This window comes from Ammoniphilus sp. YIM 78166, from assembly GCF_004522215.1.
In the GTDB taxonomy this organism is placed as follows: Bacteria; Bacillota; Bacilli; order Aneurinibacillales; family RAOX-1; genus YIM-78166.
In genome coordinates this window covers 858212-915882 of record NZ_SDLR01000002.1, presented here as the reverse complement: position 1 = coordinate 915882, position 57671 = coordinate 858212, and the positions used below count along the sequence as shown (strand labels likewise).

55 protein-coding genes and 1 pseudogene (2 of these 56 running past the window's edge) are annotated in these 57671 nt (G+C 45.0%); 7 read left to right on the top strand and 49 right to left on the bottom strand.

All coding sequences use genetic code 11. The features are described from left to right. Positions 1-238 carry the end of a response regulator gene (locus EIZ58_RS10710; RefSeq protein ID WP_134700687.1) on the top strand. 1352 nt of this gene lie to the left of the window's left edge, so 238 of the gene's 1590 nt are visible here — the last part of the coding sequence; the start codon falls outside the window, past its left edge; its stop codon occupies positions 236-238. Between the two features lie 39 nt (positions 239-277). Here the strand turns inward: EIZ58_RS10710 and EIZ58_RS10705 are convergent, their stop codons facing one another. The 10 genes from EIZ58_RS10705 to EIZ58_RS10660 form a co-directional block, all read right to left on the bottom strand. Beyond that, entirely contained in the window at positions 278-2029 is a 1752-nt protein-coding gene (locus EIZ58_RS10705; RefSeq protein ID WP_167577608.1) for a cache domain-containing sensor histidine kinase, read from the bottom strand. 98 nt (positions 2030-2127) lie between these two features. Next, complete coding sequence (locus EIZ58_RS10700; RefSeq protein WP_134700683.1) at positions 2128-2766, bottom strand: YesL family protein; 639 nt, start codon at positions 2764-2766, stop codon at positions 2128-2130. A 158-nt stretch (positions 2767-2924) separates the two neighbouring features. Further along, complete coding sequence (locus EIZ58_RS10695) at positions 2925-4325, bottom strand: M20 family metallopeptidase (RefSeq protein ID WP_134700681.1); 1401 nt, start codon at positions 4323-4325, stop codon at positions 2925-2927. A gap of 32 nt (positions 4326-4357) precedes the next feature. Further along, complete coding sequence (locus EIZ58_RS10690) at positions 4358-5758, bottom strand: M20 family metallopeptidase (protein WP_134700679.1); 1401 nt, start codon at positions 5756-5758, stop codon at positions 4358-4360. A 26-nt stretch (positions 5759-5784) separates the two neighbouring features. After that, a complete protein-coding gene (locus EIZ58_RS10685) occupies positions 5785-7080 on the bottom strand; it encodes a CapA family protein (protein WP_134700677.1) in 1296 nt (431 codons plus the stop codon). A 35-nt stretch (positions 7081-7115) separates the two neighbouring features. Next, complete coding sequence (locus EIZ58_RS10680; protein ID WP_134700675.1) at positions 7116-8090, bottom strand: ABC transporter ATP-binding protein; 975 nt, start codon at positions 8088-8090, stop codon at positions 7116-7118. Beyond that, positions 8080-9090 (bottom strand): ABC transporter ATP-binding protein, encoded by a 1011-nt coding sequence (locus tag EIZ58_RS10675; RefSeq protein ID WP_134700673.1) that lies wholly within the window; start codon positions 9088-9090, stop codon positions 8080-8082. The genes EIZ58_RS10680 and EIZ58_RS10675 overlap by 11 nt, the downstream gene beginning before the upstream one ends. A gap of 20 nt (positions 9091-9110) precedes the next feature. Next, the gene (locus EIZ58_RS10670; RefSeq protein WP_134700671.1) at positions 9111-10010 is read right to left on the bottom strand and encodes an ABC transporter permease; all 900 of its coding nucleotides are present in this window, start codon (positions 10008-10010) and stop codon (positions 9111-9113) included. 16 nt (positions 10011-10026) lie between these two features. Then, positions 10027-10974, bottom strand: coding sequence for an ABC transporter permease (locus tag EIZ58_RS10665; RefSeq protein WP_134700669.1), 948 nt, complete (start codon positions 10972-10974; stop codon positions 10027-10029). 25 nt (positions 10975-10999) lie between these two features. Continuing rightward, positions 11000-12583 (bottom strand): ABC transporter substrate-binding protein, encoded by a 1584-nt coding sequence (locus EIZ58_RS10660; RefSeq protein ID WP_134700667.1) that lies wholly within the window; start codon positions 12581-12583, stop codon positions 11000-11002. A 332-nt stretch (positions 12584-12915) separates the two neighbouring features. Between EIZ58_RS10660 and EIZ58_RS10655 the strand changes: the two genes are divergently transcribed. Next, positions 12916-14994, top strand: coding sequence for a helix-turn-helix domain-containing protein (locus EIZ58_RS10655; RefSeq protein ID WP_167577607.1), 2079 nt, complete (start codon positions 12916-12918; stop codon positions 14992-14994). Between the two features lie 97 nt (positions 14995-15091). Here EIZ58_RS10655 and EIZ58_RS10650 read toward each other — a convergent pair whose 3' ends face one another. The 14 genes from EIZ58_RS10650 to dctP (EIZ58_RS10585) form a co-directional block, all read right to left on the bottom strand. Beyond that, positions 15092-15739: a YczE/YyaS/YitT family protein gene (locus tag EIZ58_RS10650; protein ID WP_483296324.1), complete on the bottom strand. Its 648-nt coding sequence runs from the start codon at positions 15737-15739 to the stop codon at positions 15092-15094. A gap of 83 nt (positions 15740-15822) precedes the next feature. Beyond that, positions 15823-16212 carry a VOC family protein gene (locus EIZ58_RS10645; RefSeq protein WP_134700661.1) on the bottom strand — a complete coding sequence of 130 codons (390 nt, stop codon included), beginning with the start codon at positions 16210-16212 and terminating at the stop codon, positions 15823-15825. A 107-nt stretch (positions 16213-16319) separates the two neighbouring features. Next, positions 16320-17522 carry a dipeptidase gene (locus EIZ58_RS10640; RefSeq protein ID WP_134700660.1) on the bottom strand — a complete coding sequence of 401 codons (1203 nt, stop codon included), beginning with the start codon at positions 17520-17522 and terminating at the stop codon, positions 16320-16322. Between the two features lie 38 nt (positions 17523-17560). Beyond that, entirely contained in the window at positions 17561-18832 is a 1272-nt protein-coding gene (locus tag EIZ58_RS10635; RefSeq protein ID WP_134700658.1) for a Rieske 2Fe-2S domain-containing protein, read from the bottom strand. Between the two features lie 61 nt (positions 18833-18893). Continuing rightward, positions 18894-19313 carry a GlcG/HbpS family heme-binding protein gene (locus tag EIZ58_RS10630; RefSeq protein WP_134700657.1) on the bottom strand — a complete coding sequence of 140 codons (420 nt, stop codon included), beginning with the start codon at positions 19311-19313 and terminating at the stop codon, positions 18894-18896. Between the two features lie 15 nt (positions 19314-19328). Further along, positions 19329-19625, bottom strand: a complete 297-nt coding sequence (locus tag EIZ58_RS10625; protein WP_240689005.1) for a 2Fe-2S iron-sulfur cluster-binding protein — start codon at positions 19623-19625, stop codon at positions 19329-19331. A gap of 6 nt (positions 19626-19631) precedes the next feature. Further along, a complete protein-coding gene (locus EIZ58_RS10620; RefSeq protein WP_134700653.1) occupies positions 19632-20543 on the bottom strand; it encodes a catechol 2,3-dioxygenase in 912 nt (303 codons plus the stop codon). A gap of 244 nt (positions 20544-20787) precedes the next feature. Further along, on the bottom strand, positions 20788-22104 hold the full coding sequence (locus EIZ58_RS10615) for a TRAP transporter large permease (RefSeq protein WP_134700651.1): 1317 nt from the start codon (positions 22102-22104) through the stop codon (positions 20788-20790). 12 nt (positions 22105-22116) lie between these two features. Then, positions 22117-22644, bottom strand: a complete 528-nt coding sequence (locus EIZ58_RS10610) for a TRAP transporter small permease (protein ID WP_134700649.1) — start codon at positions 22642-22644, stop codon at positions 22117-22119. Beyond that, positions 22634-23830, bottom strand: a complete 1197-nt coding sequence (locus tag EIZ58_RS10605; protein ID WP_134700648.1) for a CaiB/BaiF CoA transferase family protein — start codon at positions 23828-23830, stop codon at positions 22634-22636. Before EIZ58_RS10605 ends, EIZ58_RS10610 begins: the two co-directional genes overlap by 11 nt. A gap of 33 nt (positions 23831-23863) precedes the next feature. After that, on the bottom strand, positions 23864-25195 hold the full coding sequence (locus EIZ58_RS10600; RefSeq protein WP_134700646.1) for a CaiB/BaiF CoA transferase family protein: 1332 nt from the start codon (positions 25193-25195) through the stop codon (positions 23864-23866). A 3-nt stretch (positions 25196-25198) separates the two neighbouring features. After that, complete coding sequence (locus EIZ58_RS10595; RefSeq protein WP_134700644.1) at positions 25199-25648, bottom strand: Zn-ribbon domain-containing OB-fold protein; 450 nt, start codon at positions 25646-25648, stop codon at positions 25199-25201. Between the two features lie 17 nt (positions 25649-25665). After that, positions 25666-26844 carry a thiolase C-terminal domain-containing protein gene (locus EIZ58_RS10590; protein WP_134700642.1) on the bottom strand — a complete coding sequence of 393 codons (1179 nt, stop codon included), beginning with the start codon at positions 26842-26844 and terminating at the stop codon, positions 25666-25668. A gap of 18 nt (positions 26845-26862) precedes the next feature. Continuing rightward, on the bottom strand, positions 26863-27870 hold the full coding sequence (dctP, locus tag EIZ58_RS10585; RefSeq protein WP_167577606.1) for a TRAP transporter substrate-binding protein DctP: 1008 nt from the start codon (positions 27868-27870) through the stop codon (positions 26863-26865). Positions 27871-28120: 250 nt separating this feature from the next. On the opposite strand from dctP (EIZ58_RS10585), the gene EIZ58_RS10580 reads away from it, so the two are divergent. After that, a complete protein-coding gene (locus tag EIZ58_RS10580; RefSeq protein ID WP_134700637.1) occupies positions 28121-30046 on the top strand; it encodes a XylR N-terminal domain-containing protein in 1926 nt (641 codons plus the stop codon). Positions 30047-30079: 33 nt separating this feature from the next. Here EIZ58_RS10580 and EIZ58_RS10575 read toward each other — a convergent pair whose 3' ends face one another. The 5 genes from EIZ58_RS10575 to dctP (EIZ58_RS10555) form a co-directional block, all read right to left on the bottom strand. Continuing rightward, on the bottom strand, positions 30080-31492 hold the full coding sequence (locus tag EIZ58_RS10575) for an amidase (RefSeq protein WP_240689004.1): 1413 nt from the start codon (positions 31490-31492) through the stop codon (positions 30080-30082). Between the two features lie 215 nt (positions 31493-31707). After that, positions 31708-32634: a DMT family transporter gene (locus EIZ58_RS10570; RefSeq protein WP_134700635.1), complete on the bottom strand. Its 927-nt coding sequence runs from the start codon at positions 32632-32634 to the stop codon at positions 31708-31710. Positions 32635-32637: 3 nt separating this feature from the next. Further along, entirely contained in the window at positions 32638-33954 is a 1317-nt protein-coding gene (locus EIZ58_RS10565; RefSeq protein ID WP_134700634.1) for a TRAP transporter large permease, read from the bottom strand. 18 nt (positions 33955-33972) lie between these two features. Continuing rightward, positions 33973-34473: a TRAP transporter small permease gene (locus EIZ58_RS10560; RefSeq protein ID WP_134700632.1), complete on the bottom strand. Its 501-nt coding sequence runs from the start codon at positions 34471-34473 to the stop codon at positions 33973-33975. Between the two features lie 75 nt (positions 34474-34548). Beyond that, the gene (gene dctP, locus EIZ58_RS10555; protein WP_167577605.1) at positions 34549-35547 is read right to left on the bottom strand and encodes a TRAP transporter substrate-binding protein DctP; all 999 of its coding nucleotides are present in this window, start codon (positions 35545-35547) and stop codon (positions 34549-34551) included. 479 nt (positions 35548-36026) lie between these two features. Here dctP (EIZ58_RS10555) and EIZ58_RS10550 point away from each other — a divergent pair, with 479 nt between their 5' ends. Further along, on the top strand, positions 36027-37952 hold the full coding sequence (locus EIZ58_RS10550; protein WP_134700628.1) for a XylR N-terminal domain-containing protein: 1926 nt from the start codon (positions 36027-36029) through the stop codon (positions 37950-37952). 20 nt (positions 37953-37972) lie between these two features. Here EIZ58_RS10550 and EIZ58_RS10545 read toward each other — a convergent pair whose 3' ends face one another. The 16 genes from EIZ58_RS10545 to EIZ58_RS10475 form a co-directional block, all read right to left on the bottom strand. Further along, positions 37973-38977, bottom strand: coding sequence for a 3-hydroxybutyryl-CoA dehydrogenase (locus EIZ58_RS10545; RefSeq protein ID WP_134700627.1), 1005 nt, complete (start codon positions 38975-38977; stop codon positions 37973-37975). Then, positions 38974-40062 carry an NAD/NADP-dependent octopine/nopaline dehydrogenase family protein gene (locus EIZ58_RS10540; RefSeq protein ID WP_134700625.1) on the bottom strand — a complete coding sequence of 363 codons (1089 nt, stop codon included), beginning with the start codon at positions 40060-40062 and terminating at the stop codon, positions 38974-38976. Before EIZ58_RS10540 ends, EIZ58_RS10545 begins: the two co-directional genes overlap by 4 nt. A gap of 14 nt (positions 40063-40076) precedes the next feature. Next, positions 40077-41483: an amidase gene (locus EIZ58_RS10535; protein ID WP_134700623.1), complete on the bottom strand. Its 1407-nt coding sequence runs from the start codon at positions 41481-41483 to the stop codon at positions 40077-40079. Then, a complete protein-coding gene (locus tag EIZ58_RS34800) occupies positions 41476-41598 on the bottom strand; it encodes a hypothetical protein (RefSeq protein ID WP_255438243.1) in 123 nt (40 codons plus the stop codon). The genes EIZ58_RS10535 and EIZ58_RS34800 overlap by 8 nt, the downstream gene beginning before the upstream one ends. Positions 41599-41613: 15 nt before the next feature. Beyond that, positions 41614-42903, bottom strand: a complete 1290-nt coding sequence (locus tag EIZ58_RS10530; protein ID WP_134700621.1) for a TRAP transporter large permease — start codon at positions 42901-42903, stop codon at positions 41614-41616. Further along, the gene (locus tag EIZ58_RS10525) at positions 42893-43441 is read right to left on the bottom strand and encodes a TRAP transporter small permease (protein WP_134700620.1); all 549 of its coding nucleotides are present in this window, start codon (positions 43439-43441) and stop codon (positions 42893-42895) included. Before EIZ58_RS10525 ends, EIZ58_RS10530 begins: the two co-directional genes overlap by 11 nt. A gap of 98 nt (positions 43442-43539) precedes the next feature. Then, on the bottom strand, positions 43540-44601 hold the full coding sequence (locus EIZ58_RS10520; protein WP_134700618.1) for a TRAP transporter substrate-binding protein: 1062 nt from the start codon (positions 44599-44601) through the stop codon (positions 43540-43542). Between the two features lie 82 nt (positions 44602-44683). Beyond that, positions 44684-45043: a hypothetical protein gene (locus tag EIZ58_RS10515; RefSeq protein WP_134700616.1), complete on the bottom strand. Its 360-nt coding sequence runs from the start codon at positions 45041-45043 to the stop codon at positions 44684-44686. 30 nt (positions 45044-45073) lie between these two features. Beyond that, complete coding sequence (locus EIZ58_RS10510) at positions 45074-45829, bottom strand: SDR family NAD(P)-dependent oxidoreductase (RefSeq protein ID WP_134700614.1); 756 nt, start codon at positions 45827-45829, stop codon at positions 45074-45076. A 19-nt stretch (positions 45830-45848) separates the two neighbouring features. Further along, entirely contained in the window at positions 45849-46976 is a 1128-nt protein-coding gene (locus EIZ58_RS10505; protein ID WP_134700612.1) for an acyl-CoA dehydrogenase family protein, read from the bottom strand. A gap of 27 nt (positions 46977-47003) precedes the next feature. After that, entirely contained in the window at positions 47004-48206 is a 1203-nt protein-coding gene (locus EIZ58_RS10500; protein ID WP_134700610.1) for a dipeptidase, read from the bottom strand. Positions 48207-48229: 23 nt separating this feature from the next. Further along, positions 48230-49501 carry a Rieske 2Fe-2S domain-containing protein gene (locus EIZ58_RS10495; protein WP_134700609.1) on the bottom strand — a complete coding sequence of 424 codons (1272 nt, stop codon included), beginning with the start codon at positions 49499-49501 and terminating at the stop codon, positions 48230-48232. A gap of 23 nt (positions 49502-49524) precedes the next feature. Continuing rightward, positions 49525-49917 carry a GlcG/HbpS family heme-binding protein gene (locus tag EIZ58_RS10490; protein WP_370297668.1) on the bottom strand — a complete coding sequence of 131 codons (393 nt, stop codon included), beginning with the start codon at positions 49915-49917 and terminating at the stop codon, positions 49525-49527. Between the two features lie 240 nt (positions 49918-50157). Next, a complete protein-coding gene (locus tag EIZ58_RS10485) occupies positions 50158-50427 on the bottom strand; it encodes a 2Fe-2S iron-sulfur cluster binding domain-containing protein (RefSeq protein WP_134700605.1) in 270 nt (89 codons plus the stop codon). 12 nt (positions 50428-50439) lie between these two features. After that, positions 50440-51351 carry a catechol 2,3-dioxygenase gene (locus EIZ58_RS10480; RefSeq protein ID WP_134700603.1) on the bottom strand — a complete coding sequence of 304 codons (912 nt, stop codon included), beginning with the start codon at positions 51349-51351 and terminating at the stop codon, positions 50440-50442. Positions 51352-51470: 119 nt separating this feature from the next. Next, positions 51471-52061, bottom strand: coding sequence for a uracil-DNA glycosylase (locus EIZ58_RS10475; protein WP_134700602.1), 591 nt, complete (start codon positions 52059-52061; stop codon positions 51471-51473). A gap of 318 nt (positions 52062-52379) precedes the next feature. On the opposite strand from EIZ58_RS10475, the gene EIZ58_RS10470 reads away from it, so the two are divergent. Beyond that, positions 52380-52718: a YmaF family protein gene (locus tag EIZ58_RS10470; RefSeq protein ID WP_134700600.1), complete on the top strand. Its 339-nt coding sequence runs from the start codon at positions 52380-52382 to the stop codon at positions 52716-52718. A gap of 116 nt (positions 52719-52834) precedes the next feature. Beyond that, positions 52835-53641, top strand: a complete 807-nt coding sequence (locus EIZ58_RS10465) for a DUF2935 domain-containing protein (protein WP_134700598.1) — start codon at positions 52835-52837, stop codon at positions 53639-53641. A gap of 30 nt (positions 53642-53671) precedes the next feature. On the opposite strand, the gene EIZ58_RS10460 is transcribed toward EIZ58_RS10465, so the two are convergent. The 3 genes and pseudogenes from EIZ58_RS10460 to copZ all read right to left on the bottom strand — a co-directional run bounded on the left by EIZ58_RS10460 (position 53672) and on the right by copZ (position 56565). After that, positions 53672-53902, bottom strand: a complete 231-nt coding sequence (locus tag EIZ58_RS10460) for an SHOCT domain-containing protein (protein ID WP_134700596.1) — start codon at positions 53900-53902, stop codon at positions 53672-53674. Between the two features lie 17 nt (positions 53903-53919). Continuing rightward, positions 53920-56281: pseudogene (locus tag EIZ58_RS10455) on the bottom strand (heavy metal translocating P-type ATPase). An 80-nt stretch (positions 56282-56361) separates the two neighbouring features. Next, positions 56362-56565, bottom strand: a complete 204-nt coding sequence (copZ, locus tag EIZ58_RS10450; protein ID WP_134700594.1) for a copper chaperone CopZ — start codon at positions 56563-56565, stop codon at positions 56362-56364. A gap of 298 nt (positions 56566-56863) precedes the next feature. Here copZ and EIZ58_RS10445 point away from each other — a divergent pair, with 298 nt between their 5' ends. Then, a complete protein-coding gene (locus EIZ58_RS10445; protein WP_134700592.1) occupies positions 56864-57061 on the top strand; it encodes a hypothetical protein in 198 nt (65 codons plus the stop codon). A gap of 61 nt (positions 57062-57122) precedes the next feature. Here the strand turns inward: EIZ58_RS10445 and EIZ58_RS10440 are convergent, their stop codons facing one another. Beyond that, on the bottom strand, positions 57123-57671 hold the 3' portion of the coding sequence (locus tag EIZ58_RS10440; RefSeq protein ID WP_134700590.1) for a F510_1955 family glycosylhydrolase. 615 nt of this gene lie beyond the right edge of the window; 549 of the gene's 1164 nt are visible here — the last part of the coding sequence; the start codon falls outside the window, past its right edge; its stop codon occupies positions 57123-57125.

The following is a 57671-nucleotide window of genomic DNA, read 5'->3' as shown; positions in this document are numbered from 1 at the left end:
TGAACATATCTCACGCAGATTTAGGCAAGAGTTTGGAACTACGATTGTCAATTATGTTAGCCAGATCCGCATTGAGAAGGCCAAAGTATTGTTAATGAATCCCCATTTAAAAATTGCTGAGGTGGGTAAAAACATAGGTTATGAGGATGAAAAATACTTTAGTCGGGTTTTTAAAAGGACAACCGGTCTATCACCGAAAGAATATCGAGATCATATATCACTAAAATCCTCTATATAATGAACAAATGAACAAGGGCAGAACAAAAAGTGATTCCACTTATTGTTCTGCCCGATTTTCGTTGATTAATGGGATTTTAAGGATGACCCTCAAGCCTCCATCTTTCCTATTAATTAATTCCAGATTGGCTCCCTCCCCATGATACAATCGCAGCCTGTTCAATACATTACTTAGACCTATACTTCCTTCATGATCAAACGCATGGTTCTTGGAGCGGGAAAACTCATTGCGAATTTGAAGTAACCTCTCTTCAGGAATACCGATACCATTATCCTCTACTATGATGGTCAGAAACTCTTTTTCCGAGAACGTTTGAATCTTGATATGACCGATTCGACTGGAGTTATGCTTTCCATGCTTAAAATAATTTTCAACGATAGGTTGTAAAATCATTTTCGGAACTTGAATGTGTTTAGTATCTTCAGTGATATTAAGATCAACTAGAAGCTCCTCTTCAAACCTTTGCTTCTGCAGTGTTAAATAATAATTTACATACTCTATTTCTTTGGACAACATTACATTAGTCTCTTTAGCATTCATACTGTAGTGCATCATTTGCCCCATGGACATCAGCAACATATATATTTTAGGCGTATTGTATTCCAATGCCAATGCACCAATAGATTGCAGTGAATTATAGATAAAATGCGGGTTAATTTGTGCCTGTAGGATTTTTAGTTGATTGGTTTTATTCGCCAAATTCAGCTTATACTCTCTTAATATCAATTCATTGATTGTTTGAATCATATCTTTGAATCTTCGCGCCAAACTTCCTATTTCATCCGTTCTATTGATATTCATCGTTTCTTCCAAATTACCTGACTGAATAGCACTGCTCCACCGTATTAACTCCTTAATAGGCTTGGTGAATCGATAGGAGACAATTACGATAGCAATGATAGCCATCCCAAGAAATAATACGCCTATTGCCAAGTTAATTAAAATCAGGTCACGTGCGCTTTTATATAAAGATGTATTGGGAACTCTTTTCAATATCGTCCATTCCAGCATTGGCAGTTCCACTTTTGAATAAATCGCAATACCGGAAAACTCCGGTGTGCGGAGATCAACACTGCCTAGAGATCCTACGATCTTATCAACCCAGGGTTCATTCAAGGTATCCCCGATCTTGGACTCGTCAGAGGAATAGATGACCGCACCTTTATTGTCAAGGATATAAAATTCCTCCTTTTCGCTGTCAAAAAGTCTAGTAACTAATTTTTTTATTACATCAAGCTTTATATCGACAGAAATCATACCGATTTGATTGGTGGAAGGCACAGCGTAAATGGGACGATGAATAGTAAATACCCATTCACTTTTTGGAAGGTCAGGTGGTTTCATGCCATACTCGTGACTCCTATGGGTTGACTCTACAGCAGCTCCATATGGTTTAATCAAGCCGTCCAAAATCGGTTGATAATTAGTAGAACCCTTGGTAAACGAATCTTGGTACAATAAATATGATCTGTTCGTCTTATCTACACTTAAAAAGACTTGACGAACTCCACCTTCAGCTCGAGAGACGATCTGCATTGCACTCATGATATAAGATTCGCTTTGGTAGTCGGTCCATCCGCGACTCAAGATTCCTTCCAGTGTATCATTGGTAGACAACGCAAACATATAGTGGTGGATCGTTTGTAAGTAATTGGATAAGTTTTCTTTACCCTCGGAAATCAATTTCAGGTTTACGTCGATTGCTTGATCTTTAAGAGAAGCCTTAGTATAGAAGTACGTGATGATGTTCGCTGTTACACCCGGCAATACTACAGTTACCAATAACAGCAAAATTAATTTATTTCTGATACTAGATTGGATAAACCGCATCGTGTCACCGTCTTTCTGTCGATTACCACTTGGAGTGACAACCCAGCAGCATGTTCAACTCAGTCTACCTTGTTGAATGCTTCTTTCTTTCGCTGATTTTTTTCGAAATTATAGTGAGCAGACCAAGTGAAGATGTAGGACAATATACTTGCTCCAAAGATAGGAAGGAGTGCGGGAAACGTTACTGCCGTCAAGTACACTACAATACTTCCAATAATCATTGTAATAGAAGACAGCGGATTCAAAAACATCAGAAGCAGCGACCTTTTAATCACTTGGTAAATTGTGATATTAAAATGAGCAAACACGGGAAAGACATAGAAAAGCAGTAAGCTATAGATTAAGAATAGCGCTAAAAATAGAATGGATAGTAATTTCTCGAAACGATTAGGAGTTTGCATAAAAAATAGGTAATCGGCGTAGAAAATACAACCCATCAAAACAAGAATCAGACCGAGAAGATTGCTTTTAACAAATTCCGTTTTGTATGCTGTATAAAAGGTTTTAAAGACCGGAATATCCCATTCTCCCATGACCCATTTGCGGTTAACGGCATACATCGCAGCGGTTGCTGGGAAAAATCCAAAAGCAATCAAACCAAACAACGAAAAGCCGATCCATAAGAGGTTCAGATAAGCGAATCTCATGATCCACTCAGAGATTCTATAAAATCCCGCCATCAACGCTGTCATTTGCATGGTTATTCCTCCTCGGCGCAACGTTGTGCTAGTACTAGATTAATGGTTATATTATATAATCTTCAGCTATGTTTTTACACCGACTAGATTGAGGAAGTAAGTGGATTTATTTGAGGGAAGGATAAGCAAAAAGAGAGAGACTCATGTCCCCCTCTCGATTAGTTCTGGGTTATGGGTGTGGGCTTAGCATCCGCTGGGATCAGCGAGCAGTACTCTTCTCCATTTAACCATTCTACGTGCTCAGCCTTGGCTTTTTCAATCATTTCAGGATTTTGCAAAATTTCTATCGCCGAGCAAGCCATGACTTTTCCCGCTAATAACATGCCTTTATGAGCTGCGGTTGACTTCCCTTGTGCCACTAATTGCCAGCTGTGCGGTTGCGTTCCAAACGCATAAGATGTAACGTAAACCTGGCCTGTAGGCACTACCCAGCTCACGTCTCCCACATCCGTAGACGCTGCAATAAAGTCCGGTTCAACCGAATAAGGATTTACCGTATCCGAAAGTACTTTCCCTTTATTACGACTGATGATCTTCCTCTCCTCTTCGGAGAAGGTCGCCTGAATCGCTTTAGCAAATTCAATCTCTTCTGTGGTATAGGACTCGGCACCAATTTGTGATAAATGATTGTGCATCAGAGACCCTAAAGTGATATTAGGGATCAAATCTGCAGAAGCTGCATCAAATTGAATCTCCACTTGCGTTCCTGTCATCAATGCTGCTCCCTGTGCGATATCGCTAATGCGCTCAAGGATTTCGCTTACTTGGTAATTTTTAGGGGCGCGAATTTTATATAATACCTCTGCCTCCGATTGGACGACATTTGGCGCGAAACCTCCGGCATTGGTTATAGCATAATGCACGCGAGCTTCTGGAATAATATGTTCTCGAAGGAAGTTTGTTCCCACATTCATTAATTCTACCGCATCTAAGGCACTGCGACCTAGATGAGGGCTAAAAGAAGCATGTGTGCTTTTCCCCTTAAATCTGAAATACACTTGGCAAGTAGCCAACATTTTAGCGTTGTAGGAAAGGTTCTCATCCCAAGGATGCCAGGTGAAAGCAACATCGACGTCACTGAAAAGACCGGCTTTGACCATGTGCGCTTTTCCCCCGCCGCCTTCCTCCGCCGGGCAACCGTAATAGCGCACAGTTCCCTTCAGATTATTCTGCTCCATGTAATGCCGAATACCTACCGCTGCAGCAAGCGAGCCAGCTCCTAGAAGTTGATGTCCGCATCCGTGCCCGTTACCGTCCTTAACCAGCGCTTCTTTGACAGCCACACCTGCTTTTTGGCTTAATCCCGGCAAGGCATCGAATTCACCGAGTATGGCGATGACCGGCTTGCCGCTACCATAGCTTCCCACAAACGCGGTTTCAATACCTCCCGCACATCGTTGAACCTGAAATCCCTCTTCTTCAAGGGACGTACAAAGAAGATCAGCAGACTGAAATTCTTCATAACGGGTTTCACAAAATTCCCAAATCTTATCGTTTACGCGAATGAAGCTTGCTCGCTTTTCTTCAATAATTTCAGAAATAACTTGATGAATACTCATGGCTTTTATCCTCTTCTTCCTTGATTTCTTATTTAAGCAGATTTAACTGCAGTAGGCTTGGCTTCTGGCGGAATCAGCGAAGTATACACCTCGCCAGCTAACTGTTCCTTGTGTTCTTTCTTTGCCTGCTCAACGAGTACGGGATTTTGCATGACCTCGATGGCAGAAGAAGCTAATACTTTTCCGGCTAAGAGCATCCCTTTATGAGCGATAGAGGATTTCCCTTGAGCCACCAATTGCCAACTGTGAAACGGAGTTCCATAAGCACAAGTGGCTACATACACCTGCCCGGTAGGCACAAGCCAGCTCACGTCTCCCACATCCGTAGAGCCGGCAAAGAATCCTGTTTTAGCCGAAAAAGGATTAACCTGATCCGAAATCACTTTACCATTATGGTTACCTATGACTTTTCTTTCTTCTTCTGAGAACGTAGCCTGCATGGCCTTGGCAAAGACTATCTCTTCTTGAGTGTATGATTGAGCACCATGTTTTACAAAGTGATGGTGCATTAATGAGCCCAAGGTGACATTGGGGATTAAATCCGCAGATGCTGCATCATATTGAATCTCTACTTGTGTTCCTGTCATGAGCGCCGCCCCACGGGCAATATCAAAAATTCGTTCTCGAATCTCGCTGACTTGATGCATCTTAGGGGCTCGAATTTTATACAACACTTCCGCTTCCGCTTGAACGACATTGGGCGCTAACCCCCCTGCGTTCGTTATGGCATAGTGTAGTCGAGCTTCTGGAATAATGTGCTCACGCAAAAAGTTAGCTCCTACGTTCATTAATTCCACCGCGTCTAAACCACTACGCCCTAAATGAGGGCTAAAGGAGGCATGGGTACTTTTCCCCTTGAATTTAAAAAACACTTGGCAGGTAGCCAGCATTTTACAGTTATAGGCGAGATTCTCATCAAAAGGATGCCATGTCAAGGCAATATCTACATCCTTAAAGAGACCGGCTCTTGCCATGTACGCTTTTCCGCCGCCGCCTTCTTCCGCCGGGCATCCGTAATAGCGTACCGTACCCTTCAGTCCGTTCTGTTCCATATAATGTCGAACAGCTAGGGCGGCAGCAAGGGAACCTGTTCCCAAGAGATTGTGTCCGCATCCATGCCCATTACCCACCCCATTGAGAGGGTCTTTAGTAGTCAATCCCGCTTTTTGGCTTAATCCGGGTAACGCATCGTACTCGCCTAGTATAGCAATCACCGGTTTGCAGCTTCCGTAACTTCCCACAAAGGCCGTTTCAAGTCCGCCCGCACTACGTTCAACAGAAAATCCCTCTTCTTCAAGCGTAGTGCAAAGAAGTTCGGCTGACTGGTATTCTTCATAACGGGTTTCCGAAAAACCCCAAATTTTATCACTTATTTCAATAAGCTTTTGTCTCTTCTCCTCAATGAGGTTAGATATCGTTTCGTGAAAACTCATTGGTATCACTCCATCTTTATCCGATTTTATCTCTCGAGAACGATGCGCCCCACATGATTTTCGATCGTGACACTCGTCCCATACACCTCCGACAGCTTACAAACCTTTTTCAATACAGCGTTGTCCTTGGTCAACTGGGGCCATCCCCGCTGATATCGCGGCTTTCCATACCCCAGCTCAATAGGGTATAACGTAATGTCTCTGACTTCCCCATCCTCCATTGTCCAATGCGGTACAATGGAGGCCCAAATGGATGGATTAGCAGCAAATCCTCGCGTATCGTTAAGTCCACGTTGATCAAAGGCGTCCGCAACATTATGTTCAGAACTAAGCCCAAATTTCTCGTAATAATCCGAAGGAAGATGAGCAACTGTCTCGTTTTGGAAAATAAAATTGCCTAGGCTATAAAATATCGGCCGACCTTGATAGATTTCAATGCCCCCTACTTTATGCGGGCCATGTCCGATTATGGCATGAGCTCCTGCATCAATACACTGCCTTGCGAATATGGAAATAAAATCGGCGGGTTCGTCTAAATGCTCGCCTTTCGTTTCATGAGAATGAATACTCACCAGCACATAGTCGGCCTGTCTTTTTGCCTCAGCTACGGATTTTAGAATCCGTTTCATATCTCTCTCATACGGTGTAGTGCGTTGGCATTCCTTTTCCCCTGCCTGGAATACATAATCTCCGAATCGTACCTGACCAGGGTCTAGCTCTTTCATATATCCGTTTTGGACCGCATAATGATACAGCGTGTTAATGCCAACGGCATCGGCTATGGCAGTTAACTGACGGAGTTTTTCTGGCGATATAACATGAATGACTTGATGACGGAGCGGATTAACCCCAGGTCTTCCCATCATATCCGCTCGCTGCTCTCCAGCTATCCAAGTTCTATCGAAAGTAGAAGTTGCAGCTATCAAGGCAACTCTTCCCGATGCCGTGTCCAAATATCTCGGCTCACTGGCTCTTGCCAAATCAGGACCGCAACCAGCGTGAATAAACTTGTAGGCATTTAAATATCTTTCCGTAGCTTCCAGTCCACCATAGGAGTAATCCAGCGAATGATTGTTCGCCCAAGCAATTAAATTAAACCCATAATCCCGCAGATCGCCAAGCACCTCCGGCGGTGCAATAGCCCAAGTGCCTCCACTTACCGCCCCTGGAAACCCTTCGTAGTGATGGGTTGTGATTTCCAGATTAGTAAAACAGACGTCAGCTCTGCGGATGATGGAAGCTAAGGCCGCATAGCTTTCACTTCTATCGGACAATCTTCGGGTAATGAACGAATCTCCTGTAGCAACAAAAGTAGTCACCATGCTTATACCACCACCTCCATGCAACTCCAATTTCGTTAATAGAGATGACAAGCTACCCAATGGTCTTGCGATATTTCTTGAACTTGGGGAGGCTCTTTCTTACAAATCTCCATTGTGAAAGGACAGCGGGTATGAAAAGAGCAACCTAAAGGGGGATTCATAGGCGAAGGTAAATCGCCCTTCAGAATAATTCGCTCCCTCTTTAATTTGGGATTAGGCAAAGGAACAGCAGAGAGCAACGCTTTCGTATAAGGATGCAAGGGCTCTTCGAACAATCGATCCGTAGGGGCTTGCTCCACCATTTGCCCTAAATACATCACCCCGATTCGGTCCGAAATGTGCCGTACCACGCTGATATCATGGGCAATGAAAAGAATCGTCAGATGGAATTCACTTTGCAGTTGCTTCATTAAATTAATGATTTGCGATTGGATCGATACGTCCAAAGCTGAAACTGGCTCATCACAAATGAGCAGCTTCGGATTCAGTATAAGTGCTCTCGCAATGCCAATCCGCTGTCTCTGGCCTCCCGAAAACTCATGGGGATAACGGTAATAGCTGTCTGGCTGCATCCCGACTGTATGGAGCATCTCCATCACCTTATCCGTCCGTTCCGAATGATCTCCCATTCCATGAATGATCAGAGCTTCCTCCAAAATGGCCCCGATTCTTTTTCTAGGGTTAAGAGAGGAATAAGGATCCTGGAATACCATTTGGAGATCCTTTCTCATCCTTCGCATTTCTCTTTCTGAAATGTTTAATAGATTCTGGTCCTTGTACAGCACTTCCCCTCCGGTAGGCTCTATTAATCTCATGATGGTCCGTCCTAACGTACTTTTTCCGCACCCGGATTCCCCAACGAGGCCGAAGGTTTCGCCTTCAAACAACTGGAAGGAAACGTTATTGACTGCTTTTACCTGTTGAATGGTCTTGCCCAGGGGATTCTTCACCGGAAAAAACTTCCGGATATTCTTTACTTCCAGCAGCGTTTTTGTTGGATTAGCTGACATGCATTCTCTCCCCTTTTTGCGTTACTTTTTCCGCATGCCAGCAGCGAACCTTCCGATTATCTCCGTGATTTATGAGCTCGGGCATCTCCTCGTGGCATTGGGTATTAGCATAAGGGCACCGAGAAGCGAACCGGCATCCTTTCGGTATTTGGTGAAGGGAGGGCACTGAGCCTTCAATGACGAACAACGGCTTGGACCGATCACCGTCGATATGCGGAATCGATTGCATGAGTCCTTGAGTATAGGGATGCAGTGGTTGGGAAAACAGGCTGTCCACGTCAGATTCTTCCACAATTTGCCCAAGATACATGACAACCACGCGCGTACAGACTTCTGCAACGACACCTAGGTCATGCGTAATGAGCATCACGCCCATGTTCAATTCTTTATTGAACTCCAAAATCATATCCATAATTTGTGCTTGGATTGTTACATCAAGCGCCGTAGTGGGTTCATCGGCGATTAGCAGTTTAGGACGACAAGCCAAAGCCATTGCAATCATCGCGCGTTGCCTCATTCCGCCCGACAACTGGTGGGGATATTCATCTACCCGCTTCTCCGCCGATGGTATCCCGGTGAGCCTGATCATCTCAATCGCCTTTTCCCTCGCTTCTTTCTTGGAAATCTTTTGGTGCAAAAGAATCGCTTCGGTAATTTGCTGACCAATCGTATAAACCGGATTGAGGGAACTAAGCGGATCCTGAAAAATCATAGAGATCTCATTGCCTCGTATGGCCTGCATCTGAGATGAAGATGCCTTTAATAAGTCCTGTCCCTTATAAAGAATTTCTCCTTCATACTTGGTGGTTCGCTTTTCGTCTAATAACCGCAGGATCGATTGGGAGGTCACGCTCTTACCACAGCCTGATTCCCCTACAATTCCAAGGATCTCACCTTCATAGATTTGAAACGAAACCCCATCCACCGCCGTAACCCTTCCTCGTTCCGTTTGAAAATGAGTCTTTAACTTTTTTACCTCCAACAGACTTTGGCTTTGCATGATCTTCTCCCCTCACTCTGTTATTTTTTTGCTTGTTGGGTATGGGGATCTAACCAGTCCCTTAGGCCATCACCAAACAAATTAAGGGCGAGAACCGACAGAACCATCGTTATTCCGGGAAATACAGTCATCCACCACGCCTTCATGATCACTACTTTTCCATCGTACAAAATGTTCCCCCAGCTTGGATCTGGGGCTGGGATTCCCGTTCCCAAAAAACTTAATGCGGCCTCAACAATAATCGCTTCGGCAAAAATAAACGTACTCTGCACAATCAGCGGCGATAAGGTATTAGGAGCAATATGCAGCCAAAGAATGCGGGTATCCGAAGCTCCCTGTGCCTTGATCGCCTCTACGTATGTCTGCTCCCGGACAACCAACGCTGCCGATCGGACGGCCCGTGCCACCGCCGGCGTGAATACGATACTCAACGCAATAATCACATTGGTCAAATTAGCCCCGAGGGCCGCCATTAGTGCAATCGATAACAAGATTCCTGGAAAAGCCATTAGACCATCACAGATTCGCATGAGGATATTGTCAAGAAAACGGTAATAACTCGCATAAAGACCGATAACCAATCCCATCACAGAGGTTGCCAATGCTACCGAAAACCCAACCCCCATGGATACCCGCGCACCGTAGATAATCCGGCTAAGGAGATCGCGACCAAAGTTATCCGTGCCTAACGGATGCTCCATGCTCGGAGGTTTCAACCGATCGGCCACAATCATTTGATATGGGTCATACGCTGTAATTAGTGGAGCGCATACGGCCATCAAGACAATGAGGAGAATAATGACACTCCCCACTACCATCGACTTGTTTGCCCAGAAACGATGAATCATCAACCGCCGCTGTTCTCTTTTCAAATCACTCTTGGCCCTGTTCATCTCCACCGTTCTACCAATCACTTCCATAATTTAGTCCTTTCTCCTAGCGGTTTAATCTTACTCTCGGATCAATGGCCGCATATAGCAGATCGATGATCAAATTGATGAACACGAACGTTACTGTTACGAATAATACCGCCCCCTGGAGTACGGCATAATCCCGATTTGTCACCGAGTTGATAATTAACTGACCAATTCCTGGGATGTTAAAAATGGTTTCCAGAATAGCAGAGCCGGCAACCAAGCTGGCAAACGTCTGGCCGATGACGGTAAGGATAGGAATAAAGGCATTTTTAAGCGCATGTCGATAGATTACGACCCTCTCTTTTACTCCTTTTGAACGAGCGGTTTTTATATAGTTGGCATTCAGTACTTCCAACATGGATGAACGCGTCATGCGAGAAATTAGAGCGGCATTAATAGCTCCAAGAGCTATGCCGGGAATGATCAGATATCTGAGATGGTTCCATAAACCTTCACTTAAAGGCTTATAGCCGGCAACCGGAAGCCATTTTAGTGTGACGGTAAACAAGAGGACAAGAAACAAGCTTAATAAGAAACTAGGTATGGATAGCCCGAGCAAAGACACGCTCATGAGGGATTGATCGGTGATGGATCCACGCTTTTGTGCCGCTACAATACCAATGGGAATAGCTATAACAATGGCTAGTATTTGTGAAAAGATAGCTAAGGAGAGGGTCGGACCCAGGCGATTAAAAATCGCCTGAGAAACCGACTCCTTCATATAGTATGAATACCCTAAATCCCCTTGTAGAACATTGCCGACCCAATGAGCATATTGCTTGTAGATTGGCTCATTTAGACCCATTTCTTCACGTAGTGCTTGAACTTCCTGTGGCGTAGCTTCATCGCCAAGCATAACAGCTGCAGGATCTCCGGGCGTGATGTGAATAATAAGAAAAACAAATGTCGATACGACGAACAGCACGGGTAGTAAGGACAATATTCGTTTTACTATATATGCCTTCAAGTCGTGTCCTCCTTCCTTTGAGATCTTACTTATATACCTTGACGTTCCACAATCGGACTCCCTCAAACTCCTTATATCCCTCTACTTTGGAAGTTGTCGCACTTAAGGTGTACATATCTCCCAGTTTAAGCATAGGCAAGTAGTCCCAGGAGGCTTGCTGCAGTTCTTGCCATTTCTTCTTAAATTCATCCATTGAAGCCGAAGACGTCATTTCGGTTAACACTTGGGCCATTTTCTCGTCATTAGTCCATCCATAGTAATCGGGACTTAGGATGGATACCTGTGAAGGGGTCGGTACCAGTGTGTATCCACCCATAAGCATGTCGTATTTGTCCGGCTTTGTGCGCAGATCCGTCAAGGTTGGCCAATCATATACCTCCAACTTCACCTTCATGCCTAACTTTTCCAACTGATCCTTAATGACAACTGCATGGTCATAGGAATAGGAATAGTCCCGGGTTGTTAATAATCGAATCTCTTCTCCTTGGTATCCTGCCTCAGCCAGCAACTGTTTTGCTTTCTCTGGATCCTTTTGATTGAATTGGCCTAGGGTGTCCTGAATGTACCAATCCTCTTGCTCTTTAAACATGTAAGCGGGATCAATTCGGTAAAACTCAGAAATGCCAGGATTCGCCTGAAACAAACTATCAATGTCCAATGCTGCGTTAACCGCCTGTCTCATCTTTAAATCGGTAAATAAACCGGCCTTTTTATTGAACATAACATTCACGCTTGTCGTTAAAACCGGGAACGTTCGAAGGTTCGCATCAGATTTTAGGTTATCGTAGCTATCTGGCTGCAACTGAGTGGCGATATCATATTCACCGGATTGAAGCCCAATCTCCCGAGTGGATAGGTCGGATACGAAAGAGAACCGAATATCTTTTATGAAAGCTTCCTTCTTTCCTGCTAACCCATCAGGCGAAGATTCAACCGGCTGATAGTTATCATATCGGGTAAGCAACACATGCTGATCTTGCTTCCATTCCACGAATTGATAAGGGCCTGTACCAATAACTTCTGTGACCCCCTTAGCATCTGCTGATTCGATAAGTTCCTTTGGCATGATTGCAGCAAATTGTTTAGGTGAACCCATAAGTAACAGAAGATCCATTGATGAATTATCAAGAGCGAGTACCACAGTATCATTGTCCTGAACCTCATATTTGGAATTGCCGATTACCGCTTTAGTCGCCGTATTTTTCTCTACCCAACGGTTCATTGACGTGACAACATCTTCTGCGGTCATTTCCTTGCCATTATGAAATTTAATGCCTTTGCGCAAATGAAACGTATAGGTCTTGCCATCTTCGCTCTGCTCCACCCTTTCCGCTAACATGGGAACAGGCTGATATTTAGAATTTAGAGTTACAAGTGTCTCAAAGATGTGACGTCCAATTTCTTTTGTTACGGCATTTGATGTCATGTGGGGATCAAGGGTATGTGGTTGAGTTGGATACGCCACTCTAATCTCATCACTCAGCTCCTGCCCTTGAGTTTCTCTCTCACCATTTGATTGACTAGACTCCGATGCTGAACTGCACCCTAAAGCAATCAAACCCATCACACAGATCAAGCTGAGTGTCAACAAAAACTTTGTCCGATTCATTTCGTTAATCCCCTCCGTTTTTTGTATGAGTTTTAGGAATTTTTACATAAACAAACTATAATACATATTCAAACAATTCACTATGTATTTTGTTAACTAATTTATCAAACATTCATGTATAAACCTACATGAAAAAAATAAAACACGGAAGTTTGAATTGCCGTGTTTTTATATTGTTAGAGATTCACGAATCATTCCATGATTTAAAGAACAAAAGGACCCTCTCGACTCATTGAATATTTTAAACTATTATAAGAGTAAGAGAATATATAGGTTCTTAACAATAATTAATAATGATTATGTGCCTTTTTACAATACAAGGAGTGAACCGCATGCCGAATTTAACAACTATACAAACATTTCTTCATGAAAAATTTACAGGAACTCATTACCAAGTTTGGTTGGGAAGACCTGATGAAATGGAATTATGTTTGTCGAACTCAGAATCCACGATTTCACTTCCTCCCCAGGTACTAAAATTAGTTGGGAATAACAACTATACTCTCCTAAACCAAGAGAACAAAACGTACATGGTTATTCCATTTGAGGATGATTATTATATTATCATTTGTTTTTTAGCTGAGTTCAGTAGCATGAATCAAGAGAGTTTCGATCAGTTATCTCTACTATTATCCGGTTTTTATTACACGGAGATTAATAGACCTAACGATAATGAACTAGAAAAAGTGATTGAAAGCATTCAAGCCCTCACTTCCACACTTGACCTTAACGAACTCTTAAAAAAAATTATCAGCATTGCCCTTACGGTTATCCCTGCCGGGGATGCCGGAGTGTTCAGGCTGTATGATACCAAGACCAATCTTTTGGTCCCACGTGCATTGGTTGGAATGAAGGATGAGTATTATCAATATAAAACAAAAATTGGAGAAAACATTTCCGGCAAGGTATTTGCGGACCGGAAGCCAAGAATATATCATTCAAGGGAAGAAATTTTTTCCGATAATGATTCTCGCGGACATATTATCTTTCTTCAACAAAAAGATATTGCAAAGGCGCTGATCACTGTACCTGTACTTCTAGGAGAAGAATGCATAGGAACATTGACCGTTCTCCAATTTTCCAAGAATGGCCTTTTTACTGAAAAAGATGTAAAGCTATTGCAAGGCTTTTCCTCCCAAGTAGCCATTGCCTATAACAACGCCAAATTATATAAAGATGCCCAAACAAGATTGGAAACCGTTGTGCAATTAAGCACAGAATTAGAGGAAAAAAATCAACTCTTGCAACAAAGACTCAAGGTCCACGATACCTTAACTCAACTCTCCTTAAAAAATAAAGGGATGAAAAAGATTATTGACGAGACGAACCGAATCCTCAATATGCCGATTGGTTATGTTGATTTATTCGATAATGAAGTCTACTGGGGGAGAAATCATCAACAGAACATAACCTTTGACATGTTAAATGAGGTTATTACACTGGAACAAAGTTCTCCCATTTTCACTAAAATACAGAATCAAGAATATTACTTTTATCCCATTGTCGTTGGAAGTGTCATATTCGGCTGCATGGTTGCTACACTTTCTGAACGGCATAGTCAAATGGACATTGTCAGCATTGAACAGAGTGCTTCGGTTCTTGCGCTAGAACTCGTAAAAAAAATCTCATTAACTGAGCTCCATTACAAAAAAGCACATGAATATTTCAATCAACTCCTTGAAACGCCAACTCACGAAAATATCATTTCAACAGCGAATCAATTTAACTTTAAAATTTCTTCCTATTCCTTTGTTGTTTTATGCGAGATTCCAGGTTCATTCGAACCTTACAAAGTAGAAGCAAGAATTCAAAGATTATTATCAAAAATAAATCAAGAACTTTCGAACACTAATAGACTCGTTTATGCTTTTCATAATAAAATAACCATTCTCATTTCCATAGATGAACTCACTCTCGTAAATACCCTTGTTTATAACCTTGAAAAAATTATTATAGAATGGAAAAGTACGGAGAGGGAGAACTTATTTGGAGGAATTGGCACACCCTACCGAAACATTGAAGACATTGTAAAGAGTTATAATGAGGCGAACAAAGCCATTTCCTTTTTAATCGGCAGGAATAAACCAGGTCTTATACGATATGAAGACATCGGTGTTAATCGATTCTTTTTAAACCATCCGGCTCAAGATATCAAGAATTTTACGGAAGAGATCTTTTCACGACTACGTTCCGATAATGTGAAAAGTCATGATTTGGAGAAAACCCTTATGCTTTATATCTCATCCAATAATTCAGCTATCGAAACGGCTAGGAAATTAAACATTCATATCAACACCTTCTACCAACGATTAAAAAGAATTGAAGAACGATTAGAATTAAGCTTTGACAATCCTGAAGATATGTTAAAAATTCATTTGGCCTGTCACTTAAGGGATACTTTTAAGTTGTAACATAGAAAAAGAGAGAGTGTGTTTTGTCTAGAATCCATACCTAGATTTATCATTCTCTCTTTTCAATTCTATAGCTATTTTATATTCTTGGCTCTTACTATATTGTCTTGTTTTTTGCCTCCTGTTGGTCCAACACCTTCACGGTCGGATAGCCACTTAACATCATAAAATACTTCTGAAAAATAGGGTAGAGAAACCCGATAATAGGTCCTAACGTAAAGACCATAATAATTGTTCCGATCCCAATCGGCCCATCGAGAAAAAACGCTCCAGTGACAATGAAAGCTGAAAAAACCGTTCTAGCTGTACTTACTTTAATTTTAAAATATTCTTCAATGAGGATCTGCATGCCATCTGGAGGTGTAGGGGAGAATTTTGCTTGTAAATAAATCGAGACTCCGGACGCAATAAATATTACCCCCATAGCAAGGTACGCTATCTTCCCCAACCACTGATCTGGAATAAATACTAGACTTATCAAATATAGCCAAATGTCAATCCCTACCCCCGTGAGAATTGCAGTTAAAAACGCGAGAATATCTAGTCGATTTCTACGAACAATCGCAATGATAATTACAAAGATAGCTCCTATAATGAACTCCCAGCTCCCAACCGTCAACCCAAACGTTTGCTGTAATCCCACTAGTAATGCGGGCATTGGTGAAGCTCCTAACTGAGAATAAATCGTACAAGTAATTCCAAATGTAAGCAACATGATCCCAATTAAGTAAAAGTAAATTCTCACCTAATCTCCCTACTTCCTATTATGAAAAAAGGTAACCATTCTGAAGGTTACCTTTTCGTCATTTTTATTTGAACCGCCTTCCACTAACTGAGACTACGTTCTACAAGTTGTAGTAATTCTCGGTTAGGCCCATAAAAAAAGATGGTTTTTGTTCCATCACTAGCGGTGTCATACGTTTCAGAATGAAAGATAATACCTTTCTCTCTATAGAATTGAATAGCGACTTCAATATCTTCAACAGTAAAAGCTAGGTGGTTAACGATCCCTCTATCAGAATATCCATCTTGCTGAACAAGATCTCGAATAAGTTCAACTTCGAACCCAGGCTGTTGGTCATGTTTTAAAAATGCCATTTCTCTAGTTTGGTTTTGTCTCCTTGTTCGAAGAGTAAAACCGAACATGCTCGAGTAATAAGAAATTGAATGATCCATGTCGGTCACGATCAGAGCTACATGTTCTACCTTTTTAATCACAAGGTTTACCTCCATATCATTTATTCAAAGCTATAAATTATGATTTTCCTTATGAAAAATAGAGGTCTGGCGCCAATAATCTAGCTTCAAACCTCTAACAATACGTTTCACTTCAACCAAATTTTCCCTAATACACGCATTACATTCCCACCAGTTACTTTGACAATATCCGAATCCGAGTATCCGCGGTGCACCAACCATTTGACGATATTCGGCATTGCTTCCATTGGATCCTCCAATCCTCTTACATAGCGGCTTTCGCTAAAATCTTCCCCGCTGTGCGATTGGCCAATCGATAATTGGGCATCTACCGCATGCTGCAAGGCAACATGATCGCCAAAGAAGGTATCCGGTCCGAAGCCTACATGATCAATGCCCACGAGATTGACGATGTACTCAAAGTGTTCCATGACGGATTCGATGGTATGATCCGGTCGACTCTTGGTTAGGGTGGTATTCGGGGCAGCCAAAATACCAATCACCCCACCCTTCTCCGCACAAGCTTCCAGAATCTCATCTGGTTTCATTCGAGGGGTATTCCATAACTTCCTCGCCCCCGCATGGGTAATCAGCACTGGTTTTTCGCTGGCTTCAATCGCATCGAGGCTCGTTTGATCCCCGCAATGGGAAAGATCAATCACCATGCCCAGTTGATTCATGCGTTTAACCACACGGCGGCCGAAGTTTGTTAATCCTCCGTCTCTCGCCTCCGAAAGCCCACATCCTAGCGTATTCGCTTCATTATAGGTAATTCCCATACAGCGAATGCCTAGGCCATATAAGATATCCACCCGATCCAATTCATTTTCCAAGGCGGTAGCGGCCTCCAATGAAGGAATGATAGCAATCCGACCGGTTTCTTTGGCACGGTAGAGATCATAAATAGTCGAGGCGATCATCACCGTATCTTGCTGAGCAATATCACAGTAACGCATTCCGAGATTCCAGATGACATCATCCCACTTGAGTCCCATTCGCGAGCTGATATTCATAATTCCATCCATGAAATTCTCGAAAATGACATCCAGACCGGAGTGTGACAGCCCTTCATAGGCAAACGCGGTAAAGCCATGCTTGCAATATTCTAGCGTATGTTCCGGCTTACGAGGCATCACGAACCCGTGATCTCTTAAGGAAATGATCAGGTTTTCCTCAAAAATCTGTTCCACTCTCTGCCGTTGCTTTGCATTTAATGGAATTGAGTAATGTCCTAGACGTTCTGTTTCACTGGCTAAAGGAAATGCTTTATAATCTAACCCGGCAGCTAAATAGCTGAAGGAACGGTATCCATCATAGGTTTTCTTTTTCAATGTCTTTCTCTCCTCTCCCGCACTCCCTTCAGAGGACCCTACTTTTTTACCAGCGGAGCAAATTCTTTCGCCAACGGAATCACTTCCTGTAGGGTTTTCCCTTTGGGTGCACTTTTTCCGCAACTGTATAACTTTTCTAATGGGATCTCGTGGGGCTTCGGTATCTCTTTTTGGTCCAAGAAATCTTTTACCGTTTGCAGCATCATGCGGCGGATCTGAATAATCGGCATATCGCTGGTTCCCAAATGTTCTATACTTCGGTCTACGATCGGTCCCATCATTTCCGTGACAGCGTGATCCTGGTTGGCAATCCCACGAATTCCGGAGAAATTGCTATCCTTCATTAACCTGCGGTCCTGTTCATAAAAATTTTCCTTATTCCGCAGCTTGCGGAAGTTTTCGTCCAGAACCAATCCTCGCCGGTCATGCTGGGCTTTGACATCGATCGGGCCCTTATGGGAGAATTGAACATCCCAGCTCCAGGTGCTGTGGTCATCCCTCGGGACAAAAATATGGAACATCCCATCTTCGCCTTCCATTCGAGGCGGATACGTATAGAACGGGAAAATGTAGTGGATCTCTAGAAAGACGTTATTTCCGCCTTCCCCAACTCCTTCAGCCAAGCACCGCTTGCCGTAAATCGTACTTTCTACTTCTTGCCGGACGGGCGGGTTCTTGCACAGAGGATGGTCAGGGTCAATTCCTAGATCAGTGCTCAATATCCCTTGTTTAATCGCTTGCTTGGATAATGCCTTATGCAGGAAGGCGGCGTGAACATAGTCCACATCATTCTCCATAACCTGTAAATAGTTGCATTCCTGCCAAACTCTCTCCGATAGGAGTTGATCATCTGGAAGACTCATCCAATAGAAATCGGGGATCGGCGGCATGGTTTCTTTTGGCCCCATGTATGTCCATACGATGCCATTTCTCTCTACCACAGGGTAGGATTTAATCTTCATCCCATTCTTAAAGTTACTTTCTGCCGGTTCGGACGGCAAATCCGTACATGTACCATTTACATCAAATTTCCATCCATGATAGATGCACGTCAAGCCGCATCCGTCATTGATTCCCAAAGCCATGGACGTTCCTCGGTGCGGGCACCTCTCATCTAATAACCCAACCTTGCCTTTAGTATCTCGAAAAGCCACAAGATCCTCGCCTAATAAACGAATCCTTACGGTGTCCCCGTCTGCAACAAGCTCATCCGATTTTAGCGCGGGGATCCAGTATCTACGAAACAAGTCACCCATGGGTGTCCCAGCATTGGTACATGTTAAAAGCTGATTGTCTTCTTTTTTCAGCATTTCATTTACCTCCAGTTTACGAATTATTCAATCAAACTATTAAAATTACAAAAATACGATGTTATGGAATCAAACCTAAGGCAGCAAGACAACATACTATATCCTCTTCCGCTGTTCCTCCGCTAACTCCAATTCCTCCAATTACCTCATCCACAATTTTAATGGGGAATCCTCCCCCAAAGATTACTAAACGGGGGGTATGGACGATCCCATCTCTTAGCGCCGGCTCCTTGCTGATCAGCGGATACCACTCATGTGTTGGCAATCCGAAAGCGATTGCAGTATAAGCCTTGTTCTGGGCAATCTCAATACTTAAGATCGGAGCCTGGTCCATCCGGCGGAAATGAACAAGATGTCCTCCCTCGTCAACGATCGCTACATTGATTTTAATCCCGAGTTGCTCTGCTCGTTTAACGGCAGCCTCAGCCATTCGGCTACCCAGTTCCAATGTTATACTTTTCTTTTCGCGATACGCCTCCATAGTCCCCTCCACATATTATGAGATATCGATCTTGATTCTTATATCCGCCTGAGGATACGTCTTGCAAGCCAGACTATAGTTTTCTTTTCTATCTACCTCGGTAAGGACAGCCAATGAACTTGTTCCTCTATTAAAGCTTCCTTCGATGACTTGAATCTTGCACATACCACAGCCCCCACCCCGGCATCCCAGGGGGATCGCTATCCCTTGGCGGCGTGCTGCCGTCAATAGATCCTCTGTACCTGAGCACTTGATTATTCGACCTATTAAACCATCTACCTCTACCTGGACGGTATACATCTTTGACTCCATGATCAATTAAGTTAAGGCCTTCATGAATGATTCAATTAACTCTCGACGATGATAGAAGATCCCTTGGCCAATTCGATCTTCTGTCCAGGTAATGGTTGGGAAATCGGCATAGGTCATGTAGCCACCGCAGAACGCTTCATTTCTATTCCCTGAGGGATCAAAGAAATAAACGGTTTGTCCTCGAGTAATACCATGCCTTGTTGGGGTTACCTCAATCGCCACTTCATGGCGGGATAAGATATCTGCAGCCTTCAATACTTCATAAAAATTATCTACATGGAAGGCAGCGTGATGCAGCTTTTTATCCGGGCCTTTGACAAATGCGATATCATGGGCTTTATTTCCTGTAAACAAAAAACTGCCTAACATCACTTCCCCATCTACGGTCATAATCTTTTCACTTTGCTTGAAACCCAGAACGTCCATATAGAAACGAGTAGCCGTTTCCACATCTTCGCCTGTTAGGAGACAATGATCCAAAGAGTGAGGCGCAATCCCGCGAGTTTCTGTAGGCCATGGATGCGGGTTTACCGTTCCTACCTTTTTACCTAATACTTCTATTTCATGATAGAGCTCTACTTGATGTCCAGTTGGTGTTTCAATACGGATGGCCTGCCCCTCCGCCAATCGGGTACCTCGTGAAACCCTTCGCACCGTACAGCCAAACAATTCTATTTTTTTCTCGAACCGAGCCAAATCTTCCAATGTTTCCACTTTAAAAGCCAAGTGGTCCAATCCAGCAGAATCTGCTTGCTGCAAAACGATGCTATGATGATCGTACTCATCCCAAGCTTTCATATAAACTCTGCCTGCTGATCTACCTGTTTCCTCTAAGCCAATGACATTCGTATAGTAGTCAACTGACCTTTCAAGATCCATGACCTTTAACTCGGCACGCCCTAAACGCATGATCCCCATTGTAATGCCCCTTTCTTCATTTAACTCCCTATTGGTTATAACTAAAAGTATAGTAGTAAGCATGTAAACAAGATATTGCAGAACCGGTTCAAATTACAGAAAACTACTATATGATTCCGTTGTAGTTATGAATATAAATTTCTATGACTCCCCAACAAAAAAGCCCGGGTTCGTCTGAACCTGGGCTCTTAAACTTATGGTCACAACATAATAAAGGTGGAGAGGCTTCCCCCTCCACCTTTATTCAATGTTTCATCGAATTCGGCAACCACGTAACAATTTCTGGGAACAACATAATGAGGACAATAACGGCCACATCAAGGGCTAGGAATGGGAAGGCAGCCCGATACACATCACCCATTGTCGTATGGGGCGGCGCAACGCCTTTCATTACAAAAAGACCAATACCAAACGGCGGCGACATCGTTCCGATTTCAATGGTGATTAAAATAAGAGCGGCCAGCCACAATAGGTCAATGTTCAGCATCTGAGCAATGGGGATAAAAATGGGAAGCGTAATCATCAGAATGGACAAAGACTCCATAAAAGTCCCCAAGATAATAATCAGCATAAGCATAATCAGGACCGTAGAGAATGCGCTAATCTGCAATTCTCCTACGATTTTGACCAAGTTTCGACTGGCTCCGGAAAAAGAAAGAATTTGACTGAAAATAGCCGAACCTGCCACAATCATCAAGATCATCACAGAGACCTTCATCGTTTCACGAACGGATTCTATCATATTCTTTACATTCAGCCTGCCATAACAAGCTGCCAAAATCATAGTGCCAAATACGCCCATTGCGGCTGACTGGGTCGGTGTTGCCACCCCCAGGAAGATCAATCCAATTACTAAAAATACAATAAAACCCAGGGGTAGAATGTAAATAATGGTTGCTTTCAGCTTTTCCCCAAACGGGATGGGCTCCATCTCATAATTCGGCGCCAATTCCGGCTGCATCTTCGCTCGGAGATAAATATAAAGCATAAAAACCGTAGCCATAACAATCCCCGGCAGGATGATGGCAACCATAAATTTACCGATGGAGATTTTCCCAATCGATGCGAGAAGCACGCCTAGTGCACTAGGAGGAATCATGACAGCGAGTGTTCCACTCGCCATAATCGGCCCCATTGACATCTGGTTTTTATATCCCTTTTTTGCCATTTCCGGCACTAGTGTCGATCCGAGCATAGCCGTACTCGCTGCACTAGAGCCCGTTAAGGTCGAGAGAAGCGTTCCTCCGCCAATCGCCAGAATACTTAAGCGCCCGGGAAGCTTGCCCAACCATTTATCCACGGTTTCAATCATTCTCGGAGCAATGCCAGTTCGAAACATCACCTCACCCATTAAGATAAATAACGTAATTGGCGCCAGGGCAAAATTCGTTAGGGAATCATCAATACTTTTGACGACTTGAAGAAGACCCTTATCCGGACCCCAAAGAAAAATTGCAGCGACAATATTTACCGTCATGAAAGCAAAGGCTACCGGCATTCGAATCAGCATTAAGCCCAGGAGCCCTGCTATCAGCAAGCCTAAGATTACCCACCATTCCATAGAGCTCCTCCTTTATCCTTCGAAAGAACGGTCCATCCTATGACTGGATGGAACCTTCGCCGCCAAAATACTTTGATATAGCTTTCTCATAAATTCCATGAGCAAAAGGACTGACCCGATGGGTATGATCATGACGACATAAACCTGCGGGATTTCAAGTACCGTTAAGCTATTAATACTCCGCGTATAATTATCCAGAGTGTTTATGAATCCATACCATACGAGAATTCCGCTAACGAGCATCCCGACTAGAGCAATGAATACATCCATAATATTTTGAATCCTCTTGGATAAAAACTGTTCGAGGATATCTACCTTGATATGACCATTTGTCCGTAGCAGCCACGCTGCACCCAAAAAGGGAATATAGAGTAAAATGTACTCGGACACTTCATGCACCCAAAGCAGAGAATAATTAAAGAAGTAACTAGATAATACTTCGAGTACAACGCTGAGCATGCCCCCCACTAATAAAAGGCCACCGATGGCTGCACTAAGGTTTTCCGCATAATCCAATGATTTGGACAGTTTATCGAGCATTCGATACCTCTTTAATCAACGCGTTATGCTCGCCTAAGAGAGGGGGACGTGAAGAAATGCTCCAGGGCGTTTCATGAAAGAGATAAGGGGCACCGGGGTAAGTAATGGTTTCCTTTAATTCCGGATGCTCCACTTGCACAAACACCTTCCGATCCTCCACAAGATGCTCATCGCTTAGCATGTCCTCTGGAGCTCGTACGGGTGCCCAAGGAAGTCCGATGCTTTGCGCGTAATGAAAAATATATTCAGAGTCATGCTGGGCACAGAAGCTTTCCAGCACCTGGCAAACATAGTCCATATGGGAGGCACGGAATTGATCATTCACATACCGCTTATCGTCCAACTCTTCTTGCATTCCTTTCGATGCAAGCCAGGCAACAAGCTCCCTCCAGCGCCCAGGGCTTAAGTACGTGTTTAAACATAGAATATAACGGCCATCTTTACACAAGAAATTCCAACGGCTAGACTTATTCGGTAAAGCGTGCCTTCCGGTCTGGCGATGCACATGTGCCTTCTGATACTCCCAGTAAGGAATGGACATCTCGGTCGATACAGTCACACAGTCATGGACGGCAATATCAATATACTGTCCACCCCCAGTTGCCATGTCTCGGTGAAGCAACGCACTCACGATACCCATCGCGGCAAAATATCCCGCCAGATGATTGGATTGTCCGCCCGTAGGGGCCATCGGTGGTGCATCCGGCACATCATCATAACCAGTTACGGCCATGATTCCTCCAAGTGCTAGCTGGATTAAATCAGAGGATGCGTATTCACTCCATGGGCCTGTTTGACCAAACGGGGTAATGGAGCAATAAATCAAATCCGGATGAATGGTTGATATCGTCTCGTAATCTAGTCCCCATGCTTTCATCTGTCCCGGTTTTCCGTCTTCTAGCACCACATCCGCTTCCTTTATCATGTCAGAAAGAATGAGTCGGTCCTTTTCATTCTCCAGATCTAGCGTGACAGATTTTTTGGATGTATTATAATGCCAGAAATAAAGGCTCTGATTGACGTCCGTTTCGTCCTTGTAAAAAGGACCAATGTACCTTGACCCTGCTCCCTCTGAAGGTTCTACTTTGATGACCTCAGCCCCCATATCCGCAAGAAGCTTTCCCGCGTACTGGGTCAATTGGTCACCCACTTCCAAGATTTTAATTCCTTCTAATGCGCTTGGCATCTTATCGATCTCCTTTCTTCTTTAATAAATGTATTACCATAACGGGCGTATGACCTTAAACTGATCCTTCGGCATATCATCGGGCCACAAAACTCCGGCTTCCGTCATCTCTTTGATTTCTTCTTGACTGTAGCCTAGAACCGTTCCGAATACATAATCATTATCTTCTCCCATGAGCGGACCGGCCTTGTGGAGGTACGGTTGCGTCTTGGACATTTTGATCGGAATCCCTTCGAAGGAGCGTACACCAAGCAATGAATGCCCCAGTTTCTCAAATAATGCACGCACCTTTAACTGTGGATCCTTTTCCATAATATCTTCATTCATCTGTACCGCTCCACAGGCGATGCCGTGCTTCTGAAGTAACTCCATGACTTCATATTTGTTTCGTGTCATGGTGAAGGTCTCAATCGAATCGTCCAACTCATCTTGGCAGCGAATCCTTCCTTCCATTGTGTCAAACTTCTCCTGACTCGCCCATGGAGGATTTCCGATGGCACCCTTAAACGCACACCACTCGGCATCCGAGAAAACAGCGATTGTACACCAGTCATTCTCTCCACCGCCTGCACATCTGTAGCTGTTATGCGGACATCCCGTTTTTCCGCGGTAACTATTTTCCGACGTTTCATGAGAAGCAACGGAGCGGTTTCCCGCCGGAAACCCCGGTCGCTTTGAGGATCGCTGGTTCACGGTGAAGTCTAGCAGATTCGCTCCAGCAAGATGCATCGCGGTTTCCACTTGAGAAATATCAATATATTGTCCTTTACCAGTCCGTTTTTTATAATAGAGGGCATTCAGAATCGAATAAGCCCCCGTGTAACCGGCCACAACATCCAAAATGGAATACCCCCAACCCGATGGATGCGTATCGGGAAGACCGGAAGTAAACGTCATTCCCGATAAAGCGGCAGCCGTAGGGCCCCAAGTGCCATACATTTTGTTCCGTCCGCTGTGTCCCAAACCGGAGATACTCATATAAATGATGCCTGGAGAAATTTGATTTAGAGATTCATAGCTAAGACCCCATTTTTCAAAAACGCCTGCACTGAAGTTTTCGGTAACCACATCCGATTTTTTCAACAGCTCATGGATTAGCTTCATCCCGCGCTCAGACTTAACATTTAGAGTGATTCCTTTTTTGCCTGCACTCAAGTTATTGAAGAATGCCCCGTTGTCCAATCCAGGCTCATCCTCTTTGGCATACATCGAAAATCGCATTGCATCCGGGGTTTTTGGCCATTCGACCTTGATCACTTCCGCTCCCAGAGCGGCCAAAATGCGTGTCGTTGTAGCCCCGGATACGCTCCAGGTGAAATCTAATACCCGGATACCTTTTAGAACCTCTTTCTGTTCGACTGTCATTTCTTAGCTCCTTTCTGCTGGCTTCCAATTCACTAGCGTAATTTCATCATCGATTTTCTCGAAGGCGACTTCCATCTTCATTCCGCAATGTACTTTCGTGGGATCCATCCCTACGGTATTGCCTAGCATGCGAATGCCATTTCCTAAATCTACTACGACCAAAGCATAGGGCACTTTGTCCTTGTAATAGGGGAAAAAACCGCGATAAACAACATTGTACGTGTAGATTTCCCCTTTGCCTTCCACCGGCACCCAACGCAATTCTGCATCCGGAGTATAAGGAGAAACAAAACGTGGTGGCCAAATTTTCTTTTTCGTTACCGAGCACTCCTGTACCAATAGTTCCCCGCGCCTTGTACCTTCCCAAAACGGAGCAAACAAATCCCAGTCTCGGTTCCAATCATCTTTGTTCCGATTCGGCATTGGACGGTATAACTCTTCCAAATTTAGCATTTCATTCCCCTCGCTTTCTAGTTATGCAGAATTGCAATGGACCCGTCGCTTAGATCGCCGTATCCGGTGACAATCCCAATCTTTGCGTTCGCTACTTGAGCTGCTCCTGCTTGTCCTCTCAACTGATGCACGGCTTCCACCACATGGTTGATCCCCACGATATGTGCTTGGGATAACAGTCCCCCATGGGTATTGATCGGCAACTGGCCCCCCAGGCTAATTCGTCCGTTTTTCACAAACTCAGAAGCTTCTCCCCGAGCGCAAAAGCCCATTTCCTCAATTTGTCTTAACACGATAAACGTAAAGCAATCATAGATTTGCGCAAAATCCACATCATCATGGCGAATTCCAGCCATATCAAAGGCCCTTGGTGCCGCATGGGTGATTCCCATATCCAAAATGTCCGGTCGGGTAGGCATATCATCCGGGTAAGTCGGATGGCCTTCAGCAATTCCAGCAATATAAATCGGCTTCTTGAAGCGATGGGCATTTTTCTTGGAAGTCACTATCACGGCACCTGCCCCATCCACCTCCAAGGAACAGTCGAACAATCGGAAGGGCGCGACAAGCATTGGGGAGTTTTGGTAATCTTCTGCCGTCATCGGACGACCTTTCATATAGGCTTTTTCATTCAATTGGGCGTGCTCCCGGCAAGTCAGGGCGACCGTCTGCATTCCGATTGGATCCGGATTGTACTCGTGGAACCACCGATTAGCATGAAGCGAAAAATACTGCATCGGAACCATTAAGCCGTAAGGGTATTCTAAATTATCCCGATACTCCGCGTTCGGCATGAATTCATTGTTCAGATCCAGGATACTTGGGTCTCCAGCGCCGAGTCTCGGACCGGAATACCCTCTTTGCCCTGTAGCGACTAGGACATAATTGGCAATGCCCAAATCTACTGCCATCGCCGCTGTTTGGATAGCCGCGATGGCGCTGGCTCCCCCCATTTCATGCCGGCTGGTGAACTTCAGTTCTTTCATTCCCAATCCATGAACAAATTCTTCGTGACGAACATTATACTTCCAAGGCGATATCACCCCGTCGATCTCGGATGGATGAATCCCAGCATCCCGACAGGCAGCAACCGCCGCTTCGATACAAAGATGAGCCAAGGATTTATCCGTACCTCTTACAAAATCTGTTTCACCAACCCCTACGATACAGGTGCGTTCAGACAAGGATCGTTCCATAAACCATTTCCTCCATTCCTATTTCTTATATAGAATCGCTTTGATTTCTTGGTACAGGTTTGCTTCTATCTTGCCTTCTAGCTCCCTCCACTTGGTTTCCATTACTAGGTTTTGGAAATTTTCCTTCTCTTCCTCACTCAGCGTAATCGCTTGAACGCCGGATTGCTTAAGTGCGTCCATTTCTTCCGCGTTCTGTTGCTTCCAATGTTCTGCTGCTTCGATTTCAAATTCCTTTGTCAGTTCCATAATTTTTTTCTGAATATCGGGAGACAGTGATGCTAATACGCTAGGATTCATTAAAATTGTGCAATTTTGCTCTAAAAATGGCTCGTCTATGATATATTTTGTCACTTCCGTCCAGCCACTGTCTCGTGGTCCAAGTACAGGGAAGCCAAATCCATCTACCATTCTGCGTTCCAAGGAGGTGTACACATCACCAGGATCAACATTGATAGGGCTGATGCCCAACTGCTTAAATATTTCATGGTATACAGGATTGGAGCGGAATTTTGATCCCTTTAATTCATCGATAGATTGAATTTCCCTGTTCGTCCAGAAGTAGAAAGGCGAATTCATCAACCATCTTCCAAGGTAAGTCACTCCCTGCTGTTCAAACCGCTTAGCCATGAAGTCAAAATACCCATTCTCTCTTTCCTCAGCAGCTGAATAGGGAGATAGCAGTAAAGAATCGGACTCAGGCATCAGATGGACGTAAAAGGAACTGGCATTAAAAACCAAATCTACCATTCCATCTTTCACAGCATCAAACTGATCTTTTGCCGGTATTGACTCCGGTCCTCCAATCCAAGTGATTTTGACAGCGCCTTCAGTTCCTTCTTCAATTTTTTTCATATACAAGGGAATCATATCTTTTGTAAACCGATGGTCCTGTGCTAGAAAGCTAACGAGCTTAAGTTCCTTAGCCTCCTTTACCTCTGGCTTCCCCTCCGCATTCGTAGTTTCTGCCACCTGTTGGTTACTTCCACAGCCTGCTAGAATCAGCAAGGTGCTCATGAATACTAACATGAATCTCAAAGAATACTTTTTCAACTTCAACGCCCCTTTCAAAGTAGATTTACTATTATTACGGTAATTATAGAGTTTATGTTATTTAGAGACTACGACAGAATCCGTACAATTCAGATTTGTTTTTCATACGATTATGTTCCGATTTTTCTGTACTTAGATAAAATTACCCCTCGTTCCTTTATTACCGTTATGCTATGATTAAAATTAAATTTGTTATGACTGTTCTGTAAATAGGAGAGGATACGCAATGGTGAAGCAGGCGAGTGAGTTGACACTTAAGCATTTGTTTGAGGTAGGCACTCATAACGGTGACTTCTTTCAAGCGAACCGAATGATTATATCTAGTGCCGATGCATGGGGGACCTTATTGAGGGATCTAATCATGGCCTTAGGTATAGAGAGAGCGAAGCCCTTTATTCTTCGCTATGGCTACTCATGTGGTGTCCATGAATCGCAAACGATGAAAACCATGTTCGATTGGGAAAATGATAGGGAATGGCTGCTAGCTGGGGTGAAAATGCATAACATCTCTGGACGCTCTTCATCGCTCCCTACGAGGCTCAACATCGATACAGACGCTGGAGTTTTCGATGTTGAGGGATACTGGTTCAATTCTTATGAAGCGAAGCAATATCTACAGCATTTTCCACCTCATCATGAAGCTGTCTGCTATTTTCTGGCTGGCTATGCGGGGGGGTACTGTAGCACCGCTATGGGAAAGAAGGTCGTATTCAAAGAAGTGGAATGCCTAGGAAAAGGGGATGCCCACTGTCATTTTATTGGAAAGACCGTAGAGTTATGGGGAGAAGAAATCTCCCAGGACTTAATCAATTACGGGCAAATGGATATCGGCGATGAATTGGATCAAGCGTATAAGCGGATTGAGAAGCAGAGGGAGTTATTCAGACGAGGCGGAATTTTAAACCATGAATTGACTCGCATCGTTTTAGAGGGAAAAGGGCTCGATTCGATTATTCAAACGATCGGTGATAGACTACAGTGCAGTGTCATGATTGAAAGCCAGCATTTCAAAACCATTGCCCAATACGGGTGTTTATCCGTTCTTTCCATGGAAGGAATCATTGAAAAAATTCAGAGATTAAATTCACCGGAAAAAGAAAAACTCAATAAATTAATCCGTGAACGGGTCACCATTCAGCTTGATATCACGGAAGAACTAGGGACGCCCCATAAACGGCTGATTACCCCCATCATGGTCCGCAATAAAATCTACGGCTATGCTTCCCTGATCAAAACGACGGGGGAAATTGGCGAGCTAGAACCCTTGTTTATTGAGAGAGCCTCGAATATCTGCGCCCTTCAGATCATGAATGAGCGAACTGTCATCGAAACAGAGCAGCGAATGAAAGGGGAGCTCCTCGATGAAGTGTTAAGGCAGGCCAATCAGGATTCCTATGCTGCCAAACGGTTATCCTACCTTGGCTACAACCTGAATCGACCCCATTATGTAGTTGTCTTTCAATTGCAACATCCCAGCATGAGTCTCGAGCATGATGATTCGCTAAGCCATGCCAAAGATTTGATCATTGATAGACTAAGAAGGCAGTCTGCGCTTGCGGAAGAGCCTCTTCTTATTTCCAATCGATTAGATCAGGTTCGAGTGCTGCTTCCTGAAGACTTTATCAAAAGGCTAAGCTCCACGATCTCTAAATATTGGGAAGAGTTCTTGAAGAAAATCCAGCCTGAAATTAATCCCCTGCACCTCTTAATCGGGATCAGCAATCGCTGCCAGGAGGTTTCAAGATTTCATAAGGCCTTCAAAGAAGCCAACAAAGCGATCGAGGTTGCCCGAATTAAAAAGCAAAATAATCAAATTCTTCTTTTCTCTGAGCTAGGACACCTAGCGATTCTATTAGACGCGCGAAATCCCGAAGAATTGACGGATTATGCAGATGGGATCTTGTCTCCCATCTACAACTATGACATCCAGTATTCTGCTGAATTGTTAAAATCTCTGTACTACTATCTAAATAACGAGTGTAATTTATACAAGACCGCACGCAGCATGAATATTTCCATCGGCGGCATGCGCTATCGCATTACGCGGATCAAAGATCTCTTCGAAATCGACTTGAACAATTCTTCCACTCGTTTCGAACTTCAGATGGCTTTGGATATTTATCTCGTAACCGGTAAAATCTCTATTGGATAGTACGAAAATAAAGGAATGGGATTACCCATTCCTTTATTCATACGCTTTATTCTTTTCAATAAACTCCACCCAGTGTTCACTCTTCTCATATAATTCACCGACTTGCATTAATTCTTTTTCCTTAAAGGGCTTGCCGATTAATTGCAATCCGGTCGGCATATTTCCGGAGATAAACCCGCAAGGCAAGGCCAAGGCTGGGAATCCTAGCATACTCACTAATGGCGCTTTGGACAGATGAAACATATTGTTAATCGCTTGCTCTGGAGGTACGCTGCCTATCTTAAAGGCCGGATTGTGGTTCATAGGGGATGCCAGTAAATTAACCTCTTCTGTGGCCTGCAGTACATCTTGGATAAATTTCTTGCGAATTTTTTGAGCCTTTAAGTAATCAAAGGCCGATACATCCTTGCCAAACCGGAGACGAAACTTAACATCCTCACTATAGAGTTCAGAACGATGAGTGAGGATCGGTTCGTGGAACGAATATGCTTCGGCTTGTGCGATGATCCTTTGAGCCCATTGAGCTTCCTCAATGCCTGGAAGCTTCAATACAACAACTTCTGCCCCTAAATCCACCAAGCGAAGAATGGCGTCGTGGAACACTTGCTCAATTTCTGGATGAACTCCTTCTAAAAAGTATTCATAGCATATCCCTAATTTTATTCCCTTTAAATGGTCTAATGGCTGATCCCAGTCCATATCGACAGGAAGATCCGCTGAAGAATGATCTTTCTTATCATATCCGGCCATATAGCCGAGCAGGATCGCAGAATCCTTGACGGTTCGCGTCATCGGACCAATATGATCCAAGGACCAGCTAAATGGCAAACAGCCATGCCGGCTTACTCGCCCATACGTCGGCTTAAGTCCCACTGTTCCGCACAGGGCGGAAGGCAATCGGACGGATCCGGCTGTATCGGTTCCCAAGGCACCAAAGCATAACCCTGCAGCCAATGCTACCGCTGACCCGCCGCTGGAGCCTCCGGGAATACGCTCCAAGTCCCAGGGATTCTTTGCAGCCCCATAAAACGGATTTTCCGTCGTTGCTCCCATAGCGAATTCATGTAAGTTCGTTTTCCCAATCAAGATGGCGCCGGCTTCCTTCAGCCGGGTAATCACTGTGGCATCTTCGTCCGGAATCCAATCTTCAAACACCTTAGATCCGGCCGTTGTCACGATTCCCTTGGTCTGGATGATATCCTTGATCGCGATAGGAATTCCATGCAAGGGGCTTCGCAGCTTTCCTTCCATGATTTCCTTCTCAAGTTCTTTTGCTTGGCTAAGTGCTTCATCATCCATCACCTTAATATAAGCATTCAATACGGGATTGTACCGATGGATACGCTCAAGCAGGAGCTGCGTAAGCTCGATAGGGGAAACCTTCTTCTCTTTTATCAGTCCGGAAACGGTCGTCATGTCGTGGAAAAATAAATCAGTCATTGTCATTGGCTTTCTCCCCTAGCAATAGAGTCAGAATGTATGCAGGCTCCACCTCAACCAAGGGTTGTTCGGTTCCAGTTAAACGATTAATGTAATCTGCTAGATTCATATTTCCTCCTTATGTCCGTTATGAATTTTTCTATCTCTATCATATCAACCTATCTCCTGAACCATAATGTACGTTCCATATGATGATTCTGTTTATTACTATATGAATCGTACTAAACATTTTTAAATTGTCCTTTCGATTGCTGCCTATGGTTATGATTTTCCTTCGCATGAGAACTTCCGAGATAGATGCCTGTAACGATGCAAGCAAATCCTGCGAAATGAAAGAGATGAATTGCTTCCCCTAAGAAAAGAACGGCAAAGATCATGCTGGCTGCAGGAATCCCGTTCAAGAACATCGATGTGCTTGCCGGCCCTATGCGTTGAATTCCCATATTAAACCCGATAGTAGCCAGCGCGGGCGCCGTGGATGATAAAAGCAACACCCAAAGCGTTAAGGTAGGAGCAGAAAGATGAATAGGATCTTTCCACAACAAGACCGAAAGCCAGAGAAACACGCTTGCCAGCAAATGCATCTGGGCCGTAATCAGGAGGGGCGATAAGACTTCAGATAACTTTTTTACAAAAAGATTTCCGACGGCATAACCTAATGCAGCCAGGAATACAAGGAATTCACCGCTCCCAAAGGTGAAAGGCCACAATCGCAGCCCACCACTTCCCCCAATCACGAATAAGACACCCAAAAAACCAAGAAGAATACCGAGCCATTTCCGGAGGTTCATTCGCTCTTTATAAACGCAATAACCTAGCAGGGAAGTTAGGAGGGGAATCGTTCCGATGATCAAGGCAGCGGTAGAAGCGGTTGTATACTGAACTCCATACCCTAGGGTAAGCTGGTGAATATAGATTGAACAAAAAGACAAACCTAGCATATACCCCAGGGTCCTCTTAGGTAGCCTTAGTCTTCCCTCCAACAACCAAACGAGTGGAATGAGCAAAAGGCTGGCTATGGTCATTCGAATTGTCGATAAAAGTAGCGGCGAAAAGTATTCCACCAAGTATTTCATCATGACCACATTGGATCCCCATATGGAAACAACGAGAATTAAGAGAATTCTAGTCCAAGTCGATGAGCCCATGGATCAGCCTTGCCTCATTAATCCTGGAAGCCAAAGCGTGATCCAAGGAAAAAGAATCATCGCCGCCATGACCAGCAGATTTAACCCGAGGAAAGGCAAAACCGCTCGATAAATTTCTCCCATTCTTAAGTTCGGCGCCACGGCTTTCATGGCAAACAAGTCCATCCCAAATGGCGGCGTGGCCGTTGCCATTTGCATATTCATTAAAATAAGGGCTCCAAACCAGAGCGGATGAAAATCATATAGGGCCGCTATTGGCATTAGAATCGGTAGCGTCATCATCATGATCGACAGCGGCTCCATAAAGCAGCCAAGTAGAAGCAAGATGAGTTGAATACAAATCAGCATCGGCAAAGCTGAAAGATCCCATTGCTTTACCGCATTCAGGATTCCTTGGGTGGCTCCAGTAAAGCTAAGAATTTGGCTAAAAGCCATTGACCCTGCCATTATTAAGAAAATCATTCCCGTTACACGAAGTGTTCCTTCTAACGATTCTTTTAAAATCTTTAAGCTAAGTTGTCCGTAACAGGCAGCTAAGAGCAAGCTTCCCAATGCCCCTAGTACAGCTGATTGAGTCGGGGTAGCGATGCCAAAAATAATAACGCCTAAGACGAGAAATAAAATCAATCCCAAGGGCAGAATGTACTTAACGGTATCGATCCATCTTTCCCTCCAAGAATACGTCTCCACCTCATAGACAGGAGCCAGACCTGGCTGCAGCATGCAGCGGACGATAATGTAAAGAAGATAAGCAAGAGCCAATAAAAGACCTGGAACAACGATAGCTATTAAAAAGTCCCCTACAGGAAACCCACCTAAAGATGCTAGGAGTACTCCAAGCGCCGTTGGAGGAATCAAGATCGCCAATCCAGCGCTTCCTAATATGGGACCCACGGACATGGCATGGTTATATCCTCTTTTATTCATTTCAGGGACGAGCAGTGAGCCCAACAGCGAGGTTGACGCGACACTCGATCCACAGAGAATGCCAAATAATGTCCCGCTGCCAACGGACATCAAGCTTAGTCGACCCGGGAGCTTACCCAGCCACTTCGCTAGCGTGTCAAACACCCGGAAGCCTAAACCTGATCGAAACATAATTTCTCCCATAAACAGAAACATGGGGATTGGCAAGAGAGAAAACACCGATACCGAATCAAACATATTTAATACCAACTGTTTAAGTCCAGTAGACCCTCCCCAAAGTAGGTATACCCCTACGATATCAATTAATAGGAATGTTATGGCAACCGGTACTCCTAAAAGCAACAAAAATGCTAAACTCCCGAAAATAATAGTCAAGACGAGCCACCATTCCATCACTGCTTCCTCCTATCATTACATATCCGTGAATTGTTTTTCTTTTTCCACACTTTCCTTCCATTTCTGAACCCAATACCATACCCGTTTTACAAACTGTAAAAATAAAAGGAAAAATCCGAACGGAATGATGGCGTATAATGCGGCCTTAGGAACAGCAAGAATCGTCTCGGTATGCAAGCCTTTTTTAGACAAATCCTGGATAACCAAAAAACCAAAAGTGCAAATGATGCCAGAAACCAGCAATCCAATGAAAGAGACGAATACCTCTAGAAGGGCTTGTACTTTAGGAGGAAATAATTTAAGTAAGAAATCCACTCGCACATGTCCATCTTCCTTTAGTATCCACACGGCACTAAGGAAAGTGATATAGACTAAAGCATACTCGGTTAGTTCTGAGACCCAATGGACTGGTCTTTTTAAAAAATATAAAAGCAGAATCTCTGCTACGACCGCAAAAGCAATAAAAACAATAAGCAATAAGGCAGTATTTTTCATCCAATCTATTAAACGGTCCACCTTGCGACCCCCTTTGACTACTGATTTTGAAAAAAAGGCAACCGTGATGAAGGTTACCTTTCTCCAAATATTGCTTTATTTCACTGTTAAGCTTTGTAGCTTTCCGACCAAATCGGGTACTTCCTTATTCAAAAATTCCCATTCCACGTCATAAGCCTTCTTCAAAAACGCATCTGCATCTTCCTGGGATGTAAATTGGATAAACTGTACGCCGGCTTTTTCGAGCTCGGTTCTTTCCTTTTGATCCTCCTCTGTATAGTACTGAACCATATATCGTTCATACTCGGCTGTCGCCTCGGCAATAGCCTTTCGGTCTGCCTCAGAAATCGCATTCCACTTATCCAGATTAGCTAAGATCGTACAATTTTGACTCCAAAACGGATGGTCTAGAACATATTTGGTGGAATCCGTCCAACCTCTGGTTCTTGGCCCGAGCATCCCCCCGTACACTAATCCGTCGACCATCTTAGTTTGCAGGGATGTATAGACATCAGCCGGATTTACTTGCACGGAATTTATGCCCAATGCAGGGAATAGACGATCATACGCTGGAGCAGAACGGATCTTCATCCCATTCAAATCGTCCAAGCTGTCAATCGGCTTGCTTAGCCATAATCTTGGTGAACCGGTCAACCAACGGCCGATGTAATGAACTCCGATATTTTGATGCCTCTCTACCATAAAATCATAGAACCCGTTTTCCCTCTCCTCCCATGGCTGGATCTGGGATAGCGGTATACCTAATACTTCTGGCGCGCGGGATTGATACCAACCGGTGTAAGTAAACAGCACATCGATCACCCCGGATTCAAGCGCGTCAAACTGCTGAGCGATCGGGATCACATCACCGGCACCTTTCCAGTTGATTTGCACCCGACCCTCCGTCGCTGTATGAACATCTTCAACCCATTTATGCAAGGAAGCAGTAAGCGGGTCATCGATAGGCAAAAATCCAACAGCATTGAGCGTAATTTTCTCCTCTGAAGGCTGACCTCCCGTTGCAGTTTCACTGGAACAGGCCATCAACAGCAAAAGCATCGATAAGATAATGATCATCCCAATAGATTTTTTCATTACTGATTTTCCCTCCATTTGTCAGCGCCTTCAAAATCCATCTTTTTCAACCCGGCATGTCCAATACGCCTGAAACCCATTCAAATCCCCCTTAGTACTACTTTAATTTTCTCACTGTTTGTAACTTTATTATAGTGATTATAATCTGACAACGCTATGACAGAACCAGATAGAATCCTAGCTAATTACTGTATGGTTCTGTTCTATCAAAGCTTAATGAGCGTTGGGATGTTCTGAGATTTGTCCTTAGAGTATGGATACTGATAGCGCTAAATATGGCATCTAATACTCACTGCTGGAACTTCCTCTTACCCCTAAATTTTAATAAGGTTATTGGTATTTTCAATTCTAGACGCTTCATACGGTGATTACGTTAATTTCTGTGCGATTCGTACCTGAATATTTTACACTATTATGTTATCATAAATATTAATAATATTCTTTTGATTGCAAAATCCTTTCACAGCGAGGTAAACTTCATGGTCAAAAAGGCAAGTGACTTAACCTTAAAGGATATGTTGGAACTGCAGAGCAAGGATGGAGATTTTCTCAGAGAACATCAAATGATTATCTCTAGTGCTGATGCCTGGGGAGCCCTCAGCCGCGACCTGATAACAGCGCTCGGCATCGAGCGGGCGAAGCGTTTCTTGCTTCGCTACGGGTGGAATTGCGGGGTGCATGAAGCGAGGATTTTTAAGAATATGTTTCAGTGGGATGATGATATGGAATGGCTGCTCGCCGGTTCCAAAATGCATAATATCTCTGGCCGTGTATTTTCTGTCCCGATCAAGCTGAATATCCAGATGAAAACAGGCTTATTTGATGTGGAAGGGTATTGGTTTAACTCGTACGAAGCTACGCAGTACTTAAAGCGCTTTAGCCCTCATCATGAGCCGGTTTGCTACTTTTTGGTTGGTTATGCTGGAGGCTACTGCAGCGAATCCTTGGGAAGACGCGTAATTTTTAGGGAAGTGGAATGTTCCGGAAAAGGAGATCAGCAGTGCCGCTATGTAGGCAAGACGGTGGAGCTATGGGGCGATGAAATTGCCGACGAGCTTGTGGACTATGAACAAGAGGACATCGGGGACGAACTAGATCGGGCCTACAAGCGTATTGAGAAGCATCGGGAGATTTTAAAGCGAGCCTCCACCCTCAGCCAAAAGCTCACGAAGATCGTCCTGCAAGGAAAAGGCTTGGATACCTTAGCCAAAACCTTAGGTGAAACTTTAAACTGCGGCGTCATCGTAGAGAACCAGCATTATGAACCAATCGCAGAATTTGGAGATGTGGCGGGGTGCACCTTGCAAACGATTATGGAAAACAAGGAAAGCCTACCTCCCCATCAGCTAAAGAGTTTGAATCAAATGCTCGAGGAGCATGCCACCACCATACTGGAACTGGCGGAGCCTTTTGCCATTCCCCATAATCGAATCACGATTCCTATCGTCATACGCAACCATGTGCAAGGTTTCATTTCAATTATCAACAAAGAAGGGGAAATCGGGGAACAAGAGCCCACTTTTTTGGAACGGGCCGCGAATGTCTGTGCCTTCCAATTGTTAAATGAGCGGACAGCCATCGAAACCGAACAAAGAATGAAAGGAGAGTTATTGGACGAGCTCCTTACCCAACCTGCTGAAAATTCCTATGCAGCCAAGAAGCTTTCCTACCTCGGTTACAATCTGAACCAGCCTCACTATGTCTTTATCTTTCAGCTAGAAGACCAGTCCATGAAAATGGAGGATGAACACTCTCTCACGGCCAAGCGAGATCAGATTATCAATTTTCTCCTGAAGGATGCTGAGAAAGCAAACGAGAAACTTCTGTTATCGAGCCGATTGGACCGAATCCATGCTTTGATACCGGAAGCCTTTATCAAAAAGCAGTTTATGTCACTTAAGACATACGGTGAGCAATTGTTCCATCGCTTAAGCAGCATAGCCCCGCACGTAAAAGTGGTACTAGGGAGCAGTGATGGCTGCCCACAAATCACCCAGCTCAATGATGCCTTTAAAGAAGCTATGAAAGCCATTGAAATCGCCAAGCTCCGAGGGCTAGGTAATCAAGTGGTACTTTCTTCCGAACTGGGCCATCTTGCTATCCTTCTAGATGCCCGAAGGCCTGACGAACTCGAGCGCTACGCGTCGAGACTTCTTGGACCCCTCTATGAATACGACAGGCAGTATTCGACTGAATTTTTAAATACCCTTTACTATTACCTAAATAATGAATGCAATCTATATAAAACCGCCCGGGTCATGAACGTGTCCATCAGTGGTATGCGCTATCGGTTAGGACGGATTCAAGAATTATCAAACCTAGACTTGAGCCACTCTAGCACAAGATTTGAGATTCAGATGGCCTTAGAAATCTTTCTCGTTTTAGGTAAAGTGCAATTTTCTTAGAAGAAAAAAAGGAATGAGGTCTAGACCTCATTCCTTATTCCTTTATGTGGCTGGGCCAGGAGCCCCAAGTGTGATAGCAGGTCCACGAATTTCTTAATCGTTTCTTGCTGATAGGCAGATATGTCCGTTTGGGAATAGTCATAGAACCCTTGACCCGATTTGATCCCTATATGACCCTTCTCCATGTTCTCCGATATTACACGAGGAGGAGCGAATCGATCGGATTGAAGAGAATCCTCCAGATAATGACTAGCATAATACAGGATATCTCCGCCTCCCCAATCAATGAACTCCAGCAGTCCGAGAATGGCGAATCGCAAACCGAACCCGACGCGACAAGCCTTATCGATGTCTTCTGGGGAAGCCACCCCTTCCTCCGCCATTCGGGCTGCTTCGTTCATCGCCAGCGCCTGGATCCGCGGGACAATAAATCCTGGGGAAGCCGCACATTGCACGGGAATTTTACCTACCGCTTCAAGCAGCTTCATCATCCCCTGAAGGGTATCGGTAGAGGTCACCTCGCTTGGACTCACTTCGACCAATGGAATTAAATAGGCCGGGTTTAGCCAATGGGTATTTAAGAATCTTTCCGGCCTCTTCACGTACCCCGCTAACGTTCCTACCAAAAAAGTTGAGGTAGTAGAAGCAAGAATGGCTTCCGGACTCACCACTTCACTGATTCGCCCAAAAACTTTTTCTTTCGCTTCCAACACTTCCGGCACGGCTTCAAACACCACCAGTGCGCTTTGAAGAGCTTCTTCAAATTGGCTGCTGCAAAAATAGCGGATACGCTGCTTAATCGGAGGGATCTCAGAATGCTCCAGCACGCCAAACGTGGCTAATGCTTGCAGATTTCTTTCGATCTGGTCGGAGGAATCGGCCAGTACCCGATCCCCCTCTTCTGGTGAGCGATCCTTCACATCAACTAAATGGACCCGATATCCAGCATAGGCAAACACCTGCGCGATACCATTGCCCATTCGCCCTGCACCGATAACGGCAATGACCTGATCTGTATCCCTCATCCTCTAACTCCTTGCTTTAACAACATTTCCATATCGGACTTAGCCAATTGGTCCAATCCCATGCTCCTAAGTGTACGACCTGTCTCATAAAAGTTTTCCCCCGTAACCGCAGAGGCGATAGCCAGCAGACCACGGGCCACCGGCACATCCACTCCTGCCCATTCCGCTACCGAAACAAGGAAGGAAAGACCGCAAGCGATATCCTCTCTCATATACCGATGGTTATGCAAATTCAAGGGTTCTCTCCAATCTGCGCTGTCCACCAGCTTTTCGTGAGCGGCATTGCCGTACATCCATTCCTCTCCATCCACATTGTAGTGATCTGCCAAAGGAAAATGCGGCGCATGATACCCCAGTGCCTCACGTACGGCCATTCGCTCAGCATCCAGTGCATCATGCACGCGCCGGATGGCAGGCTGAGTCCCTTCATTATGAATATCCCAGCTGTCAAAGTGTTCGATTGGTCCTGCGTTCATCAGGATCAGAGGCGGATGGATCACGGGACCCGCATTCATTAAAGCACCGGATAAAGCATCTTCAATAGGCTCAATGGCCGGATACGCTTCTTTAAGGATGCCAAACGCATACTCCGAACGGTCGGACGGAAATACGCCGGTGGGCAGCCTTGTAGCTCTTCCGGATATCGAAACGGTATCTACACCATGCTTTCGGGCTAAATACGGAAGCGTCCCCGTTTCGGCAAAGGTGACCTCAGCCTTGCAGCCTGCTTCCGTGAGCCGCTTCGCCATGACATAGCTGCCAAATGTACCCGGCGGCAAGTAGATGACCTGCCCATCTTCCAAGTAGGGAGCCAAATGAGCCGCTAGAGACTCTTGAGCTGTTGCAGGTAGGGGGATGACGATCAGTTTAGCCCCTTTCAGCACTTCCCCCAACTCTGTACTAGCCAGTTGAAGCTTCACCTCACGCACGCCCTGAATATCTTTTACCTTAAGGCTTTGCGTGTCCAAGATGGGCTGGAAAGATTCCGCATCTCTTCTCCACCATCTTACCGAATGACCATTTTCCGTCAAATCCGCCGCTGCGGCATAACATCCGTTTCCTCCACCGATGATCGCAATTTCCATGATATCTCCTCCTCTTATAGATAAGCCTGATTCTCCGAGAGTCTTGCTACCCATGGTTGGGATCTTTCATATACCTCTGCGATTTGCAGGATTCTTCGCTCTTCAAACGGCTTTCCGATCAACTGTAAGCCAACTGGCAAGTTTCCGGGCATGAAGCCGCAAGGAAGAGTTAAAGCAGGGAATCCTGTTATATTCCCGAATGGTGTACGTCCTAGGGTGAACATGTTGCTAATTGCTTGATCTGGGGGTACTGTTCCAATATGGAATGGCTGCCTGGCATTGGCAGGCGCAAGGAGAGCATCATAGTCCGATAGCTTCACTTTTGCTTCTTGAATCATCTTGCTTCGCGTGCGCTGGGCATTCAAGTACTGGACAGCACTGATGCTTTGGCCAAATTCGAATCGATACTGCAGGTCTTCGCCGTACCACTCTTTATATTGGTTTAACAGGGGCTGGTGAAAGGCTAGTACTTCCGATTGGGCAATCAGCTTTAATGCCTGTAAGGCATCTGCAAGACCCGGCAACTCGATTTCAACCACCTCTGCCCCCAGTGCCTGCATGTCCAGGATTGCTTGCTCTACCACCCTGTTCAGCTCAGTGTCCAAATCTTCAAAAAAATGTTGCCGCACAACAGCCAGCCTCACTCCTTTTAAATCAGGCAAACCTTCCCTCCACAACACATCAGGGGGCCGGGAGGCGCTCGACGAATCGAGGGGGTCAAAGCCGGAGATAGCTTCTAGCATGATCGCGGCATCTTTTACCGTACGCGTCATCGGTCCGATATGGTCAAGCGACCAGCTAAACGGCAAGCAACCATGCCTGCTCACTCTGCCGTATGTAGGCTTAATCCCCGCAATTCCGCACATGGCAGCGGGCAGTCGGATGGAACCTGCCGTGTCCGTTCCTATCGCGCCAAAACACAGACCCGTAGCTACAGCAACAGCTGAACCGCCGCTGGACCCGCCCGGAACCCTCTCGAGATCCCATGGATTGCGGCAGACCCCATAATGGGGGTTCTCCGTTGTGGCCCCCATGGCAAATTCATGCAAATTAGCCTTACCAATCAGAACGGCTCCTGCTTCTTGGAGCTTTTGAACAACGGTTGCATCGCGATCTGGGATCCAGTTGGCGAAAATCTTCGATCCGGCCGTGGTCTCGTGTCCTTTCGTTTCCAGGATATCCTTGATAGCGATCGGAACCCCGTGAAGCGGACCGCGGATCCGGCCCTCCATCACTTCTCGTTCCCGCTCGTCCGCTTGTTTGCGTGCATCATCCGCCATAACTTTGATGAAAGCATTCACCGTTGGATTGACTTGTTCAATCCGCTGCAGGAGCATCTCCGTCAGCTCTACAGGAGATAGCCTTCTTGATTGAATCAGCGATGACAGGGAGGAGATATCTGTAAAATAGGGCTCACTCATCTCTTTCCCTCCGATCTTCTAAAGAAAAGACAAAGGCTGGCTCTTCTTCTGTTAACTCAATGGCAGGATCCTCATCCAGCTTAAGGACCTGCTTGAGGTATTGCAGCAAATCCATCTACTATCCCCTCCTTTACTTCAAAAACAAGACGATCTGCGGAAAGGCGATCAAAAGTACAATGAATAGCACATAGCTGACTAAAAAATAATTCGTCCCCCTGAATATCGTCGTAATTGGGGTGGCCGGGGTGAGACCTTGCACAACAAATACATTGACCCCTACCGGTGGTGTGATGGCTCCCATGCTTGTGACAATACACAGAATAACGGCAAACCAGACGGGATCATACCCCATAGCGATAACGGCAGGGAAGAAAATAGGAATCGAGATGATCAAAAACCCCATCGCATCCATCAACGATCCGCCAATCACAAAGATTGCAAGTATAGCTACGAGAATGACCGTCGAGGGAACCGGCAAGCCGTTCACCCATTCCGCCACTTCAAAAGGCAATCTGGTCATAGTCAAGAATCGGCCAAAAAACGTGGCGCCGACAATCAGCATTAAGACCATAGCAGAGGAACGAATAGCGTTTGAAACGGCAAGAGTGAAATTCTCCTTGGTCAACTTTTTCATGGCTAAAGCAATGACAATCGCTCCGAAAGCGCCGAAAGCACCAGATTCGGATGGTGTAAACCATCCCATATAAAGGCCACCGATGACAAAAGCAAAGAGCACTAATACCGGAAAAACACCCCAAATGGATCGAACCTTCTCCTTCATCGAAAACCGGGGACCCGCTGGCCCATATTCCGGATTTCGTTGACAGAGATAGATAATGGTTAGAAGCAAAACGGTGGTAAGCAAAATCCCAGGTATAAAACTAGCTAGGAATAAATCTTTGATCGATTGCTCCGTCTGAATCGCAATCACAATCAATACCGTACTAGGAGGAATGATGATTCCTAATGTACCACCAGTGGCCACACTCCCCGTACTTAACGCTTCATTATATTTGTATTTTTTTAGTTCAGGCAAAGCCATGGTCCCCATGGCGGCAGCTGTTGCGGCATTGGAACCGCATATCGAGGCGAACCCCGCACTAGCTAGAATCGTTGTCCCCGCCATGCCGCCTTTCATGTGACCAACCCATCGATAAGCGGCCTCGAATAACTTTTCCGTGATGCCTGCTCGAAAAACAATCTCCCCCATTAAAATATAGAGAGGAATCACGCTAAGGGTGTAGCTTGAAAATGATCCCCATACCTCCGTACTGAGCAATTTGAAGGTCGCCTGTGGGGAGCTCATGACGTACAGCCCCCCGAAGCCGACGATGAACATAGAAAAGCTGATGGGCATTCTTAGAAACATCATCACGAACAAGATCCCTAGCCCCAACAGGGCAATCACACTAGGCTCCACGCTTTTCCCCCCCTGTCCATGTTTCATAGAGCTGAATCGCGAGTGTAAACGAAGTTCCGAAAAATCCTAAGGACACTAAGAACACATAGGGGTAAAAAATAACGCCTAGCGTTTGGGAGAGCGTTCCATTCTGCATCAAGCTCAGACCATATTGGATCACCTGCCAACCCACCACAAGGAAGAAGAGCAAGCTGACCAACTGGACGATAGCTTGAAGCCCTCTTTGAACCATCGGGGAAAATCGGCTCGTCAGAAGGTCAATATCGACGTGTCCTCGATTCAATTGGGTATAACCGACGGCAAATGACGTTGTAATCGCCATTAACCATCCGACCACTTCCACTGTCCCAGCAAACGGGTTGGCAAAAACTCGGATGACGGCATTCGAGACGATCAACAGCATCATCATCATCAAACTAATACCGGCAATGACAGCAAGACCTTGATTAAATCTCCGATTCACACTTACCCAAAAGGACGAAACAGAATTCCTTTTTCCTGTTTCCTGATAGGCTTCATTCAATTGTGCACTAGACATACTCACCCTGGCCTCCCTTCGGAATATGTTGGAGAATCTTAGGAACGGGCATAAGTTGACACCCCGTAAAGGAATGCCAACTTATCCACTTTAAGATCCTATTCCTTGGAATATTTCTCAATTAACTGGAACAGTTTTTCCTTGTATTCTTTTGCTGGAAGGCCTTTTGCTTCTAGCTCATCAGCGTATTTGTCTTGTATACTTTTCAGTTTTTCATCCCAGATCGCTTTATCCTTTAGCTCAACCACTTGCAATCCATGTTCTTTTTGGCTCCATTCCATCGCCTTTTTGACATGGTTATCCAAATACTCACCTGTGAATTGGGTCATTTCCAGGTTTAGTTCATCAATCACCTTTTGTACATCTTCTGGCAAGGAGTTCCAGACATCCTTGTTCATCACAGCAACGAATGTGTTAACGGTTAGGGGATAATCCGTTACATATTTTACATATTCTGCGAACTTGAAATCGAGTAAGCCTTCACGAGAGGTCACCATTCCGTTTACGACTCCGGTTTGGAGCGCCTCAGCAACCTCAGCCTGAGACATTCCTACCGGTGCTGCTCCTAACTCTTTCATGATCGGAGTCAGCGCACCAGAAATGCGGAGCTGCTTTCCTTTCAGCTCATCTAAGTTGGAGACGGGATCTTTCGTTTGGATAAAAGCGGCTTCGGTAGCAAAGGACGTAATGATCTTAAAGTCTTTAAAGGCTTCGGGGGGATACTGGTTAATCAACTCATGCGTAACTAAGCTGGCTACTTTGGAGCTGGGATACCCGGAAGGCATATCAGAGAGTCCCAATAGAGGGAAGCGTCCTGGTTCATAGGTGGTAGAAGACAACCCGATATCGGCCACTTTGTTGGCTACCCCATCGTACATATTGTCTGCTTTGAGCAGCGTACCTCCTGGAAATAAATTCACTTTCACTTGTCCATTCGTACGCTTTTCTATTTCTTCCTTCCATTTCTCCATTTGAACCGCAGGAAAGGTATTAGCCGGGGCAAAAAAAGCATAGGATAATTCGATCGGCTTGTCCGCCGTTGCTTGCTTTTGTTCGGTAGATGAAACTCCTGTTTGCTGGGCGGATTGATTCCCCCCTCCACATGCGGCCAACACGGCCACCAACGATGCAGCTACTAAACCAGACCAAAATCTTTTCATGAAATTTTTGCCCCCTTTTATTTTAAAAATCAAAACTTACTGGCAATATACCATGTAGGGATTATGCCAGCAATCCCATAGATTATGATTCTAGTAAAAAGAATGGACGTCCTAAGATGGCTTCTAAACGGAAATATTTATCCAAGCCGTTGGCGCGGAAGGAGTGGGTCATATTCGTCACGGTTTGCAAGTCTGGTACATCGTATAGCAAACAGGCGTGCCACCCTTCACTTCCCGCATGGCCGGCAGTCAAAATATCCCGATCAATCGTCCCGATTAATTCAGAACCGTTGTTTTTCCAGCTGGCGATCACATCATTTAATTTTGGAAGGACTACTTCTGATTTTTCTTCTGCTGTCGTATTGAACCAGCCCGTCGATTCAAATTTAATCATGACCCTTAGTTTCGATGGGATTTGCGGTGCTCCGTGTTCCATTGCCATATCCTGTTCACTCCTTACCTCATATTTGATTTAGCGCATTAATCTTCCGCCATTAATATCGAAGGTTGCTCCTGTAACAAAGCCGCCATTATCAGATACCAGATAGGATACTAGATCTGCGACTTCCTCTGCTTCTCCCACTCTGCCGAGCGGAATTGTTTCCACCATCTTCTCCAGTTTATCTGGCGGCACATTATCCATCTCCGGGGTGCGTACCGCAGCTGGTGACACCGCATTAACCGTAATTCCATAAGAAGCTAGGGATCTTGCGAATACTTTGGTCAAGGCCAACTGCCCGGCTTTCGACGCACAATAAGCTGCACTGGAGGTTAGGGGGCCATCTTGCCCGCCAATGGAGGACATATTAATGATTCGTCCCCACTTTTGCTCTTTCATGGCGTGCATGACGGTTTGCGAGACAAAAAAGGTGCTTGCAAGATTCGTAGACATGATTTGATCCCATTCCTCTAGCGTGATATCTTCTATCACCGTTTGAGTCCGAATTCCGGCATTATTTACGAGAATATCAATACGGCCCCATTTGCTTAAGATGCTATGAATTACTTGCTTCATGGCCTGATGATCCGAAACATCTACCGCCATAAAAACGGCTTCATCCCGACTCACTTGCTCCAAATGGTTTTCTTTTAACTCATCCAATTTCCGTTGGCTTCGGCTGAGGAAGGCCACCTTTTTGCCTTCGCTCAGCAGCTTTTCCGCTATAGCTTTTCCCAGTCCCTGGGAGGCACCAGTCACCACCGCTACCCGTTGAACGTTGTTACCCAATGTACGTCCTCCTTCTCTATTAAATATAGCCAGGCATTGGCGGTACGCCTAGCAGTACCGATCCAGCTCCGTCGTAGATGCCTTCACCGAGGAACGCATGCTGGGTCACGACCATTGAATCGCGCAGGTAACGCTGCAGCGGGTGCCCATCATAGATCGCTGCGGTGCCAGCAAGCAAGTAAGCAGACTGCACAGCGCTCGCGCCTGCGCGAGTTGCCTGTACGGCCGCCAAACGAAGCATGCTTGTTTGATCAGCAGAGACACCGTCGCCTCTTAGGATTGACTCCCAAGCGGAATCCGTGGCCTCGTAGAAGAAGGCGCGTGCCGATCTTAATGAGGCTTCTGCCTTTGCCACGGCGATTCGCAAATAAGCGCGATCGGCCATCTTAGGTGCACCCGTGATGCCAGAACGACCACCCGCCATCTGAGAAACCTCATCCAGCGCGGCGCGAGCGATACCCAGGTTAACTACTGCTAATACCTGTGCGGCATAAGCAATCGATGGATACTGGTAGAGTGGCTCATCAATGGTAGGCACACCGCCACGGACAAAGGTCCATTCGTCCGAGACGAAGGCGTCTTTTACTCGCAGGTCATGGCTGCCCGTTCCGCGTAGCCCAAGCACTTCCCAGTTCTCGACGATCTCCGCATCCTCAGGCATAAGTACAGCCGTTCGCGGCTTGCCGCCATCCCCCGCGCCAATACCGACGCCAAAAATGTCAGCACCCATGCACCCGCTCACGAACTTCCAGAGACCGTTCACACGCCAGCCGCCCTGGACTTTCTCCGCGGGCTGGATCGGAAATAAGCCGCCCGCGAAGGCCACATCCGGCCCGTTGGCGTAGAGGAGGGCCAGCGTGTCACGGGGCAGGGCCGCCAGGTAGACCGCAGCAGAGCCAAAGCTTGCCACCCATCCAGCAGAGCCGTCGGCCTCGGAGATCGATTCGATCAACCTAAGAAACTCCGCGGGCGAGCGTGCATCACCGCCAAAGCAACGCGGCGTAGCTGCACGGTAGACGCCCAATGACTTGAGTTGCGCTACCATGTCCCGAGGTACGTGCCGTTTCGCGTCAAATTCGTCTCTCCGGGCACGGATCTCGTTTAGCACGCGGTCGAGCAGGTCCTGACTTTGCACTTTAACATTCATGATTCCTTCCTCCTCCACTCGTCTTGCTTATTTAACCCAAATTTTACTTAGGGCTCTTATGACATTGCCCCCGGTGACCTTAGCAATGTCCGTATCCGAATAGCCACGCCATACCAGCCATTTAACGATATTGGGCATAGCTTCCACCGGATCTTCCAAACCTCTTACATACGTGCTTTCTCCAAACTCTTCCCCGCTATGCGATTGACCTATGGATAATTGGGCGTCCACGGCATGCTGCAACGCTACATGATCACCAAAGAACGTATCTGGCCCAAAGCCCACATGATCGATTCCTACCAGATCAACGATGTATTCAAAGTGCTCCATGACGGATTCAATCGTATGATCCGGTCGATTCTTGGTCAGTGTCGTATTCGGTGCAGCTAGGATACCAATCACCCCACCCTTCTCGGCACAAGCCTGAAGGATTTCGTCTGGTTTCATCCGCGGGGTATTCCATAGCTTCCTGGCCCCCGCATGGGTAATGAGTACTGGCTTTTCACTGGCTTCAATCGTATCGAGACTTGTTTGATCCCCACAGTGGGAAATATCAATGACCATGCCGAGTTGATTCATTCGTTTGACCACACGGCGTCCGAAGTTCGTTAATCCGCCGTCTCTCGGCTCCGATAAGCCGGTGCCGAGCGTATTCGCTTCATTGTAGGTAATCCCCATACAGCGAATGCCTAAGCCGTATAAGATATCGACTCGATCCAATTCGTTTTCCAGAGCAGTTGCTGCTTCTAGTGAAGGAATGATGGCAATTCGGCCTGTATCCTTCGCCCGGTAAAGATCAAAGATATTAGATGCAATCATGACCATGTCCTGATGGGCAATATCGCAATAGCGCATCCCGAGGTTCCAAATTACATCATCCCACTTCAGCCCCATCCGGGAACTGATATTCATAATCCCATCCATGAAATTCTCGAACATGACATCTAAGCCGGAGCGAGACAAGCCTTCGTAAGCGAATGCGGTGAAGCCATGCTTGCAATATTCCAACGTATGCTCGGGGTGGAGGGGCATCACGAATCCGTGATCTCGCAAGGAAATCATCATATTTTCATCAAAGATTCGCTGCACTCTCTCCAACTGCTGTGGATCTAATCGGATCGCATAGTTTCCCAAGCGTTCAGTCTCACTCGCTAATGGAAAGGCTTTATAATCTAACCCGGCAGCCAGATACTGAAAGGAGCGGTGCCCATCATAGATCTTCTTTTTCAACGTTTTTTGGCCTCCCTCACACCCTATTTCTTGACGAGCGGAGCGAATTCGTTAGCCAGCGGAATCACTTCCTGCAAGGTCTTTCCCTTCGGTGCGCTCTTCCCACAGCTGTATAACTTCTCCAGAGGAATCTCGTGCGGCTTAGGTATCTCGTTACCGTTCATAAAATCCTTTACCGTACTCAACAACATGCGTCTCATCTGGATGATCGGCATATCGCTCGTTCCCAGATGTTCGATGCTTCGGTCCACGATAGGGCCCATCATTTCCGTCACAGCATGATCCTGATTGGCAATCCCGCGGATCCCGGAGAAATTGCCATCCTTCATCAGTCCTCGATCCTGTTCATAGAAATTCTCTTTATTCCGCATCTTGCGGAAGTTCTCATCAAGGACTAAGCCACGGCGATCATGCTGCGCTTGTACATCAATGGGATTCTGATGGGAGAATTGAACATCCCAGCTCCAGGTGCTATGATCATCCCTCGGGACAAAGATATGAAACATTCCGTCCTCTCCCTCCATACGGGGCGGGTAGGTATAGAAAGGAAAAATATAGTGAATCTCCAGGAAAACGTTGTTTCCCCCTTCCCCTTCACCTTCCGCTAAGCAACGCTTGCCATAGATCGTACTCTCCACTTCTTGGCGCACCGGTGGGTTCTTGCAGAGCGGATGGTCGGGATCAATTCCCAGGTCACTGCTCAATATTCCTTGCTTCAGTGCCTGCTTCGAAAGCGCCTTGTGAAGGAATGCAGCATGAACATAGTCGAGGTCGTTCTCCATGACCTGCAGGTAGTTGCATTCCTGCCAAACCCTTTCAGACAGGAGCTGATCATCCGGCAAACTCATCCAGTAGAAATTCGGGATGGGTGGCATCGTTTCTTTCGACCCCATGTAAGTCCAGACGATACCGTTTCTTTCGACTATAGGGTATGATTTGATGGAAATGCTGTTCTTAAAGTTGCTTTCAGCCGGTTCCGAAGGCAAATCGGTACACGTGCCATTCACATCAAATTTCCAGCCATGATAGATACAAGTCAAACCACACCCATCATTGATCCCTAAGGCCATCGACGTTCCGCGGTGTGGACATCTCTCATCCAGAAGCCCGACCTTGCCCTCGCTATCCCGAAAAGCAACGAGATCTTCCCCCAACAAGCGGATTCGTACTGTGTTGCCATCCGCAACAAGTTCATCAGACTTTAAGGCTGGAATCCAATATCTGCGGAATAAGTCGCCCATGGGTGTTCCCGGTCCCGTTGCTGTCAAAAGATGATTGTCTTCGGCTTTAAGCATTTTCATGCCTCCCTCATTATCTATTACTCGATTAGACTTAGTGCAGCCAAACAGCACGCGATGTCTTCTTCGGTTGAACCACCGCTTACACCGATTCCGCCAATCACATCTCCCTCAATCTTGATGGGGAATCCTCCCCCAAAGATCACTAATCGGGGTGTATGGACAATTCCTTCTCGCAGAGGCGGTTCCTTCTGGATGAGCGGATACCATTCATGCGTCGGCAGTCCAAATGCGACGGCCGTATAGGCCTTGTTCTGTGCGATCTCAATGCTTAGAATCGGTGCTTGATCCATTCGGTGAAAATGGACCAACTGTCCGCCATCGTCCAAAATCGCGACATTGATCTTTATCCCTAACTGAGAGGCTCTCTTCACAGCAGCCTCGGCCATTTTACTACTTAATTCTGAGGTAATGGTTTTCTTTTGTATGTAGGCTTCCAGCTTACTCCTCTCCCTTACCTTTTATAATTTTTTAAAAGTTATTTATATTTGCTACTGTCTTTATATTAGCAATCTGTCACCTGTTTAAAAATATACGTTTCGTATGGTCTTTTGATCTAATACTGTACGAATCGTACCGTACCAGTAGAAACCATAAAAAGGCTGTACCCTCATCTGGTCATGAACCGACCTAGAGTACAGCCTTATTCGCTTCTATATTTTGATCGTTAGGTCTCCTAAGGGGTACGTTTTACAGGCCAAAGAGTAATTCTTCTCTCGTTCCCCCTCAGGCAGAACCTCCATGGAGCTCTTTCCTCTATCAAACTTTCCCTTTGTCACTTGGATTTTGCACATGCCGCAGCCTCCGCCCCTACAGCCAAGAGGGATTGCTACCCCTTGACGGCGAGCTGCTGTCAAAACATCTTCCTTCTCTGCACAGCGGAAGACTTTTCCTTCACGATGTTCTACCTGTATGTTAAACATCCCTGATCGCCCTTACGTCAGCGCTTTCATAAAAGATTCGATGAGTTCCCTCCGGTGATAGAAGATCCCTTGACCGATCCGATCTTCTGTCCAGGTGATGGTTGGAAAGTCCGCATACGTCATGTAGCCCCCGCAGAAGGCCTCATTACGGTTACCTGAAGGATCAAAGAAATAAATGGTCTGCCCCCTCGTAATTCCATGTCTTGTGGGTGTAACCTCGATCTGAACTTCGTTTCGCGACAAAATATCGGCAGCCTTCAATACCTCATAGAAATTATCCACGTGAAACGCTGCATGATGAAGTTTCTTATCCGGTCCTTTAACAAAAGCAATATCATGGGCTTTATTCCCTGTAAACAAGAAGCTGCCTAGCATCACTTCCCCATCTACAGTCATGATTTTCTCGCTTTGCTTAAAACCCAGAGCTTCCATAAAGAATCGGGTAGCCGTTTCGACATCCTCTCCCGTCAGGAGGCAATGGTCTAGTGCATGAGGGGCAATCCCGCGCGTTTCTAAGGGCCAAGGATGCGGGTTCACGGATCCGACTTTCTTCCCCAGCCTTTCAATTTCATGATACAGCTCTACCTGATGCCCCGTCGGCGTCTCAATCCGAATGGCTTGGCCTTCAGCTAGGCGAGCTCCACTCGAAACCCGGCGGACCGTGCAACCGAATAACTCTACCTTTTTCTCAAACTGTGCCAGATCTTCTAGCTTTTCCACTTTAAAAGCCAAATGATCCAGACCCGGCGAATCCGCTTCCTGTAAGACAATACTATGATGATCGTATTCGTCCCAAGCCTTCATATAAACTCTACCTTCTGATCGGCCTGTTTCTTCTAAACCAATCACATTGGTATAATAGTCAACTGATTTTTCAAGATCCATTACCTTTAGTTCCGCACGCCCCAAACGCATGATAGCCATTGTAATCCCCCTTGATATTTAAATTATCAAACTATTCACACCCTATATTATAGTTGGAATCCTATCAGGAACATATGGCAGAATCAGTTTAAATGGGGGGACGGAACTATATGATTCGGCTAGTGATCGATCTGTTTGCTAAAGTGATTCTTCAATCTCGCTTCGACAAGCTTCAGATCTTCTACAAAATACTTCATCAGAACAGGTCTCCGGCGAACCGCCAGTGGATGGTAAGAAAACGCAATCGGGTAGTTTTGCCAAGTATGCCAGCTACCCCTAAGGCTTTTAACATCTTCCTTTTCGGTATAGAAAGATTGAACAACAATGTTTCCTAAACCCAGCAGTAAGGCCGGAGTTTTTTCCTTAAGTTGGGAGTGCAAATGCGAAAGGCAGGCTTCTCTGGCCATCGGTTTATTATAAGCTCTGATGGGCCGGCATTTCAGTAGATAGCTTATATACACAGAGTGAATATCCAGCTCAGCCTCCAACAACCCCCTTTGCAAGGTCTCTCGGGTCCCACACACAAAAGGGTCTCCTTCTTTGGTTTCCCGTGCGCCTGGATTATCCATGACGATAAAAAGCTCGGCTTGTGGGTTTCCCTCCCCCCATATGACACGTTTTCGCTGCTTCGATAACTCACATCGCTGGCAGTCCACCGCATAGGCAGGCGCAGACTCCTCCGGAAGAAGCAGCGGTCTAAATTTCTCCATCTTGGCTCAACTCCTCTGTTTTCTTCGCCCGTACTAGGTAAAAGGACCTCTCACAAGAGAAGCCCTTCTATACCTATCGAATGAAGCTTTTTATGTTATTCTTTCCACAGTTTGTTCTAGAATATCATTACTCTATTTCCTCTATATTTTTGATTACTCTCCTTAGCATCTTCGTTAGTATTTTCTGCTCTTCCTCACTAAAGCCTTTAACCACCTGAGACTCCTGTATATTAAATTGAAATCACTTGGGCTAACGCCCAACCAACAAAACTTCTCCTTTCATATAGTTAAATGACTAGATCAAAAGGGGTTGTTTATGTGAAGAAGATAAGCAAGGATGATGCAGTACGTGGTCTTGTACCCCATCATACTCACGGTTCTGTAGATTACACCTCCGTAGACCAAGGGCATGTTCATCAATGTCTAGATGTGACATCGCCACCAATACCTACTCCAGATGGCGGGCATATCCACTACACCGAAGGTTATGTGGTATTTGAAGATGGTCACACCCATTACTATAGAGCCTATTCAGGCCCAGCCATTCCTGTAGGCGAAGGTAGACATGTACATTATTATGATTTCTTTACTACAGAAGATGCCGGTCATAAACATCGTATTAGAGGGGTTGATCAGCCAGCCCCAGGTGACCGCTAAAGATTGGCAAGGATTGTCTATTGACAATCCTTTTTTTATTCAAAAAAATTAGGCAATCACCCCATAACCCTGACCTCCATTTGACCATAGATTATGGGTGTAAAGGGGTGAAAATTTTGACGAAAATTATGACCATCAAATCTTTAAGTGACTTAAAATCACATCGTTCTTTATTTGTGAGTCGTTCATTGGAAGAAAACCGTTTTTGGCTTCGAATCATGATGGAACATGCATTTTTTCTTCGACTAGGCTTTCCAACAACCGCAACCAAATTAATAAGACAAGCAAGAGACTTCCAAGATATTTTTGAACGTCAGTTGGAGCGAGCACTTCGAACACCGCCGGAACCAAAACTTGTACGCCAGCTTAACAATGATAGCATCATCTTAACAAGAAGAATTGCGGATTTTAAACAACGGGTCTTAAATGATATTGTGACTTGCCGAATCCGTGGGTTCAATTTCCCTCTACTCGTTGACCACATTCGCCGAGAAGCCCAATATTTTCTTCAAACGCTTAGAAATTTGAATCAAGGTGTTGTAAAACCTATTCGGGATGAAATTATCGACGAAAATGTTTTCTTCCTTCGAATTATGGCTGAGCATTCCAAATTTATTGCACATTATCTCGACCCCACAGAAAGAAGGTTAATATTACAGGCCGACCAGTTCGGACGGAAGTTCGACCAACTCCTAGTTCAAGCTAAGAATATTGAAATTCCTAATCGACAAACAGCGCTAAATGCTTTAGAAACTGTACAGATTGCTACGACACAATTACGTAACTTTAAACGACAGGCAACAAGATTGATTGAACAATGTGAAATACGTAGTTTGATTCATCCAAGATTAGCTGCTCATGTTACAAGAGAAGCTAACAAATTCCTTTCTATTATTGAGCGATTAGAGGAAAGGGTAAGCTAAAAAGGAATATGGGGTGGAATGTTTTCCCTCCTAACCCTTGTTTAATACATTACGCTTTTCATTGAAATCTGCCTCTGTAATTTCACCTTTTGCAAAACGCTCTTTAAGTATCATCATTGGTATGTCAACATTCGTATTCTTTTTCCCCAGGGTCCGAACAACAAAATAGACAGCGATTAACGCGGCAAGAAGGATAGGTCCCAGCATCATCATGCCCATCATACCCATTGTCCCCATGCCCCCCATCATTTCACACATCATGAGAAATCACCACCCCTTTAGATTTTCACTTTTTTTAGCCGTAGTGCATTGGTTACTACAGACAGAGAACTGACCGCCATTGCAGCTCCTGCAATCCAAGGTGTTAAAAGACCAAAAGCGGCTATTGGGATCCCAACCGTGTTGTAAATGAATGCCCAGAACAGATTTTTCTTAATATTTCTCATGGTAGCTTTGGAGAGTTTAATGGTGGTGACTATTGCTCTCAAGTCACCTCTCATGAGGGTAATATCACCCGTTTCAATGGCAATATCAGAACCAGTTCCCATAGCCATACCGATGTCTGCTGTTGCCAAAGCTTGGGGCATCATTCACACCGTCTCCAACCATTGCAACGATTTTGCCTTGGTCTTGGAGCTTCTTCACTTCATTCGCCTTTTCTTCTGGAAGAACCTCCGCAAGGATTCGGTTAACTCCTACTTGCTTGCCTATCGCCTCTGCCGTTCTCTGGTTATCACCAGTTAACATGACCACTTCTAAGCCTAACTTTTGAAGCTGTTGGATGGCTTCTTTGGAGTGTTCCTTCACCGTATCCGCAACAGCCAGAATCGCTGCCAACTCACGGTTGATGGACATAAACATGGCTGTTTTTCCGTCAGATTCTAATTGTTGGGCTTTTTCTTCATAAGGAGTCAGGTCTATCTGGTTTTGTCTCATTAATTTTCTTGTCCCGATGCTTATTTCCTGATTACCAACTATGGCTTCAACCCCAAATCCAGGAATCGCTTTGAAAGACTGAGGGTCTGGAATATCCATTCCTTTTTCTTTCGCTGCCTCTACAATACATTCTCCTAATGGGTGTTCGGAATTCTTTTCGGTTATTGCTGCAATCCTGAGTACCTCTTCTTTACTCTGCTCGTTGAAAGCGATGATGTCTGTTACGTCAGGCTTCCCTTTGGTGATAGTCCCCGTCTTATCCAACACAATGGTCGTTAACTTCTGGGTATTTTGCAGGAACTCTCCCGATTTGAAAAGAATCCCATTCTCCGCCCCTTTTCCAGTTCCGACCATCAAAGAAGTAGGGGTTGCCAAACCCAAAGCGCAAGGACACGCGATAACTAACACCGAAACAAAGCTAATTAAAGCCGGTGTGATTTCACCTGGCATAACGATAAAGTACCAAATCAAAAATGCTAATACGGCAATACCGAGGGCTACCATAGCGAAATACCCTGAAATGACATCCACTAGACGCTGGATTGGTGCTTTTGAACCTTGGGCTTCCTCCACCACTCTTACGATTTGCGAGAGTGCAGTATCTTTCCCTACTTTAGTGGCTCGGAATTTAAATGTCCCATGTTTGTTAATGGTAGCTCCAATTACCGAATCCCCCACTTTTTTCTCCACCGGTAAGCTTTCACCGGTTAGCATAGATTCATCGACAGCCGAAGTTCCTTCGATAAGTTCTCCGTCGACTGGAATCTTGTCTCCAGGTCTAACAACGACAACATCACCGACTAGAACGTCTTCTATTGGAATATCTTTTTCGGTACCATCCCGTAAAACTCTCGCTGTTTTTGCCTGCATGCCTAGTAACTTTTTAATCGCATCGGAAGCTCTACCCCTTGCAATATACTCCATCGTTTTACCCAATAAAACGAGGGTAATGATGATGGCACTCGCTTCAAAATACACATGTACCTCACCCATAAGGGTCAAGGCAACACTGTAAAAATAGGCGGCACTGGTTCCCATCGCTACCAGAACGTCCATATTGGCTGTCTTATTTTTCAGGTTTTTATAAGCACCAATATAAAAATCCTTACCTGCAATAAATTGAACCGGCGTTGCTAGCAACCATTGGAACAACGGGTTATAGATGATGGCAGGATATTCGGGAACCACACCCGTCATTCCCAGCATATAGACCAAAAATGGAGCTGTAAGAATGGCAGAAAAGATGAACAACCGCTTTTTTTTCTCAATAAATTCATGTCTTCGTTCTTCTTGTGCCTTAGATTCCTCTTGGGCATTCTCTTTGATTTCCGAAGCCTTATATCCCAGGCTTTCAATCGCCTTGATTATCTCCGAAGTCTCTACTCCTCCCTGAAACGTGACCGTTGCTCGTTCATTTGCTAAATTGACGCTGGCTTCCGTCACTCCTGGAGTCTTTTTCAACTTCTTTTCAATTCGATTAACACAGGCTGCACAAGTCATTCCTTCCACAGCCAATTCCACTTTATGAGTAGGAACATGATATCCGATTCCTTCTATTTTCTGAACTAGCGTAATTGCATTGGTTTTATCAGGCTCAAAAACAATCGTTGCTTTTTCATTGGCTATATTCACATTGGCTTCTTGAACACCCTCGACCTTGGTTAAAACCTTCTCTATCCGGTTCACACAAGCCGCACAAGTCATTCCTTCTATAGGAAGAATAACCTTTTCTGTGTACCTAACATTGTCACCCACTTTACTCACCTCACAATTTATGAAAGGTTTTAAACGACATCGTACCCTTGGTCTTCAATTGCTTCTGTGATGTCGTTATCGGAAATTTTTGTTTCATCAAATTCCACATATACTTTATCATCTTTCAGATTCACCTTTACTGTCTGAACCCCGATTTTGTTTAGTGCACCTTCAATGGATTGAACACAGTGTTGGCAAGACATTCCTTTCACATTCAAATCTAACTTTGTCATATTTTATTCCTCCTTTGATTTATTAAATCATGTTCTGTTATACCAATATACAATACCCCCCTATTCTATAATGTCAATACTATCTTAAGCCTATTTTATGGTTTCTCTAAACAGTCCCTAGGATGAATAATTTTTTTCTTAACTTAATAATAGTGCAATTGTGTGTAGAAAGTGTAATGTTCACACTTCTGTTGGAGTTCACTTTTTGGTCATCTTATCCGCCCTTCACCATCATCATTTCTACATATTTTTTAATTATTATGGCTTTGTATTCACAATAGCGAGGGAGGAAAACAAGATGAAAAAGAAAATTGCTCTATTTGCATTAGTTGCAACCATGGCATTAGGTACCTCTGCATTTGCAAGTGGACAGGGAATAGCCCATTGTGTCAAAATGTCTAAGGGTCAACATGTGGCTGAATGTGCACAAATGATGGAGCGAGGAGTTTCTGAATGTGCCACATCTCCTGAGTGCCCAATGGCAATGGCGAAATAAAAAAACATTAAATAACAAAAAACAGGGTCAGCAAATTTAGCTGTCCCTGTTTTTTAAATTGCTAATCCTGATTACTCGCAATGCCCTTCTTAACAGTTTGGACCCAAGACTTTCCGCTATCCTTCGTCATATAGATATCCTTGTTATATGTTGCAAAAACATATTCATTAGGGTCCTGTGGATTCTGTTTCACATAGGCAATCGCATCATCCTTATCTAGCGGTGGAATGTTTAAATCGCTTTGGCTCGTTCCATCCAGACTTAGACGAAGTAACTTTCCAGTAATACCGACCAATACTGCATTGTCATGTGTAAAAGAGATTGCCGCGACCATCACATCCGGCAAAACAGCGTCAAAGGTGTTGCCAAAATCATTTGAAATAAACCCACCTTTATCTGTACCAATCGCCACAATCCCACTTTCTGTAGGGTGTGCAGTCAAGGTTGTAGGCTGCCCTTGAATACCTTCTAATTTACTTTTGTTCCATGTTTTTGTCTCATCTGTACTGTAATAAAAACCTGGTTCATTCATTCGAGAATTTGGCTCTGGATTAAAGACATAGATATCTTTAGTCCGATACCCGACCGTTAGACCGTGAAAGTCAATTTC

What these genes read in the sequence shown, in the direction of transcription:
- EIZ58_RS10700 (WP_134700683.1), bottom strand. Translation starts at nt 2,766, where the DNA reads ATGCAAATGACAGCGTTGATGGCGGGATTTTATAGAATCTCTGAGTGG.
- EIZ58_RS10695 (WP_134700681.1), bottom strand. Translation starts at nt 4,325, where the DNA reads ATGAGTATTCATCAAGTTATTTCTGAAATTATTGAAGAAAAGCGAGCA.
- EIZ58_RS10690 (WP_134700679.1), bottom strand. Translation starts at nt 5,758, where the DNA reads ATGAGTTTTCACGAAACGATATCTAACCTCATTGAGGAGAAGAGACAA.
- EIZ58_RS10685 (WP_134700677.1), bottom strand. Translation starts at nt 7,080, where the DNA reads ATGGTGACTACTTTTGTTGCTACAGGAGATTCGTTCATTACCCGAAGA.
- EIZ58_RS10680 (WP_134700675.1), bottom strand. Translation starts at nt 8,090, where the DNA reads ATGTCAGCTAATCCAACAAAAACGCTGCTGGAAGTAAAGAATATCCGG.
- EIZ58_RS10675 (WP_134700673.1), bottom strand. Translation starts at nt 9,090, where the DNA reads ATGCAAAGCCAAAGTCTGTTGGAGGTAAAAAAGTTAAAGACTCATTTT.
- EIZ58_RS10670 (WP_134700671.1), bottom strand. Translation starts at nt 10,010, where the DNA reads ATGGAAGTGATTGGTAGAACGGTGGAGATGAACAGGGCCAAGAGTGAT.
- EIZ58_RS10660 (WP_134700667.1), bottom strand. Translation starts at nt 12,583, where the DNA reads ATGAATCGGACAAAGTTTTTGTTGACACTCAGCTTGATCTGTGTGATG.
- EIZ58_RS10655 (WP_167577607.1), top strand. Translation starts at nt 12,916, where the DNA reads ATGCCGAATTTAACAACTATACAAACATTTCTTCATGAAAAATTTACA.
- EIZ58_RS10635 (WP_134700658.1), bottom strand. Translation starts at nt 18,832, where the DNA reads ATGCTGAAAAAAGAAGACAATCAGCTTTTAACATGTACCAATGCTGGG.
- EIZ58_RS10630 (WP_134700657.1), bottom strand. Translation starts at nt 19,313, where the DNA reads ATGGAGGCGTATCGCGAAAAGAAAAGTATAACATTGGAACTGGGTAGC.
- EIZ58_RS10625 (WP_240689005.1), bottom strand. Translation starts at nt 19,625, where the DNA reads ATGGAGTCAAAGATGTATACCGTCCAGGTAGAGGTAGATGGTTTAATA.
- EIZ58_RS10620 (WP_134700653.1), bottom strand. Translation starts at nt 20,543, where the DNA reads ATGGGGATCATGCGTTTAGGGCGTGCCGAGTTAAAGGTCATGGATCTT.
- EIZ58_RS10615 (WP_134700651.1), bottom strand. Translation starts at nt 22,104, where the DNA reads ATGGAATGGTGGGTAATCTTAGGCTTGCTGATAGCAGGGCTCCTGGGC.
- EIZ58_RS10610 (WP_134700649.1), bottom strand. Translation starts at nt 22,644, where the DNA reads ATGCTCGATAAACTGTCCAAATCATTGGATTATGCGGAAAACCTTAGT.
- EIZ58_RS10605 (WP_134700648.1), bottom strand. Translation starts at nt 23,830, where the DNA reads ATGCCAAGCGCATTAGAAGGAATTAAAATCTTGGAAGTGGGTGACCAA.
- EIZ58_RS10600 (WP_134700646.1), bottom strand. Translation starts at nt 25,195, where the DNA reads ATGACAGTCGAACAGAAAGAGGTTCTAAAAGGTATCCGGGTATTAGAT.
- EIZ58_RS10595 (WP_134700644.1), bottom strand. Translation starts at nt 25,648, where the DNA reads ATGCTAAATTTGGAAGAGTTATACCGTCCAATGCCGAATCGGAACAAA.
- EIZ58_RS10590 (WP_134700642.1), bottom strand. Translation starts at nt 26,844, where the DNA reads ATGGAACGATCCTTGTCTGAACGCACCTGTATCGTAGGGGTTGGTGAA.
- dctP (WP_167577606.1), bottom strand. Translation starts at nt 27,870, where the DNA reads ATGTTAGTATTCATGAGCACCTTGCTGATTCTAGCAGGCTGTGGAAGT.
- EIZ58_RS10580 (WP_134700637.1), top strand. Translation starts at nt 28,121, where the DNA reads ATGGTGAAGCAGGCGAGTGAGTTGACACTTAAGCATTTGTTTGAGGTA.
- EIZ58_RS10575 (WP_240689004.1), bottom strand. Translation starts at nt 31,492, where the DNA reads ATGACAATGACTGATTTATTTTTCCACGACATGACGACCGTTTCCGGA.
- EIZ58_RS10570 (WP_134700635.1), bottom strand. Translation starts at nt 32,634, where the DNA reads ATGGGCTCATCGACTTGGACTAGAATTCTCTTAATTCTCGTTGTTTCC.
- EIZ58_RS10565 (WP_134700634.1), bottom strand. Translation starts at nt 33,954, where the DNA reads ATGGAATGGTGGCTCGTCTTGACTATTATTTTCGGGAGTTTAGCATTT.
- dctP (WP_167577605.1), bottom strand. Translation starts at nt 35,547, where the DNA reads ATGAAAAAATCTATTGGGATGATCATTATCTTATCGATGCTTTTGCTG.
- EIZ58_RS10550 (WP_134700628.1), top strand. Translation starts at nt 36,027, where the DNA reads ATGGTCAAAAAGGCAAGTGACTTAACCTTAAAGGATATGTTGGAACTG.
- EIZ58_RS10545 (WP_134700627.1), bottom strand. Translation starts at nt 38,977, where the DNA reads ATGAGGGATACAGATCAGGTCATTGCCGTTATCGGTGCAGGGCGAATG.
- EIZ58_RS10540 (WP_134700625.1), bottom strand. Translation starts at nt 40,062, where the DNA reads ATGGAAATTGCGATCATCGGTGGAGGAAACGGATGTTATGCCGCAGCG.
- EIZ58_RS10535 (WP_134700623.1), bottom strand. Translation starts at nt 41,483, where the DNA reads ATGAGTGAGCCCTATTTTACAGATATCTCCTCCCTGTCATCGCTGATT.
- EIZ58_RS34800 (WP_255438243.1), bottom strand. Translation starts at nt 41,598, where the DNA reads ATGGATTTGCTGCAATACCTCAAGCAGGTCCTTAAGCTGGATGAGGAT.
- EIZ58_RS10525 (WP_134700620.1), bottom strand. Translation starts at nt 43,441, where the DNA reads ATGTCTAGTGCACAATTGAATGAAGCCTATCAGGAAACAGGAAAAAGG.
- EIZ58_RS10520 (WP_134700618.1), bottom strand. Translation starts at nt 44,601, where the DNA reads ATGAAAAGATTTTGGTCTGGTTTAGTAGCTGCATCGTTGGTGGCCGTG.
- EIZ58_RS10515 (WP_134700616.1), bottom strand. Translation starts at nt 45,043, where the DNA reads ATGGCAATGGAACACGGAGCACCGCAAATCCCATCGAAACTAAGGGTC.
- EIZ58_RS10505 (WP_134700612.1), bottom strand. Translation starts at nt 46,976, where the DNA reads ATGAATGTTAAAGTGCAAAGTCAGGACCTGCTCGACCGCGTGCTAAAC.
- EIZ58_RS10495 (WP_134700609.1), bottom strand. Translation starts at nt 49,501, where the DNA reads ATGCTTAAAGCCGAAGACAATCATCTTTTGACAGCAACGGGACCGGGA.
- EIZ58_RS10485 (WP_134700605.1), bottom strand. Translation starts at nt 50,427, where the DNA reads ATGTTTAACATACAGGTAGAACATCGTGAAGGAAAAGTCTTCCGCTGT.
- EIZ58_RS10480 (WP_134700603.1), bottom strand. Translation starts at nt 51,351, where the DNA reads ATGGCTATCATGCGTTTGGGGCGTGCGGAACTAAAGGTAATGGATCTT.
- EIZ58_RS10475 (WP_134700602.1), bottom strand. Translation starts at nt 52,061, where the DNA reads ATGGAGAAATTTAGACCGCTGCTTCTTCCGGAGGAGTCTGCGCCTGCC.
- EIZ58_RS10460 (WP_134700596.1), bottom strand. Translation starts at nt 53,902, where the DNA reads ATGATGTGTGAAATGATGGGGGGCATGGGGACAATGGGTATGATGGGC.
- copZ (WP_134700594.1), bottom strand. Translation starts at nt 56,565, where the DNA reads ATGACAAAGTTAGATTTGAATGTGAAAGGAATGTCTTGCCAACACTGT.
- EIZ58_RS10445 (WP_134700592.1), top strand. Translation starts at nt 56,864, where the DNA reads ATGAAAAAGAAAATTGCTCTATTTGCATTAGTTGCAACCATGGCATTA.